The sequence below is a fragment of the Acinetobacter calcoaceticus ANC 3811 genome (assembly GCF_000399665.1).
Lineage (GTDB): Bacteria > Pseudomonadota > Gammaproteobacteria > Pseudomonadales > Moraxellaceae > Acinetobacter > Acinetobacter calcoaceticus_B.
On sequence record NZ_KB976986.1, the window covers coordinates 3,263,418 to 3,321,088 of the forward strand.

Here is a 57,671-nt window from a genome sequence, read left to right on the forward strand (position 1 = left end):
AAGAACCAGCTTCACATACAATATTTTCAGTTCTTCCTAATTCTTTAACGCCACTAAAAATAGCGATGAGTAACGGTTTCGTAATCGGAACATTTCTAATTTTTTGTTCTTTGTAGGCCGAATAAATTGAAAAGGGTAAATTTAAATTGTTATCTAAGTTAATTGCTTGTTTAGCTAAAGAAGTGAGATTTTTCATTGAGTTGAAATGTTTGATTTAATCTATGGCTTAAATAAGATGAAAAAGTTATCGGTTTTTTCGAGGCTGTTTTTTAATATTTGGTTAATAAAAAAGCCTAAACCCATTAGGTTTAAGCCTCTTTAAATTTCAATTCTGGCGGTGAGAGAGGGATTCGAACCCTCGATACGCGCAAACGTATACACACTTTCCAGGCGTGCTCCTTAAGCCACTCGGACACCTCACCAAGGCGTGCGATAGTAACTAAAAAATCTTGTTCTGCCAAGATTTAAGATGAGCTTTACAGAAAAAAAATAATAGAGGTGATAAGATTGCGATAAAAATCATATTGGTTTAATTACACAATGCAAAATACGGCCAAAAAAGCAACCTTGCCTGCCACGGCTTTGGCAGCTCTTGGGGTGGTCTTTGGAGATATTGGAACAAGTCCACTCTACGCCCTAAAAGAGTCCTTCCATGCAGCGCATGGGTTGGGAATTAAGCCTGAAAACGTATTAGGAATTTTATCCATTATTTTTTGGTGCTTAATGCTGATCATCAGCATCAAGTATGTCGCCATCGTTATGCGTGCAGACAACAATGGCGAAGGCGGAATCATGGCCTTACTCGCATTGAACCTACGTAAAGCCAAAATTGCCGATAACAAAAAAATCTACATGATTGCGATTGGCTTTATTGGGGCATCGCTGTTTTTTGGTGACGGTATTATTACCCCAGCCATTTCGGTACTCTCGGCAGTCGAAGGCTTGTCTATTGCAACCGATGTGTTTGACCCATTCATCATGCCAATTGCGATTACCATTATCATCGCGTTGTTTTTGGTACAAAAACACGGTACGGCTTTTGTCGGTAAGTTTTTTGGCCCGATTACGATGGTATGGTTCCTGTCTTTAGGAATGTTAGGTCTTCACAGTGTGATTCAAACCCCTGTGGTATTAGGCATGTTTAGTCCGCATTGGGCGATTCAGTTTATCTACCATCAACCCCTAATGACCTTTTTCGTTATGGGTGCTGTCGTTTTAACAGTGACTGGTGGTGAAGCGCTTTATGCCGATATGGGACATTTCGGACCAGTTCCGATTCGTCTAGCATGGTTCTTTGTGGTGTTGCCATGCTTGGTTTTAAACTACGCAGGTCAGGGTGCATTACTGTTAAGAGATCCAGCGGCGATTGAAAACCCGTTCTATTTATTGGTGCCACAGTGGGCACTTTACCCAATGATTATTATGGCGACCATGGCAACTGTAATTGCCTCTCAAGCTGTAATTTCTGGGGTATTTTCACTTGCTCGCCAAGCGATTCAATTGGGCTATTTACCACGTTTAAGTATTAAACATACCTCTGATTCAGAAGAAGGCCAGATTTATGTTCCTTTCTTAAACTGGTTGCTTTTAATCGCAATTATTATCTTAATCTTGATTTTCAAAACCAGCTCAAACTTGGCAAGTGCGTATGGTCTAGCTGTAACCTTGACGATGCTGTGTGACACGATTTTGGTTGCTGTGTTCATCTATTCAGCTTGGAAGTGGAGCATGCCAAAAGTGCTACTCCTGATTATTCCATTCTTTGTTTTAGAGTCAGTGTTAGTTGCAGCGACTTCACTTAAAGTGTTGTCGGGCGGTTGGGTGCCATTATTGATTGGTGCGATTGCTGTGACCATCTTAATGACATGGAAACGTGGCCGTGAGCTGACGTTTGCCAAGCTTGAACACGATACATTGTCGCTAGATTTGTTTGTAAAAAGTATTGGTAATAGTGTGCATTGGGTGCCAGGTGATGCTGTCTTTATGACGGGTACGCCAAACGTTGTGCCACATGCCATGCTTCATAACATTAAGCACAATAAAGTGCTACATCAGCGCAATATTTTGGTGACTGTAGTCATTGAAGATGTACCGTTTGTTGCAGCAGAAGAGCGTATTTCGACAGAAGCCCTAGCTGAACATTTCTATCGTATTAAAATCTTCTACGGCTTTAAAGATGAAATGAATGTACCCAAAGCACTTATGCAAGCTTATGAGCAGTTAGGTCTTGAATATGACTTGATGCACATCAGCTTCTTTATTTCGCGCGATCGTATTGTTCATTCGGTGGGCGACGGTATGTCTCCATGGAGAGAGAAACTATTTATCTCTATGCAGCGTAATACCAGTCCGGTGAGTGACTTCTATCAGATTCCAACCAACCGTGTGGTTGAGTTAGGAAGTCAAATCGAAATATAAAAATTGATGTAATAAAAAAACCAAGACAGATGTCTTGGTTTTTTTATGGCTCTGATTATTGAGCTTGAACAGGTGCATCTGCTGGCAAACCACCATCTTTTGCCATTGGATCTGCCGACTGAGTTGGATCTTGTGGCGCTGGAGACGCCTGATCTTGTGCAGGTGGCACTGCATCCATTGGTGCAGCCGGAGGTGCCATTTCACCGCCTGCTGGAGGCGCTGGTGGAACGTCTGCCGGAATAGGAGCACCCGTAGGCGCTGCATTTGTCGGTGCAGCAGAAACTTGCTGTACTTGTCCGCTATTGACTAAATCGCTAATAGAGCCGGGTTGGCCATTTACCGTTGTAGTAACTTTCACTTTAGACAAACTTTCTAAAGTATCTCCTGGCTGGACTGCTGGTTCAGCCAAAGCGGCCATACTACATAATCCCGTGATTACGCCAATACCAATAATCTTTGAATGGATCATTAAGTGGACTCCGATTATATTTTTATCCAAATTTGTGGAGCTAACCATGTCATAAGCAATCAGTGTTTTTCAACGAAAGATACGCAATTGGCGTAATTCAATAGCCAAAGCCTCTCATAATTCCAACAGATTGTTACGTAAGGGGAAATGGAGTTACAAAAAAGATGACCATGTTTTAACCATTTGAAAGATAAGAGATATACTTAAAAAAGCAGGATTGTTAAGCTGCGCGTGGACCGTGGTATTGATAGAAATATGGCAAGTAAAAAACGTAGTAAAGGTACAACCTCATTCTCTCTAAGTGAGCATTTTGGCAAGATTATTCTTGCTTGTATTGCTGCGGGAAGTTTTGCGATTGCATTTGGTAGTGAAAAGATTTCGCAGTGGTTTTCCCCTTTAAGTACTAACTCGACTTGTCTTAATCAGTTTTATCGGGAAGTGCCACCCGCTTTAAATAAAGAAAGCTTAAAAAAAGACAGTTATCCGCTGTGCTTTAATGGCTTTAATGTCTTGTATTCAGGCATCTCTAAAACGCCGTTATGGTCGGCTGAACATCTAAGTCCGGAACGTTTAAGCGTTAAAATTAAGCGTGAAGATAGTTTTCATGAAGAAACCCGTATTGATCTAAAGCATCGCTCACTTTTAAGTGATTATCGTGGTTCAGGCTATGACCGTGGTCATATGGCACCGAATGGTGATATGCCAAATAAAAATTCACAGTCAGATAGTTTCTCGCTAAGTAACATGGTGCCGCAAGCGCCTAAAAATAATCAGGAAGTTTGGCGTAAACTTGAAGAAGCGACACGTGCCCTTGCGACTAAGCAGAAACAAGATGTATATGTGGTTACTGGCCCTGTTTTTGAGGGTAAACGCCTTAAAACGATTGGCAAGGGTGTCATTGTTCCAACAGCCGTTTATAAAGCGGTATATATACCAAAAACGGGCGCTATTGGGGCTTACTACGCACCCAACAATAACTCTCTACAAGTGAAAGTGGTGAGTGTTTGCTACCTTGAAGAACGCTTAGGTGTTAACCTGTTCCCGCAGTTAACGGAGCAGCAAAAGCGTAATGTCTATCGTCTCCCTTTAACGGCAACGTCGGTTAAGCCAAATCAGAAGTTAGACTATTTACATTGGGATGGTGAGAGCCAGTGTGAACAGGACTTAAACGTCGATCAAATTAAAGCGTTACAAGATCAGTTTAAAAAGCAAAAAAGTGGTTCATCAGAACCAATGGAAGCAAAAGTTCCAAGCATTGATGAAGAAACTAGAAAAGCGATTGTGAAACAATTGGTTGATGCCTTGGTGAACTATTTCTTGCAAATATTGAAATAAGCAGCTTTTTTTGATTGTTATTGCAACATCGTAAATATTTAAAATAGAATCTGTAGACAGATCTGTCTATGGATTCTATTTTAATAAGGACAATAACAATGTTTGCTTCGATGTTTCTTTTTTCATTTGCAATGTCTATTACCCCAGGCCCAGTGAATACTGTCATTTTATCGACCAGTTTAAATCATGGTTTAAAAAGATCGCTTCCTTACATTTCAGGTGCGACGATTGGCTTTACTTTACTTCTAATTTTTATGGCATTTGGTCTTCAGAGTTTATTAACTCAGTTTCCTGTTGTATTAAAGATTCTTGCGATTTGTGGAACGCTATTTGTTTGTTATATCGGCATAAAAATTATTCTTTCTGCCACCAATATTTCAATTTCAAGTGCTCCTGTAGAACAGATGATCATTCCTAATTTTAAAGATGGTTTCTTGTTACAGTGGCTCAATCCAAAAGCATGGTTGGCTTGTGTGTCGGGCATTACCATGTTTACAAGCATTGAAAACTCGCAGTCGTTGCCGATCTTTATCGTTATTTATTTCTTTACTTGCTATGCATGTTTGTTCTTTTGGGGACTATGTGGCGATAAATTTTCAGTCGTATTGAATCAGGGCAACCGTTTGAAATATTTTAATATCTTGATGGGAGCATTTTTAATTTTATCGGCACTTTTAATTTTGATCGATTTTTTTTAAATTGGTCGTATTACACTGTGAAGATATAACAAAGAGACAAGACCTATGTTTAAGCCATTTGAAAAGGGTACAGAGTCTTCTTCAATTGAAGATTTAACATTAGAAAATGATGTCGATTGCGTCAGCATTTATGGCAACTTGCAAATTACCAAAGACAAAGTCGGATTAGAACAAGCGAAGGCTTTACAGAGCTTTTTAAACGAAGTGGTTGCGGCTTTGGAAAAAGAAGAATTGCCAGAGAAAATTGAACGTCCAGCTGAACAAGAAATTAATAATCCGTTTTTGTAATAAATATTATTTTACTCAATTTGCTATCGTGACGGCGGCACGGATGCCGCCTGTTTCACTGCGTTACATGGAAGTAACGTCAGTGAAACGAATGAGTTTTGTCACTTTTGCTCACTCAAAAGTGAGGCATTACCTACACAACTACTACTTGAGTGAACATGGTACTTGTGGTCGTGCAGTTAATCCTTCTCCCCAGCAACTACCTTATAAATAATCGCCCCAATCACAGCTCCTAAAATCGGCGCTACCCAGAACAACCACAACTGACTTAAAGCAGCAGTTTCAGCAAAGAACGCGACACCTGTACTACGTGCAGGGTTCACCGAAGTGTTGGTTACTGGAATACTGATTAAGTGTATGAGTGTTAAGCCTAAACCAATCGCAATAGGAGCGAAGCCAGCAGGTGCGCGGCGGTCAGTTGCACCTAAAATAATGATTAAGAAGAAAGCTGTAAGTACCACTTCAATTAAGAAAGCTGAACCTAAGCCAAATTTGTTTGGTGATAAATCACCGAAACCATTTGAAGCAAAACCACCAACACCACTAAAGCCCGCTTGGCCTTGAGCAATAATATAGAGAACAAATGCAGCAGCAGTCGCACCGACCACTTGAGCAACGATATAGGGAATTAAATCTTTAGCATCGAAGCGGCCGCCGACCCAAAGGCCAACACTTACCGCGGGATTAAAATGTCCACCTGAGATATGCCCTAGAGCATAAGCGCCTGTGAGTACGGTTAAACCAAAGGCAAGGGCTACACCTGCAAAGCCAATACCAAGTTCAGGGAAAGCTGCGGCTAATACTGCGCTACCACAACCACCAAAGACTAGCCAAAACGTACCTAGAAATTCAGCAAAATATTTATTCATTCTGATTACTCATTTATTTAATCTATTTTAATTAATGTGAAATACGTCACATAAATTTAAAGCATGTGACTATATGAAATTTTTGTTTTCAGTGTTGTTTTAATCAAGAAAAGATTTGTAAGTTTTGGTAGGTTAATTTTTGTCTAAAAAATGTTCTCTCCATTGTTGTGGTGTTTGATCAGTCCAATGTTTAAAAGCTCTTTGAAAAGCACTTTGTTCCGAGTAACAAAGCAAAAGTGCAATCTCTTGTAAGCTTAAATGCGGATCCTTTAAATATTCAGTTGCGAGCATGAACCGCACTTGCTGAACACGTTCTTGAAAGGTGGTGTCTTGTTGTTGCAAGTGGCGTTGGAGTTGTCGGACCGAAAGGCCGAGCTGAGCAGCAATATATTCAATTTGATATTGGTTCTTTTGTAGTCCAGTCAAAATTGAATGCTGTAAACGCTGATCAAGTTGGGTTGAATTTGGTAATTGCTCTAAAAGAGCTTGTGCTTGCTGAACCAATAATTGTTGCAGAGTATGGTCGGCGCTGCTAAGCGGCTTATGAATTTCCGTAATTGGAATGAGTAACTCGGTACGTGGCTGGCTAAAACGAACGGGACATTGAAAGTATTGTTCATAAACCCTAATGTTTTTGGGCGCCGCATTTAAAAAATGTACCTCATGTAAATGCACGTCTTCATGAGACATAAAAAGACGTAAGAACTGAATCACCAGTGCAATCGCGATTTCATCGGTAAGCTGAGTAGGGTGTAACTCAGTCGCTTCCCAGCGAATAGAGCCATATCTTCCTTGTAGCTCAACGACTAAAGGGCTGCCATCATAAATCAGACGATGAAAATCATGATAGCGAATTAAAGCTTCACCTAAGTTATCGCAAGAGAGTGCGAGGTAGGCAATAATCCCTAAGTGTTTTGGTTGTACATATTTGGCAATTTCTAGGCCTAATCCCGGCTTCGGGTCTAGTTTATAAATCACTTCTAATAGATCGCGCCAAACGACGTAGTCAAAGCGTTCCAGATTTTGAATTTGCTCTAATTGTTTTGGAATCGCTAATTGATTGGCTTCACAGTAGGCTTTTAATAGGTGTCCGAGCCCTCCATAGACCGAACCCGTATAGTTTTTTAGTTGTGGCATCCCTAACCACCTCTTTCTTGTCGTGATTTGTCAATGAAACCATAAATTCTGGTCAATACCTAGCATAGCGAATTTTATATTCTGAATAAAAGAAAAAGGAGTTAGGCGATGTTAAAAGGGTTTATTGCAGGAATTGCGGTTGCGAATGCATTTGAATGGGTAGCGCATAAATATATTTTGCATGGTGTACACCGTGCTGGAAAACCGCGCTATAGCCCAGTGCCAAAAAGTATGGAGTCTCATTGGGCACACCATCGTGAAGTCCGTAAGCAGCAATTTCATGATGATTGCTATGTGGAGGGCGTTGGCAACTGGCGAACTAAAAATGAGTTAATTTCTCTTGCTGTAGTGGCAACCGTTTCAAGCGCAATTTTTTACCCGTTTTCAAAAGGCATGGCACTTGCAGCTTGGTACAGTGCTGGTAATTATTATTATATTCATCGCCGTGCACATCTGGAGCCTGACTGGGCAAAGCGTAAAATTCCTTGGCACTACGATCACCATATGAACTCTAATCAAGACGCTAATTGGTGTGTGACCAAACCTTGGTTTGACTATGTGATGGGAACACGTGTGGTGTCTTCGGCAGATTTAAAAGAACAAAATCCTTTGGGTGTTCGTTTACCACCTGCATTTGCTAGACCATTATCTCAAGCTGTAGAAAAAATCTTTCCTGCAAAATGGGTCGAGAAAAAAGAAAAGCCTGAACTTAATACTGAGGTGAATGCAGTAGACGGTGCTGCATAAAAAAAGGGGCATATCGCCCCTTTAAATATCAATAAGCTTACAAGCGCATTTCGATGCCTTGTTCAGCTAAATATTGTTTAGCTTCTGGAATGGTATATTGGCCAAAGTGGAAAATACTTGCCGCCAATACTGCATCAGCACCACCTTGTAAAATACCGTCTGCAAGGTGTTGTAAGTTACCTACACCACCTGATGCAATCGTTGGAATGGTAACGCGGTCATTAATGGCACGCATTAAAGCAATGTCGTAGCCTGCTTTCGTACCATCGGCATCCATACTGGTAATGAGTAACTCACCCGCACCGTAGTCCGCCATCTGTACTGCCCACTCAATGGCATCAATACCCGTTGGTTTACGGCCACCATGAGTAAAGATTTCCCATTTGTTGTCGCCAGTTTTTTTGGCATCAATCGCAACCACAATACATTGTGCGCCAAAGTGCTGAGAAGCTTCTTGAACAAATTCTGGGTTAAATACGGCAGCCGAGTTAATACTCACTTTGTCTGCACCTGCATTTAATAACGCACGAATATCTTCAACCTTACGTACACCACCACCGACAGTTAATGGCACAAATACAGTCTCGGCCATACGTTCAACAGTACGGTAAGTGGTATCGCGTCCATGATGTGTAGCGGTAATGTCTAAGAAAGTAATTTCGTCTGCACCTTGTTCGTTATAGCGACGTGCCACTTCAACAGGGTCGCCAGCATCACGAATATCGAGGAATTGAACGCCTTTAACTACGCGTCCGTTATCAACGTCTAGGCAAGGAATAATACGTTTAGCAAGCATAGCTTTTTCCAAAAATAATCGCCGTTGGTGAAAGTTCCTACACAGGCGCTACACCTTCATGGAGGGAAGAGGTATTCTATCAAACTTCACAGATGTTTTTTGCAGGTTTTCCATGTCGGTTTATACCCCGTTGAGTTTAGATGAAGTTCGCACCTTTGCTGCACCTTATGGATTAGAGGTGTTGGAGCTGAACCCAATTCAGGGAGGTATTCAAAACACCAATTATTTTCTGGTTGATGTAAACCGCAAACAATATGTACTTACCGTGTTTGAAGAGTTAGATGCACAAGGGGCAGGCGAGCTCATTCCTGTTCTTGAACAATTGGGAACTCATGATGTACCTGTTGCTGTGCCGTTAAAACATAACGGACAAGCGGTTCATGTGATTGCAGACAAGCCTGCACAGATTGCACCACGTCTCATGGGTGACCATCCCATGCAAACCACAGTAGCGCAAGTTGCCGCAATTGCAGATGCACAGGCGAAACTGCATGTGGCTTTACAAGATTTTCCGCTTGAGCGTGAATATAGACGTGATCATCAATACTGGACAGGTGTTGCCGAGCAGCTTAAACCCAATATGACTCAAGATGACCAAACGTTACTTGAGCAGGTCTATCAAGCTTTTAATGCTAAAACAGCGCAGTATTCAAACCGACCAACAGGTTTTATTCATTCAGATTTGTTCCGTGACAATACTTTGTTTGAAGGTGAGCAATTACAAGGTATTTTAGATTTTTACGAATTAAATCAAGATGAATTGCTATTTGATATTGCGATTACCATCAATGATTTTTGTACCGAATATCCAGCAGCACATTTAAACTTTGACAAAGTGGCAGCTTACTTAGAGGCATATCAAAAAGTTCGTGTGCTTACTTCTGATGAACTTGAGTGTTTAGATGTATTCTTAGCAATGGCGGCATGTCGTTTTTGGTCAATGCGTTTGCAAGTTGCTCAAAAAAATAAAGAAGAAGGACGTACAGGTGATGACATTTTGCAAAAAGATCCGCAAGAAATGCGAGCAATGATGCAAGATCGTTTGAGCCACGTAAAAGGATAAAGGAATAAAGATGCGAGATCAGGGGCGATTAGTCGAATGGTTCGACGAAAAAGGTTATGGCTTTATTCAGCCAGATGATGCTGAAAAAGAGCGAGTCTTTTTGCATATCAAAGATTTTGCACGCCCTGGTCCTCGGCCAATTATTGGCTGTGCGCTGGAATATCTGATTATTCTCGATGAACAAGGTCGCTTTCGTGCCCAGCAGGTCACTTATTTAAAAGCATCTCAAACTCGTAAAGCCTCAAAGCCAGCGAAAACACAATCTTCATTTCAAGCTAAACCATGGTCTGCAATGCAAATGGGGATCGTGTTTTATTTCGTTTTAATGGGCATCATGAGTTTTATTCATGTTTTACCAGCCTATACCTTATTGCTTGTTTTAATGATGAATGTGCTGAGTTACTGGCTATATTCACAAGATAAAGAAGCTGCACAATTGGGTAATCGCCGTGTGCCTGAGCAAACATTGCACATTGTCAGCTTTTTAGGAGGCTGGCCTGCTGCATGGTGGGCACAACAAAAACTGAGACATAAAACACAAAAACAACCATTCCGTAAGATTTATTTTTGTACCATATTCCTTCATTTACTTTTGATTTTGTGGCTAATTTCTCCCTTAAACGTATTGCGGGGCTCATAAAAGTAAATTGTTTTATTAAACTTGAGAGGTATAAAAATGAATAGTTCTATCGACCAAGATTCAAATCGTACTTTAACGCTTATTTTATATGTACTTTATATTGTCGCTATTTTTACAGGCGGCTTACTTGCGGTTATTGCTTTAATTATTAACTATGTAAAACGTTCAGATGTGCAAGGTTCAATTTTTGCGAGCCACTTTACATGGCAAATCAGAACATTCTGGTGGTATCTCGCTTGGAATATTATTGCCTTTTTGCCGTTTATTTTCTTGTTTTTCACGGGTGAAAATACCGATCTATTTGCAGGCGTTGCAATCTCATCGACCGTATTCTGTGTGGGTGTAATTGGTGCTGCATGGATCTGGATTGTATATCGTGCAATTCGTGGATTGATTGCTTTAAATGATAACCGTCCGATGTATCAATAAATCATGATTATTGAACATGTGCATTTGAGTATAAAGTCTGGGCAAAGTGAAGCATTTCTTGAGGCTTTTGAGCAAGCTAAACATATTGTTTATCCAATGGAGGGCTTCAATGCTGTCCAACTCATTAGACATGCAACTGACCCACATCATTATATTTTAATGATCTCTTGGAATGAGATTGAAAATCATACAGAAGGGTTTAGAAAGTCTGATGCTTATCAGGAATGGAAAGCATTGCTCCATCCCTTTTATGATCCAATGCCAACGGTTGAGTACTATCAGCCTTGTATTTCATTGAAGAAAAAATAATAGCTAAAAAAGAGAGCATTAAGCTCTCTTTTTTTATTCTCGTATACTTTTGACTTTTTTGCTTGGCCACTTAAGTTTTAATTCACTCACTAAAACACCTAATACCACTAAGGCACCACCCAAAAGAGCGATAACTGGTAAACGCTCACCCGCAATTCGACCAATAATTCCTGCCCAAACAGGCTCTCCTGCATAAATAATTGCAGCACGGGAAGGATCAACCATACGTTGAGCCCAGTTCATCACAAATTGTATAAGTGCACTGGCTAAACCTAATGCAACAGCAAGGAGTACAAGTGGCCATGAAAATGCAGGAATTGTATGTTCACCCACCGCAGGCATAATGGCAAAAGAAACCAGAGAGGCTACACCGAGTTGAATGACGGTGACACGACGTAAATTTACTTTTCCAGCAAAGTAACTAATAAAAATAATTTCTAAAGCAATCGCAAGTGATCCGAGTACTGTTACAAGCTGTCCAAAACTTAAAGAGATTTTTTCAAAACCATTACCTGTCAATAAAATAAGACCAGCAAAAGCAAGGACTGCTCCCACCCAAGTCATAATGTGTGGAACTTTTCTAAAGATGAGCCACATTAAAAGTGGAACAAGCGGCACATAAAGTGACGTTAAAAATGCAGATTCACTACTTGGAATAGTCTGAAGACCAATCGTCTGTGTGCCATAACCTGCCGCAATGACTAAGCCAATCACACTGCCAGCGCCTAAGTCTTTTAAAGTAATGCCTTTAATACTCTTTAACGAAATAAGCAGCAAGGTAAGCGCCGCGATAGCAAAGCGGCAGCCCACAAAAAACATAGGCGATGAAAAATTCAGTGCATATTGCACAGTAAGGAATGTTCCACCCCAAATGATCGTAATTAAAACGAGTGCTAACTGGGGGGCTTTGCTTGAACTCAAAGAAATTGGTGACATATTCAAATTAGAAAGAATTGTGCAATATACTGCACATATTGCGCTATTCTTCTATTTTGTGCAATATATTGCTCATATTTTATTTGCTACGTTAATTTATGAGCCAGTCCAGTACCGTTTTACAGCATGTCGGCACAAACATTCGTTCCTTAAGAGATGAACGAGATTTAAGCCAACAGGACTTGGCCGATCAGGCAGGGGTGAGCAGACGGACAATCGCAGCTTTGGAAACAGGGCAGGTCAATATTAGCTTAGCTAAACTCGATGCGATTGCGGCGGTGTTGGGTGTGGATTTTAGAACGATTGTGAGTGCACCTGAGCATAAAGAACAAGCTTTGGTCAATGCACTTGCTTGGCAAGGTAAAAAAGAAGAAAGTAATGCAACTCTATTAGCCTCAGTTCCGTCCCGTTCGCAAGTTGAGCTTTGGACGTGGTCATTAGCAGTAGGGGAGTCTTATGTTGCTGAAGCAGACCCGGAAGGATGGCAAGAGCTTATTTATGTGTTAGAAGGTGAGTTGACCATACAATTTGCAGATAGTTCAAAAACCATTGTTGCTGGTTCTTCATTTATATATGCTAGTTCAGTGACTTACACCTATATCAATAGTGGTAACCAAGTACTTAAGTTTATTCGTAATGTGGTGTATTGATTTTAAAGTCTTTATAAAAATTCTTTTAAAATTATGAGAGTTATTAAATTTTATATAGAGAATTACACTTATTTAAAAAATTATAAGTGTAATTAAGAAAACATGAAGAATAATAAATAAGGCAAGTTATAATATTTCTTGTGTAATGAAATTATTTTTAACTCGTTTTAATAGAAAAAGATACAGAAATGAAATTTTTATTAAGTTCGCAAGATATTCAGAACTATAAATTTATATGGCAGGTTTCTAAAGAAAATTATAAGAAACAGAAGAGTAGTATGTTTCTCATGTTTTTATTAGTAATGTTTGCAGCATTCTTTACAACATTATTGCCATACCTGCTGAAAATTATTATCGATTATTCTGCACATGAATATAACTTTTTTCTTAATATTCAACTCCCATTTAATTTTTTATATCTAATTGTACTTGCTTACGCGACTGCATGGTTGGTGAATGAGTTATGCCATTGGACACAAAATATTTTTGGTGCTTATTTGATGGTTGATTTCAAAGGAGCATTAATTTCTGCAGGCTTAAAAAATTATTTAAATCTTAAAAAAAATGAACAAGATCAAATTGAGGCTGGAACAGTAATCAGTGATCTTGAAAGAGGGAGTTCTGCTTTTGGTGAGATTAATTTAACGTTGCTTCTTCATTTGGGACCGATTATTTTACAATTGGTGATGATTTTTGCAGTTTTATTTACGACCATTAGCCTAGTTTTTAGTATTAGCTTTTTATTAATAGCTATCGTTATTTTTATAGTTTCCTTTCATATAAATAAAACAAGTAGCTCACTATTTGACGCCATGTATGAACAAGATAATCAAGTGAATAGTCATTTGATACATCAAATATCTAACTCCTATGAAATTAAAGTGAAAAATGCAGTACCATTTCAATTGTCAAAATTTAATGACACCCTAGATTTGTATATCACAACAGCAAAAGATAGGAATAAGAAAATAGGACTATTGATGATTTCTCAATTGTTCATGATTTTTTTATTCTTACTTATTTTTATGTTATTTACCGTATTTCTTTCAACTGAAAAGCAATTAACTCCAGGTGCTTTCGTATTGATAAGTACTTATATTATTCAACTCACCAATCCATTTTTGGCTGTTTCCCAAAGCTTGATGCGCTTAAATGGAAACTTTGTGGCCTTAGCAAAATATCGACAGTACTTTAACCTCAAGAAAGAACAATATACACATTCTGCTATTAAAGCTTCGGAAACTCTCTTCCAGTTTATAGATGCTAAATTTTTATTAGGTAAAAGAGCAGTAGATCAATTTAATTTAACAATATTAGCCAATAAAACATATGTCGTGATTGGCCAAACAGGTCTGGGGAAAACTTCTCTGATGAATTATTTAATGGGGGTATATCAGATTCAATCAGGACAGCTTTTGTATAAAAGCATTGATATTAGTCATAACTTTTCTCAGCCTATTTTTGATGAGGTCATTTATCTTGCACAGCAGCCAGTTATTTTTCCTTATTCTTTAAGGGAGAATTTGGTCTATAACTCTCAGCATATATATGAAGATTCTTACTTACTTCAGATGCTTGAGCAGTTTAATTTGTTGCATATTTTGAAAAAACATCAATTAACGCTCGATGATGATCTAACTGAAATTTATAAGAATTTTTCAGGAGGGGAAAAGCAAAGAATTTGTATTCTTCGAGGTCTTTTGGCTCGCCCTCAACTCATAATCTTAGATGAACCGACCGCAGCTTTAGATGTAGGTACTGCAAAAAATATCCTTAAATATATTCAGCAGGTCGTTCCATCCGTAATTATGATTACGCATTCACCTTATGCAATGGAGCTTGCAGATGAGGTTATCGATTTAGAAAAATTATTAAATTAAAGTTAATCAAAAATAAAAAAAGAGCCTAAACAGGCTCTTTTTTTACATCTTAAAAATTAAAGACGGTTTTCATCTAATAAAAGCTGAGCTTCACGAAGGTTTAGAGTACCTTCATAAATTGCACGACCTGTGATTGCACCTAAAATGCCTGGTTGGCCTTTTAAGTTACGAACATCATCAAGGTTAGTTACACCACCCGAAGCAATCACTGGTAAACCTGAGTATTGAGCCAAGTTTACAGTTTGCTCAACGTTTACACCTTGCATCATGCCGTCACGTGCAATATCTGTGTAAACAATGCTAGACACACCTGCATCTGCAAAGCGTTTTGCTAAGTCAGTTGCTTTAACGTCAGTAACGTTTGCCCAGCCGTCAGTTGCAACCATACCATTTATGGCATCAATACCAACAATGATGTGGCCAGCAAAGCGTTTACAAGCTTCTTCTACAAATTCAGGCTCTTGAACTGCTTTAGTACCAATAATGACAAAAGTCACGCCAGCTTCTAAGTAATGTTCAATTGTTTCTAATGAGCGAATACCACCACCAATTTGAATTGGTAATTCTGGCTGAGCTTTAGCAATTGCTTCAACAACAGGCTTATGAATTGGAGTGCCTGCGAAAGCGCCATTCAAATCGACCAAATGCAAACGACGTGCGCCTTCATTTACCCAATGTTGGGCAGTTGCAACCGGATCATCAGAGAAAACGGTATCGTCTTCCATACGTCCTTGTTTTAAACGCACACATTTACCATCTTTCAGGTCAATTGCAGGAATGATTAGCATGCTTCCGCTCCTTGCTTCATCATGATTATGAAATTTTGCACATCTTAGCAAAGTATTGATCAATCGCTAAGCCTTAGAAAAGACTTTTATAACTTTACGCTTGAAGTGCAGTTTGAATAGTTTGAGAAATGTGAGTGGGTAATAGTTTTTGTTTTCTGAGCTCTTCAAATACCAATAAAGCAGCATACGCATCGGCAGCAGCGTAGCTGATTTGCTGGGAGCTAAGCGGCTTTCGTGCCCAATTTGAAGTTCCAATTTTTTTCGACTTTGCAAGATATTGCCCAAATAACAGTGCAACCGCTTTTTGTACACCCATTTGCTGTGTAAAACCGAAGTGGCTAAAGCCTTTAGCAAGATCGACACAACTTTCCAGTTCAATGCCTTTTTTATGAAAAATGTGTTTATCATTTTTAAGGCCAAAGCCGACTTTAATTTGCTGAGGGTTAGACAAAATGGGCTGTAAAAATTTTAAAGTCGATGAATTGACGTGAAATAAATAGGCTTTGTCTTCTGTAGCAAGTTGAATCAGATGTGGACCTGTTGAGACTTCGCCTACTCGAAAAGTCGGTTTAGATTCTGAATCAAAGCCAAAAATACTAATGACTTTTAATTCCTCTTCGATACTTTTGCATTGCTCAATATTTTCAAGGACCACAATATTTTGATGATTAAGATTTTCAAAAGGAGGAAGTTGCTGAATAGAGGCTTTATCAAGGAGGGGGGAGGCTTCGGACATATTTAACAGCATACAAAAGAATTGAGCTATTAGCTTTATATATGAATAAAGCCTAGAGAACTAGGCTTTATGACTGTCTTTAAAATTATTGCGACTGAGAAGGTGTTCCAATTTCAATACTTTCACTTCTTTCGATATAACTTTGATAACTCGGAACCATCATTGCAACAATAACTCCGAAAACAAATGCGAGTGGAATGATCACAATATAAATCCAACCCAAAACACGTTCCCAGCCAAGGGTTGTGCGTTTTGGGCCATAATCATTAGTGCCTTCCGTACCTTTTGCACAGAATAAATAAATGGCAAAGCCAATATTTACGACTGGTACGAGCATGAGTAAAGATAGCCATCCTGTATTATTACGGTCATGCAAACGGCGAATAGTAAATACGAAGCTAATATAAATACCAACGATATAGAGAATTGCAATAGAGACTATGCCCGGCGCAGTAAAGCCTGGAGCGCCCTCATTTTGTGTAAGTCCGAAAGTAAAAATAATAAGTAGAACAACAGCAGCGAGGGTTAGCGTAAATAGGAAGGTCCAAGCAGCGTAAGAGAGTCGACCGAAACGACCATTTGCCTTAAAGGGTGAATCCTGCTGAATAGGCTGATTTTCAAAAGGTGAATTCATTGTGTTTATCCTAATCATTTGGTTTTATTTGAAAGTATAAATATTCAATATTTTGTTGAATAAAATATCATTCTATAAATGTTTGGTTGTTATTATAAATAAAAAAAAAGATCAGGCCATCTAGACCTGATCTTTTTTAGTTTTAAATCAGATTAAATATTCCATTCCACAAAGTTTTTAAGTAACTGCAAACCAGCAGTATGACTTTTCTCTGGGTGGAATTGAGTCGCGAATAAATTATCTTTGTGAATCGCTGTGCAGAAGTTCACGCCATAGTCACAGGTTGCAGCAACTAAGCTTTCATCTTTTGGTTCGACATAGTAACTATGTACAAAGTAGAAGCGGGCATCTTGCTCAATGTTCTTCCACATTGGGTGGTTTGGGTCCAGTTGATGAACTTGATTCCAGCCCATGTGCGGTACTTTTAAGCCTTCCATTTGAGGGAAGTGCTTTACTACACCGTCAAAAATACCGAGTGCGTCTACACCGCCATTTTCTTCAGAACTTTGTAGTAATGCTTGCATGCCTACACAAATCGCAAGAACTGGCTTATTAAAAGCAGCGTTACGTACGACTTCATCAATACCTGCTTCACGCATGCCTTGCATACAGTCACGCATTGCACCAACGCCCGGAAAAACAATTTTGTCGGCTTGTGCAATTAATTTTGGATCATTGGTCACATCGACTGTAGCGCCCACATACTCAAGTGCTTTAGCTGCTGAGTGTAGATTGCCCATGCCATAATCAAGTAACGCGATACGTGTCATTAGAGGCTACCTTTTGTCGATGCAATCGTGTTTTCTGCACGTGGATCAACTTCACATGCCATACGTAAAGCGCGAGCTAGCGCTTTGAACACACTTTCAATTTGATGGTGGCTATTTTTACCTTTCAAATTATCAATGTGTAAGGTCATAAGCGCATGGTTTACAAAACCTTGGAAAAACTCAGAAAATAAATCGACATCAAAGGTACCGATGCGCGCACGAGTAAATGGAATATCCATGAATAAACCCGGACGACCAGATAAATCTACAACAACGCGAGATAAAGCTTCGTCTAATGGTGCATAAAAATGACCGTAGCGTTTTAAACCTTTTTTATCGCCTAAAGCTTGTGCAAAAGCTTGTCCAAGCGTGATTCCACAGTCTTCTACGGTGTGGTGATCATCAATATCGAGGTCTCCGTCACAATGAATATCGATATCAAATAAGCCATGTCGCTTGATTTGATCAATCATATGGTCTAAAAATGGAACTCCAGTGTTTAGTGTGCCTTGACCAGTACCGTCGAGATTTAATCGAACTCGAATTTTGGTTTCATTGGTATTTCTAACCACTTCACTGATACGTTGCGTCATGGACACGTTCCTCAAAAAACGTCAAAAATGATTGGATGTAACGATAATTTCGCTGTGACGAATTCGTGACAGCATCATAGTTTGCTCAGGAGGGTTAATCAATGCCTATTACCGTACATGCTTATAGTTCTCTAGATAATTCAGAGATTCGCGATCAGCTTGAGCGACTGTATGATACAAGTCCGGAGTTTGGTGACGGGCACGATGCGATTGAACAACTTGAACAAGATTTACAACAGTATACCACGCTATACACTGCTGAATTTAACACCAAAATTATAGGTGCAATCTGGTCTTCAGGACAAGGTGAAAGCAAGGTCCTTGAATATATTGTTGTTCACCCTGCTAACCGTGGTCGTGGGGTAGCTGAGCGATTGGTTGAAGAAGCTTGTCGTATAGAAGAGTCAAAAGGCGTTAAAATTTTTGAGCCAGGCTGTGGCGCAATTCATCGTTGTTTGGCTCATATTGGTAAATTACACCATTAAAAGCCCAGTTTGTATTTGATGATGATTTAAAAATAATCACTTGTTACAAAAAACACGGAAGTTGCTTGACGTTGTCATATAAACATTGTTTAATATGCCCACTTTGGCGTGATAGCTCAGTAGGTAGAGCAACGGATTGAAAATCCGTGTGTCCCCAGTTCGATCCTGGGTCTCGCCACCATTATATGTGTTTTCAATCCCTGATCCCATCAGGGATTTTTTTTAAGTATAAAAAATACTCAGTTAAATCAAAAACTCAGGATAATTGTTGACTATTGTTCTGAGATACGGCTTAATACAGGCCAACGGCGTGATAGCTCAGTAGGTAGAGCAACGGATTGAAAATCCGTGTGTCCCCAGTTCGATCCTGGGTCTCGCCACCATATTCGAAAAAGCCTCATACATAACGTATGAGGCTTTTTTCATGCTTGTGATTTTATCTGAACCATTATTTGTTTAGTTGTGGGTAAAATGAGATTTATCCACAAGTACACTCACTTATCCCCAAACTCAGTTTATTTTCTGTGTTATGCCAAAATGACAATAAGTAAGGCTCTAATCATGTGAACTATCGTTAATTAGACGTTTTCCTAAACATACCGCTTCTACTTCGTCATAACCGAGCTGTTCATAAAAATTCAGTACATTCAAATTATCTTTACGCACCAATAATTGAAGTTTTGGGCAGCCTCGCGCAATCAGCCGTTTTTCAAGCTGCTGAACAAGCGCTGTAGCTATTCCTAAGCGTTGTTGGTGGGGATGAACAGCCAAATAATTAATCCAGCCTCTATGGCCGTCATAGCCGCCCATCAGCGTGCCAATGAGTTGCTCATCTTTAATCGCAACTAGAAATAAATCATCTTGTTGTGAGACTTTTCTGAAAATATCGGTTTCAGGATTATTCCAAGGACGAGTTAGACCGCAGCTTTCCCATAAAATGACGACATCTTCCAGATCCGCATTTGTAAATTGACGAATGATAAACATATAGATTTCTACTTTTTGTTTTGATGTGCTCAAAAGATAAAATAAAAATTCGGGCTTGAGCAGTGTTTATTAATAATTTAAACAAATAAAAAAGCACCCCCGTAGGAGTGCTTGAATTTAACCCGTTATTTAAGCTGATTTTGCAACTGGTGCTGCTTGAAGCATTTGACCTGTTTCTTCGAAGTTTGCATGCCAAGACAATGCCTCACGAAGTAAATGAGGAGTGTGTCCACCTTTAGCACAAGCACGATCAAAGTAATCATTTAATGCATCACGATAAAGTGGGTGTACACAATTGTCGATAACAACACGAGCGCGTTCACGAGGTGCTAAACCGCGTAAGTCTGCTAAACCTTGCTCTGTCACTAAAATATCAACATCATGTTCACTGTGGTCAACATGGCTCACCATTGGCACGATAGAAGAGATATCGCCGCCTTTAGCAATTGATTTAGTCACAAAGATCGCCAAGTGAGCGTTACGAGCGAAGTCACCTGAACCACCAATACCGTTCATCATTTTAGTACCACATACGTGAGTTGAGTTCACATTACCGTAAATATCAAACTCAAGCGCAGTGTTAATGCCGATAATACCTAAACGGCGAACCAGTTCAGGGTGGTTAGAAATTTCTTGTGGACGAAGTACTAATTTGTCTTTGTAAGCTTCGATATTGCCAAAAACTTTTTCACCACATTTTGCAGAAAGCGTAATTGAACTACCAGAAGCAAATTTCATTTTGCCTGCATCAATTAATTCAAAAGTACAGTCTTGTAATACTTCTGAGTACATGATGAGGTCTTCAAAGTCAGAATCTTTTAAACCAGTTAATACAGCATTGGCAATAGAACCGATACCCGCTTGTAATGGGCCAAGGCTCTTCGGTAAACGACCTTCAGCAACTTCTTTATTAAAGAAAGCAATAAGGTGGTTCGCAATACCTTGAGTTTCATCATCTGGCGGAGTTACCGTTGATGGTGAGTCATGAGTATCGTTAAATACAATACCGACAATCTTTGCAGGATCAATTTGGATTGCTGATGTACCAATACGCTCATCCACTTTTGTTAATGGAATTGGAGTACGTGTTGGGCGGTAAGTTGGAATGTAGATGTCGTGCAAACCTTCAAAGCTTTCGCTTAAAGATGTGTTGATCTCAACAATAACTTTCTCGGCAAAAATAGCAAAACTTGCAGAGTTACCTACAGAAGTTGTTGGAATAATGCCGCCATCTTCAGTAATTGCAATTGCTTCAATTACTGCAACATCAGGACGTTTAAGTTGTTGGTTGCGCATTTGCTCAACAGTTTCAGATAAATGTTGGTCAATAAACATAACTTCGCCATTGTTAATGGCACGACGTAAAGTGTTGTCCACTTGGAATGGCATACGACGAGATAAAACACCTGCTTCCGTGAGTTGTTTGTCTAAGTCGTTACCTAAGCTTGCACCCGTAATTAACGTGATTTTTAACGGATTTTTCTTTGCAAGTTCTACAAGTGCTTGTGGAACAGCTTTAGCTTCACCAGCACGAGTAAAACCACTCATACCTACAGTCATTCCATCTTCGATGAATTGTGCAGCTTGTTCAGCACTGATGACCTTGTCATGAAGAGAAGCTAGGCGAATACGACTTAAAGACATTGGACATCCTCAGAATTGTCAAAACATAGGCGATTTTAGCTATGAAAAATTGAAAAGTGCATAGGTGTTAGGCTAAGGTCTAATTTTGTAAATAAATGGTGGTATAAATTATATTTATGGTTTTTATTTTATTGATTTTTAATTATTTTATTTGTCTTTAAAATGAGGCCTTTAATAATTAATTGGTTAAATTAAAAGCGCTCACTAAAAGTTTGTTTTATTTTTTCTAATGGATTGATCGAGCTATTTTCTTCAGTAACTGGTTTTGGAATAGGTAAAGAAATAATAACTTCTAAACCACCTTGTTCACGGTTGTGAATTTGAATTTCACCATGATGAATATCGACAATACGTTTGACAATCGCCAGTCCAAGTCCACTACCTTGAATTGTTCTTGCGGCGTCTCCACGGACAAAAGGCTGCATTAAATCTTCAATTTGATCTGGCGGAATACCTTCACCATGATCGGCAACGGTAATTAAAATATTTTCATTTTCAACTTTTGCACTTAGATCTATGGGTTCAGCACCATAGCGTTTTGCATTATTAATCAGGTTGGCAATCAGTCGCTTTAAAGAAAGGCTACGTGCTGGAATGATGGGCACATCCTGCATCTCGAAGTGAATATCAAGCGGCTTGAACTGGACAACAAGTTCTTGCAAAAGCATATTGATATTGGTGTCTTTCAACTCTTCATCTGAGCCATCACGCATATACGAGATAAACTGATTAAGAATTGCATCCATATCGTCTACATCATAGACCAGACCTTCACGTAAGAACTCATCAGGTAGCATTTCTGCTGTTAAGCGGATGCGTGTTAGAGGAGTGCGCAAATCATGTGAAATACCGGCCAACATAATACGTCTTTCACGCTCGGTTTGATCAAGCGTATAGACCATGCGATTAAAGGCTTGGTTTACTTGGCGTATTTCTAGTGGACCGTGATTGGTATCTAAGTAAGGTGCAGTTCCAGACTTACTATATTCATTGGCAGCATTCTGCAAACGACGCAGAGGACGGTTCATTTGTCTGACCAAAATCAAAATAATGATAGCCGACAGTAATGGAACGCCAACGACCCAACCAATTAAGAGTTCAGGACTATAGTTTGCATAGGTTTTTAAAGGCTCGCGGACCCAGTTCCCATGCATTTCAGGTGTTTGAATCCAGATACGTGGGCTAGGCTTAAACTGGAAATAAACCGTAACATCCTTAGCCCCAATCTCATTTGCAAGCTTTTGCTCGATTTGATTGGTAAATAACTCAGCAATTACTTTATCGCGGACACTTGGATATTCTTTAGGGTTGGTAACATATTCAATACCAACACGATTACGTAACCACTCATCAATATCGACTTCATTTCCGCGGTGAAAAATCCGTATATCCGGGTTATTGACGAGCTCAAGTTCAACTGCAAGATAACGAGCGTGTTGTTGAATTTCAGGTAAGTAAAGAGTGCGCCAAAAGAACCATAACGACATAAATAAGCTAAAAAATACTACCAGCAGTACCAGAATAGTGGTACGCATGGCAGCAGAGCGTGGCTTAATTTTGTCGAGGAAACGTTCCCACCGAGTTCGTTTCCGTTCTGAGTAGGTCGCGTAATCAGTAAAGTTTTGTGGCGCTATTGGTTCTAGACTCACTCTATTTTATCTCAAGCTTATTCCGCACCATCTGGAACAAATACATAACCCACGCCCCATACCGTTTGGATATAACGTGCACGTGCAGGATTATCTTCGATTAAACGGCGTAGGCGAGAGACTTGAACGTCAATTGAACGTTCCATTGCACCCCATTCACGGCCACGAGCCAAATTCATGAGTTTGTCGCGTGTTAATGGTTCACGTGGATGTTGTACCAAGGCTTTTAATACTGCAAATTCGCCAGTCGTTAAGGTAACGATTTGTCCTTCGCGTGTCAGTGTGCGAGTAGACAAGTCTAAAGACCATGGACCAAAGCTCACAACTTCAACTTGTTGGCTTGGAGCACCAGGAACTTCACGAACTTGGCGACGTAATACAGCACGGATACGGGCTAAAAGTTCATTTGGATTAAATGGTTTTGGCAAGTAATCATCTGCACCAGCTTCAAGACCTGCAATACGGTCTGAATCGCTACCGCGTGCTGTTAACATGATGATTGGTGTATCAATATTTGATTGGCGTAAACGACGGCAAATACTTAAGCCATCTTCAACTGGCAACATAAAGTCGAGTACGATAAGTGAAAATAACTCACGTTGTAATAGACGGTCCATTTGAGAAGCATCATGGGCAGTTTTTACAACAAAGCCTTTATCTTCCAAAAAACGTTGCAAGAGGGTACGTAAACGCACATCGTCATCGACCACTAAAATACGTTCGACACGATCCGTTTCGTTGTGTACGGTTTCAGGATGTTCAGCAGGTACAACTAAACTCATGATGTACTCCCTTTTAAAGTCATAATTTATATATTATTGGGTCGGTGAGGCTTATTGCCAACAAGCCCTCAGTATAATGCCGATGTTCTTGTTAAGACTATGTATCAATTTGCTCAAAATTACAATTTTCGAGGTGGTTTGAAACCAAAAAACAACATCTTAAGCCCATAATTTAGCAAAGACTGATCTAAAAAAACAAATACTGAAATATTTGATAATTTTTTAATAATTAAATACTAATAACTCATTGTTTAAAATAGGTTATTTTATATGTGTAAACTTGATTGTTGTAGCGTTTTTAAGTATTGAAGTAGGCAAGTCGTTGGGTTCGATAAAAATTTAGAAGAATAAAACCTTGTTGAATCTCTATATTTTTATCTTTTGAGGGCTGTATCAATATGATCATTTTCTCATAAATTATAATAAAAAATTTTCAGCTTCATGACATAAGTTATGCATTGGTAATTTTATGAGCAGTAAAGTTCGGGTCCAGCTTTAAAATTTTTAGACTTAAATATCTGTTTTTATGTGCTCTAGTCGGCTTAAAAAGCATAAATATTCAGAGTCAATACAAAAAAACGTTTTGAATACGCAAACAAGTGTGGATTTTATGGGCTTGGTCTTTATAATCAGTGCTTTTAAACTTTATCCTTGTGGGATCAAACACGATGACTGACTTAGTTCAGCAGTTGGCAAGTGAGCTTGCCGTACGTCCAAACCAAGTAGAAGCTGCCATCCGCTTAATTGATGAAGGTGCCAGTGTTCCATTTATTGCCCGTTACCGTAAAGAAGTAACACAAGGTTTAGATGATACGCAGTTACGCCAATTAGATACTCGTTTAGCGTATTTACGTGATTTATATGAGCGCCGTGAAAAAGTTATTCAGTCATTGCAAGAACAGAATAAATTGAGTGATGACTTGTTGGCACGAGTGAATGCTGCCGAAACAAAAAATGCTTTAGAAGAACTTTATGCACCGTATCGCCCTAAGCGTACAAGTAAATCTTTTAAAGCAAAAGAAGCAGGTTTAGGACCAATTGCTGAAAAAATTATTGCAGAACAAGTTGACCCGACAGAAGCATTGGCTGGATTCAGTCATGAAGACTATCCAGATGTTGAAAGTCAGTTAGATGCGATTCAGCATATTTTGATTGATGACTGGGCACAAAATATTTCACTTACTACAGAATTAAAAACAACTTTTGCAAAAACTGCGGTTTTAAAAAGTGCGGTTGCATCTGAAGAAAAGAAAGAAGTTGGTAAAAAATTCCGTGATTATTTTGAATTTTCTGAAGGTCTAAACAAATTACCTTCTCATCGTTTATTAGCGATGTTACGTGGTCGTCAAGAAAACGTATTGGGTTTGAAAGTAGATGGTGAAGATGACGCTCCATTGGCACGTATTGAAACTGAATATAACCTTGAGCAAATTCAACCTCAAGCACGTCAGGATTTCTTAAAGCAAACTGCAAAATTATTCTGGTTAGGCAAGATTCGTCCTCAAATCGAACATTCATTGCTAACAGAAAAACGTCTTACTGCTGAAGCAGAAGCAATGCAGGTATTTGCTGAAAATCTTCGTCATTTATTATTGTCAGCGCCAGCTGGTAGCCGTACGACTTTGGGTGTTGACCCTGGTATTCGTACTGGTGTGAAACTGGCAGTGATCAGCGATGCAGGTGATGTACTTGCTCACAGCACGATTTATCCATTTGCTCCAAAAGATGATAAAGAAGGCTCAATTGCTGAACTTGCACGTCTATGCCGTGAATATAATGTAGAGCTCATTGCAATTGGTAATGGTACAGCTAGCCGTGAAACAGAAGCTGTTGTTGCTGAAATGATGGCTGCAAATACTGATCTGAATTTAACACGAATTACTGTAAGTGAAGCGGGTGCATCTGTTTACTCTGCAAGTGAACTTGCGTCGGCAGAACTTCCAGAGCTTGACGTTTCAATTCGTGGTGCAGTTTCTATTGCTCGCCGTTTACAAGATCCACTTGCTGAACTTGTGAAGATTGATCCGAAATCAATTGGTGTAGGTCAATATCAACACGATGTGAACCAAACTGGTTTGGCAAAAACACTTGATGCAGTGGTAGAAGACTGTGTGAATGCTGTAGGGGTTGATGTAAATACTGCTTCACCAGCAATCTTGGCTTATATTGCAGGTTTAAACAAAGCAATTGCTCAACAGATTGTTGAATACCGCAAAGAGCATGGCCGTTTTGACAACCGTCAAGCGTTGAAAAGCGTACCACGTTTAGGTGATCGTACTTTTGAACAAGCGGCTGGTTTCTTACGTATTCAAAATGGTTCTGAGCCTTTAGATGCTTCTTCTGTTCACCCTGAAAGTTATGGTCTTGTTGAGAAAATTGTTGCAGCAAAAGCAACAACTGTTAAAGACATCATCGGTAATAGTGAAATCATTCGCCAAGTAAAAGCTGATGAATTTGTTGATGACAAATTTGGTTTACCAACAATCCAAGACGTTTTAGCTGAACTTGAAAAACCAGGTCGTGACCCACGTCCAGAGTTCCGCACTGCTAAATTCCGTGAAGATATTACTGAAGTTGGTCAATTGACAGAAGGTATGCAACTTGAAGGTGTGATCACGAATGTCACAAACTTTGGTGCCTTTGTTGATATTGGTGTACATCAGGATGGTTTAGTTCATATTTCTGAACTTGCAAATGAGTTTGTATCTGATCCGCATAAAGTTGTAAAACCGGGCCAGATCGTACAAGTACGTGTTATGCAGGTTGATGTGGAACGTAACCGCGTTAACTTAAGTATGCGTGCTGAAGGTTCTGCACCTGTAAAAGCTCAGCGTCCACCACGCCGTGAGCAAAGTACAGAACAACGTTTTGAACGTAAACCTCAAGGTAATAAACGTCCTCAACCACGTAAAGATCAAGCTGAACGTCCTCAGCGTGCCAAGCAAGAGAAACCACAAGAGCAAAAAATTGGTGGTTTAGGTGCATTGTTGCTACAAGCAGGGATTAAAGGCTCTAAATAAGCGTCTTTAATTAATAAAAAGGCCTCCAATTGGAGGCTTTTTTATTGGTTAAGAATTTTTCTAAAATTTATTAAATTAAAAAGTAGTGAAGAAAAATGCAGTCCTAAAGATGAGGTGAATCTTAAGATCAACAAAATCGTTGTCAAATCTACAATCAACTATACAACGTTATAGCATAACTAAACTTTAATGATATTCAGTTGTTCGACATCATCAACCCAGCCTTGAAGCATTTACTCACTTTCAGGCTGTAATAGTACAACTTTGCTTATTTCTTTTTATTATAAATGGTTGTTTTATGTCGGTTTTAAACCTGAAAAATAGATTTCATTTAAAAGACCTCTTATCTGGAGTCGTCGTATTCCTTGTGGCATTACCGCTGTGCTTGGGTATCGCTTTAGCCTCAGGTGCTCCCATCATCTCTGGTATTATTGCAGGTATTGTGGGCGGCATTATCGTAGGTTTGCTAAGTGGTTCCCACATTAGCGTTGCAGGCCCAGCGGCAGGTCTGACTGCCGTCATTCTTGTACAGTTGGAACAACTAGGCGGCAATTATGCCGCCTTTTTATTATGTATTATTTTTGCCGGCGTCCTGCAAATTCTATTTGGATTATTCAAGTTAGGTTTTTTTGCGAACTTTATTCCAAATAATGTCATTTTAGGATTACTAGCCGCTATTGGTGTCATCCTGATTGCAACCCAATTACCTTATTTGTTTGGGCTTTCTGATTTTTCATGGAAACAGGTTTGGACATCAACACCTGATGCATTCCTTCAGCGTTTCGATAGCGGAGCAGCGCTCATTGGGTTGCTCAGTTTATTTTTAATTTTAGCGTGGGACAGCAGTCCACTCAAAAAACTAGCTTTACCTTCCGCTCTAATCGCAGTTGTGCTTGCAGCGGGTTTAAATTTTATTTTAGTGAGTATTGGCTCTGCATGGGCAGTGCAAATTGATAACCTCATTCAATTGCCGAATATATTGCAAGCACCTGAAGAGGTCTTAATTTTTCCTGACTTTAGCTATTTAACTGAACCTATGATTTACACAGGAGCAATTACGCTTGCTGTCGTGGCATCTTTAGAAACATTATTGAATCTGGAAGCGGCAGATAAAATTGATCCTCAAAAACGCTCTTCTCCTCCTAACCGTGAACTCTGGGCGCAAGGCACAGGTAACATCATTTCTGGTTTAATTGGTGGAATGCCGGTGACCTCCGTTATTGTGCGTAGTTCAGTGAATGCAAATGCAGGTGCACGTAGCAAATGCTCTACTATTATTCATGGTGTATTGTTGCTGTTAGCGGTTTTGTTCTTCGTGCCATTAATGAACATGATTCCTTTGTCTGCATTGGCTGCCATCTTAATCTTGACAGGCTTTAAGCTTACTCATCCAAAACTATTTAAACAGCTTTATCAAAAAGGCTGGAAACAGTTTTTACCTTTTATTATTACCTTAGTTGCAATTTTATTGACCGATCTTTTAATGGGAATTTTGATTGGTCTGTTTACCAGTAGTGCTTTTATTCTCTATGGTAATTTTAATAAAGGTATTCGTGTTTATAGAGAGAAGCGCTTGCATGGCGTAGTGACTCGTATTGAACTTCCATCACAAGTGACTTTTCTTAATCGTTCTGCGCTTATTTCAGCATTGGAACATGTACATAAACATCAGCAACTCATTATTGATGCAACTCAATGTGATTCGATCGATCCTGATATCTATCAAGTTATTCAAGATTATCAAAGTGAAACGGCTATTAAACGCCAAGTTAATCTTAAACTGGTCGGGTTCAAACAGCACTATCAAGACGTTGATGATGCGGTACTTGATATTGATATTAGTACACATGATTTGCAACAAAAGCTGAGTCCTCAACAGGTTGTCAACTTACTTAAAGAAGGGAACGAACGTTTTGTAAAAAATGAACGTTTACAACGAGATATTTATCGACAAATTCGTGTTACTGCAGATGAAGGGCAGCATCCGATCGCAGCAGTGCTTGGTTGTATGGATTCACGTGCACCTACCGAAATGATTTTTGATGTGGGTATTGGTGATCTGTTTAGCTTACGAATTGCAGGTAATATTGCTGGGCAAAAAGTACTGGGTTCGCTTGAATTTGCTTGTCAGGCTAAAGGCTCTAAAGTAATCGTTGTTTTAGGACATACCGATTGCGGTGCGGTGACGAGCGCATGTCAATTGCGTCTAGAGCAAAAGCAAGTGTCCGATGTGAAGGAAATGCCACACATTCAATATGTACTTGGACCATTAATGCATTCGGTTGATAGCGTATATGACATTATGCAACCACGTGAATTAGGTAATGCTTTTATTAGCCAAGTGACCGCAATGAATGTTCACTACAACATCCAGTACATCATTAATAACAGCAGTGTGCTCAAAGATATGGTTGAGCGAGGTGACATTGTAGTTGTGGGTGCAATTTACGATGTAAAAACAGGGCATGTTCAATTTCTTGATTGATAAATTCTTTAATTAAAAAAAGCGCCTTATTTGAGGCGCTTTTTTTCACTATGGCATCAACTCAAAATTACCAGTGCTCACCTGGGAAAATTCGTGCATATGCTTTTTGTGCCCAGTTTAATTTCTCGGTTTTTTCACCTTTTGCTGCATCCGAACTTGGGAATAAACGGAAACCAATCGACATAAACATATTGTTGATGCCCGGCGCAACCGAATAAGTCATTGAAGCTAAACGACCTAAGTTAGTTGCCATACGTTTCGGGCGTTTCACAATTGCATAAGCAATTAAGTCGGCAGCCTGGTCAGGTGAAAGTGTGGGTACATATTTATAAATTTTAGTTGGTGCAATCATTGGGGTACGAACCAATGGCATATAGATTGAAGTAATTGCGATTTTATGTGCATGAACCTCGGCAGAGAGGCAACGACTAAATGCATCAAGCGCTGCTTTAGATGCGACATAGGCAGAAAAGCGAGTCGCATTTGCCAATACACCAATCGAGCTAATATTAATAATTTGCCCATCTTTACGCTGAATCATATGAGGCAAAATGTTGAGCACTAAGCGCACTGCGCCAAAATAATTTAATTGCATCGTGCGTTCAAAGTCATGGAAACGATCATAAGACTCGTGTACGGCACGGCGAATAGAACGACCTGCGTTATTAATTAGAATATCAATGTGATCAACAGTCGCTAAAATTTCTTTAGATACTTGATCAATCGTATCCATATCATTGAGATCACATGGGAAAATTGTTGCCTTACCGCCACGACTTTCAATATCTGCTTTCACTTCTTCCAACGTTTCTTGAGTACGGGCAACAAGTAAAACATGAGCACCAGCATCAGCAAGTTTGTTTGAAATCGTTAATCCGATTCCACTTGATGCGCCTGTCACTAAAATGACTTTATCTTGTACCTTTTCCTGGAACAGAGCTTCTAATTTTTTATTCACAGCATTTTACCTAAGTAGGGGCAGGGACTATTTATTCCGGTATGTAATTTTTATTTTTTACAACCGTAGGTTCATCCAAATGAACTCATAAATATGGCTATTATCTTAATAGATGTTTAAAAATTGTCTAGTCTGTAAATATATGAAATTTAACAATTTATTTAGAGTAAAAACTCTAAAATAGTATCTTAATCCATTAATTGCTTTTAGCTGTAGAATATGTAAAAAATAAAAAAGCCTCTATTTCCAGAGGCTTGTCGAGTAGTTTAAAATTTATACGGCTGAAAGTGCTTGGTCTAAATCGGCAATTAAGTCATCAATATGCTCAATTCCAATTGAAAGACGAACCATATCTTCGCTTACACCAGCAGATTTAAGTTCTTGTTCATTAAGCTGGCGATGAGTCGTGGTTGCAGGATGACACGCCAAACTTTTTGCATCGCCAATATTTACGAGACGAGTAAATAATTGAAGAGCATCGATGAAGCGAGTCCCCCCTTCGAGACCATCTTGTACACCAAAAGATAAAATTGCAGATGGTTTCCCTTTTACATATTTTTGAGCAAGCTGGTGCTGAGGATGATCTGTGAGACCTGCGTAATTGACCCATTTTACTTTAGAGTGATTTTTTAAATATTCCGCAATTTTTTGCGCATTTTCAGTATGACGCTCCATGCGGAGGTTTAGAGTTTCTAAACCTTGTAAAATCAAGAAAACACTCAGTGGGCTAATTGCCGCACCTGTATTACGCAATGGTACAACGCGAGCTCGTGCTATATAGGCCGCCTCACCTAATGCCTCAACATAATTAACCCCGTGATAACTTGGGTCAGGCGTGTTCAAAACTTTAAAACGCTCTGGATATTTACCCCAAGGGAATTTACCGCTATCTACAATCGCTCCACCAATACTATTACCGTGTCCACCGATATATTTAGTAAGCGAATGAATAACGATATCAGCACCATATTCAAAAGGTTTTAATAAAGCAGGGGTGGCAACGGTGTTATCGACAACGACAGGCACTCCATATTCATGTGCGATTTTTGCAATTTCTTCTAAATCGATGATATTTCCGAGTGGGTTACCAATCGACTCAACAAAAACAAGTTTAGTTTTATCATCAATTAATTCTCGTAAGCTTTCAGGCTTTTGGTAATCAAAAAAGCGAACTTCAATACCTTGTTTTGGTAAGGTATGAGCAAATAGATTATAGGTTCCGCCATATAAAGTTGAGACAGAAGCAATATTGTCTCCTGCTTCGGTAAGGGTCTGAATTGAGTAAGTAATTGCTGCCATACCAGAAGCTAAGGCTAAAGCACCAATTCCGCCTTCGAGTGCAGCAAGGCGTTGCTCAAGCACAGCCGTGGTCGGGTTCATAATGCGAGTATAAATATTACCCTGAACTTTTAAATCAAAAAGATCGGCACCGTGTTGTGTGTTATCAAATGCATAAGAAGTGGTTTGATAAATAGGAACCGCGACAGCTTTTGTGGTTGCCTCTGGTGAGTAGCCAGCATGAATTGCTAGAGTTTCATCTTTATAAGTCATGATTACTTCATCTTCGTGAGTTAAATATTGAGCGAGTCTAGCCTAAAATTCATATTGAAAATTGCAGAAATTCTGGTTTGTTTTCTAATTTTAGGAATAAAGATAGAAAAATATACGCTGAAATGCTGTATAAATCTTATACATAAACATTTTGCAACTTATTGAAAAAGAAAATTGTTTGATAAATCCGTACGATGGAAATCATAACTTCAAGTCAATGAGGTTTTCAGCGTATAATACGCGCGATTATTTATCGCTTTATGCGATGTATTGGTTTTTCAATTGAGGAGTCCTGCGTGGCCCAATATATTTATACGATGAACCGAGTGTCTAAAATGGTTCCGCCAAAGCGCGAAATCTTAAAAGACATCTCTTTATCATTTTTCCCGGGTGCCAAAATTGGTGTGCTCGGTTTGAACGGTGCAGGTAAATCTACCCTGCTTCGTATTATGGCTGGCGTAGATAAAGATTTCTCTGGTGAGGCTCGTGCACAACCTGGAATTAAAATCGGCTATTTAGAGCAAGAACCACCGCTTGATCCGACTAAAGACGTTCGTGGTAACGTTGAAGATGGCGTGCGTGAAGCTTTAGATGCATTAGAGCGTCTTGATCAGGTTTTTGCAGAATATGCAGACCCAGATGCAGATTTTGATGCACTTGCAAAAGAGCAGGAAAAATTAGAATCAATTATCCATGCTTGGGATGCACATAACCTAAACAACCAGCTTGAAATTGCTGCGGATGCGTTGAATCTTCCAGCTTGGGATGCAGACGTATCATTACTTTCTGGTGGTGAGCGCCGTCGTGTTGCACTTTGCCGTTTATTGCTCTCGAAACCAGATATGTTACTTCTGGACGAACCGACGAACCATTTGGATGCAGAATCTGTAACTTGGTTAGAGCGTTTCTTGAAAGATTTCCCGGGCACTATCGTTGCGATTACGCATGACCGTTATTTCTTGGATAACGTGGCTGAGTGGATTCTTGAACTTGACCGTGGTATGGGTATTCCTTATCAAGGTAACTATTCTTCTTGGTTAGAACAAAAGAATGCTCGTTTAGAGCAGGAAAATAAACAAGAAGAATCTTTTGCTAAAGCATTGAAAAAAGAACTTGAATGGGTTCGTTCAAATGCTAAAGGTCAGCAAAAGAAAAACAAAGCGCGTATGGAACGTTTTGAAGAGCTTAACTCTAAAGAATTCCAGCAACGTAATGAAACATCTGAAATCTATATTCCACCTGGCCCACGTTTGGGTAACAAAGTTGTGGAAGTGGAAGGCATCAGTAAATCATTTGACGGCCGCTTACTGTACCAAAACTTAAGCTTTACTGTACCGCCAACAGCGATTGTTGGTATCGTTGGTCCAAACGGTGCAGGTAAAACGACTTTATTCCGTATGATGACCGGCGAACAGCAACCTGATACAGGTACTGTGACCTTAGGTGAGTCAGTTAAAGTTGCTTATGTTGGTCAGATTCGTGACACTCTAGATAATAATAAAACTGTTTGGGAAGAAGTTTCTGGCGGTTTAGATATCTTAAAAATCGGTGATTACGAAATCGCGTCACGTGCTTATATCGGCCGTTTTAACTTTAAAGGTCAAGATCAGCAAAAACGTGTAGGTGAATTATCTGGTGGTGAGCGTAACCGTTTACAACTAGCGAAGATCTTACAGTTAGGTGCAAACGTAATCTTACTGGATGAGCCATCAAACGACTTGGATATTGAAACTTTACGTGCGCTTGAGGATGCAATTCTTGTATTCCCAGGTACGGTAATGGTGGTATCGCATGACCGTTGGTTCCTTGACCGTATTGCGACACATATCTTGTCATTTGAAAATGAACAGCCAGAATTCTACGCGGGTAACTATGCAGAATATGAAGCATATCGCCAGTCACGTTTAGGTGATGACGCTGCTCAAAAACGTACGAAATACAAAAAAATTAGCGGGTAATCTCTGCTAATTGAAAAAACCAGCCTAAGGGCTGGTTTTTTGTTTTCTATCAAAAAATATTAAGAAATAAAAAATTAAAATTCCATAAAGTGATTGAATTTATACTTATATTTTTGATTTATTAAGATTAATATTACGGCTTAATTTATTAAAAGGTAAATAAACCTTTCTGGAAAATCATGAAAAAATTTAAACTTTATACTATTGCTTTAGGGGTAGCTGTTGCTACACAACTTACTGGATGTCTTTCAGTAAAATCTTATGTTGATCCTGCTTATAAGTCTCTTTCCTATTCGGATATTAAAAAACCGGCTCAACCTATTCCAGTGGTTTTAACTACTGAATTTCAGCGAAATGGAGCTGTTGTTCCAAAAGCTGGTAAAGAACTGCAATCAGCAGTTGAGCGTAGTCTAAGAGCAACAGGCGTATTTTCTCCAACAGCCCAGTCGAATGGCGAGAAGCAAGCAAAATTACAATTAACCGCGAATAATGTGGCTGATTTAGGTGAGGCTGCGGGCAAAGGGGTTTTAACTGGTTTGACTTTTGGTGCTGTCGGTAATGCGATTGCTGATAAATATGAGTTTAAATTTAATTATGTTGATGCTCAAGGTAAAGAAATATCTGAGCGTTACCCGCATATGATTTTAACAACAGTTGGAAACAAAAAAGCGCCTATTGAAAATGTGCAACCAATGTCGATTAACGAAGCATTTAATAAAGTTGTTGATGATGTTGTAATTCGTTTTTCTTCTGACTTACAAAAACAGCAATAAACATCTAGTTCAAGTACACAAGCTATTTGTGTGACATATTACCAGTTAAAATAAAAAACCAGCCTAAGGGCTGGTTTTTTATTTTAAGAATGAAAGATCTTATTTATTAAAGTCCCCATGTAAATCTGACCATATTAATGATGGAGCTACCGTAATAACGTCAAAGGTCATTGCTAAGGGATATAAGACCATGCGTGTTGCACGTTTAAATGGGTGTTTCTTGGTTGTCTCATCTTTTTGTTGTAAAGCGACGGGGTAGGGAGTTGGGAGTTGCTGTTGAATCTTTTGATTCTCTGCTTTTTGATAAATCTTCCCTTTAAAGCGAATAATGGTGAAAGGATAAAAAACTTGTTGTTGGTTTTCCATCGCCATGAATTGATTTTTAAAACCTAAGGTCTTTAAAAGTTCCTTTTGCTTCTCATCTATTTTAGACATAGGGATATTATAACGAATCGTCATTTCTCCATGGAAATGGGTGGAATCATCCATCTCTAGTGCAAGAGGTGATGGTGTCTTTATTGTTCTCTGTTCTGCGGGAATGCTTTTGATAATATTTAGAAGGTTTGAGCTGCCATCTGTCATTAAATAGTTATAGTCTTGACCGACAAATACAAAACCTTGTTCTTGCTCATTTTTAACTGCTTGACCTAAGGCAATAATTTGATCGGTTTTTAAAACGGTTGTTTTAATTTCAGTTGTTTCATTTGGTAAAGCGGTGGACAACATATTGGTCGCACAGCCCGTTAAGCCCAGACAAATTGTTAATATAGATGCAGAAAAAAGCTTGTACATAATGATTACTCAAAAGAAATTATTTTTGTCTCGTGTAACGTGAGATAAGTTCTAAATTAAAAAACGGTGATTTATGAATCGAGGTTTTGTAATTTTATTACATGCCTAGAGCCTGTTATAGTGCTTCTGTTCAACTTTTTAGTTTAATGGTGTGCTTTTGCCACGTTCCGCAATTTTTATGTCCGTCTTGTTTAGTTTGCTCATATTCCAGAGTTTATGGAATGTGGCAGCTGCATTTTGTGCGCATGAAAATCAGGAAAAAGCATTGCATCATTTCGGGCATCATGCAGCTTTGAATGTAGATCAAGCTGATACTGAACAGAAAGATGCCGGAAATACTTCTCATAAAGCACCTTTAAATTTGCAAGATCATCATGATCATTTACCTTCATGTTTTCATGTGGTGATGACTGAAGTTACAAAGCAAGCTGAAGCGCCTGTAATCCATGTGCAGGAACTTTCACAAATTTATCACTGGTCTAATTCTTACCAGTCGCCCCATCTTACTGCTTTAAAACCTCCTCCTGTTTTAACCCCGCTATAGGTGGGGTAGCCAAAAAAAAGCCCACCGCATCTCTTATTTATTGCGGGGCAAAACATGTCTTCTATTTTTTCAAATCGAGTGAGTTCTACTTCTCACTTAGAAAGTAACGTTCAGATAACGTTAAAAAAGGCTTTAACCATCTCAAGCCTATCTATTGCCATGCTATTGGCTGGGCAAGTAACGATGGCTCAGTCTGAGATTCAACAAGAACGTTATATTCAAAAAGCAGCGTTTACTTTTGACCAAGCCTTAGAGCAGGTACAAAAATATCAAAGTCAGCAAGGTGTTTGGCAAGCACAGCAGCAAATGGCTGAGGCCAATTTAAAGCAAAGTCGTTTATGGGCCAACCCAAGTCTTTCCATTGAGCAAACGGGCTTCCAAAGTGATCAAGAAAAAGAACTTGCGATAGGTATTTCTCAGCCTTTAGATATTTTTGGACAACGTAAGGCTGCGCAAAACTTGGCAAAAGTGGAAATATCAAAAATTGATTTGGCTGAGCAGCGTTATCAAGCTGAGCTTGGATTAATCGTTAAATATTTCTGGTCACAAGTGGCTTTGCTTGAGCTTGAACAGTCTCTCATTGCAGAGCAGCTAGAGGTGAGCCAAGAAAATTTACTAGCATCAGAAAAGCGTTATCAAGCAGGAAGTATTGCGCAAGTTGATGTAGACCGAGTGCGGATGTCTCACTTGGAAAATCAGCGTTTATATCAACAAGTCGATTTAAAACTACAAGTTGCGAAACAACAATTGGTGAACTTATGGGGAGGTGGCTCAAGTCAGTTTCAGTTATTCCAGAGTCCAAATCAGTTATGGACGCTGGCAGCGAATGTAGAACCAAGCCAAGATGCGCAAAATAATTTGTTAGAGCGTTCTTTCCAGTTAGATGCTCTTGCACAGCAAGCCAATATTCAACAGCTTAAAGCGAAAGCAAGACCACAACCTACTGTAACTTTGGGTGTTAACAACACTCGCTCTCCAGAACAGAGTACTGATAACCAAATCCGTTTAGGTGTGGAAATTCCTTTAAATCTTTTTAATCGCCAGCAATATGGAATCAAGATTGCTCAGGCCAAACAAGAGCTATCTCAACGTCAGCAAACCTTTTATCGACAGCAAAATCAGGTTGATATTGAAACCCTAATATCAGAGTTAAAAGGGCTGCGCATCCAGTTTAAACAACTGAATGATCAGCAAGTTCCTCTTGCTATTCAAGTTCAGCAAAAAACATTGCAAGGTTTCCGTTTGGGTAAGTTCGCCGTTACCGATGTTCAGCAAGCCACTATGCAATTGCAAGACGTGCGCTTACGTAAAGTCGAGCTATTAAAACAGGCTTGGCAAAATTCAATTGAAATTCAAAGTTTGCGTCTAGGGTTAGAACCAGAACAGATCATGGCGAAAGATGCCTTAATGCAGCTCAATCAACGTGCTTGGCAACAAAGTCAAACATTCCCAACTCAGACAGGAGAATAAAAATGTCGGTAAATTTAAAGAAAAATTCTCAATGGCTTTGGGTTGGGGTGATTGCTGCAATCACTGCACTATTAATTGGTTTACTGGTTTTAAATTCAAAAAACAAATCTAATTCTTCTGAAGCATCGGAAGGTCACGGGCATGCTGAAGAAGAGGGTGAAGAACACCATGAAGAAGGTGAAAAACCACTGCTACTCACTGCTCAGCAAATGCAGGAACAAAATTTAAAAATTGAACAAGCTGAACTAGGTGAAGTTCCTCAACTTCAAACTTATCCAGCAAAACTGGTTGTGAATACAGACCGACAAGCCCATGTCTCACCAAGTTTTAGTGGTCGTGTCGAAGCGGTATATGTTGAATTGGGGCAACAGGTTAAAAAAGGGCAAGCTCTCGCAAGCTTATTGGTTCCAGATTTGGTCGATCAACAAGCGAATTTGCAAATTGCACAGTCTAATCTTGATTTAACGCGTCAGGACTATGAACGTGAGCGTAGCTTATGGTCTCAAGGAATTTCTGCCAAACAAGATTATCAACGAGCTTATAACGCCTATCAGCAAGCCCAAATTCAAGTTAAAGCAGCTCGCTCGCGCTTAAGTGCGTTCGGGGCGGGTTCGGGTTCAGGAGGACGCTACACTTTAACAGCGCCAATTGCTGGTATGGTCAGTAATAAAGATATTGTAGTAGGTGAAAACGTACAGTTGGCAGACCAGCTTTTTATTATTAATCAGCTTGATCAATTGTGGCTTGAGTTTATTTTACCAAGCACCGCAAATCTGAATTTACAGCCAAATCAGCAGATTGAATTTAAATCTTTGCAAACAGGGAATGTATTTAACGCTCAAGTCCAAAGCTTAACAACTGAAGCTGATGCTCAAACGGGGCGTTTACAAGTGCGTGCCAAGGTCTTGGCAAATAGTAGTGAATTGCGTCCAAACTTAATGGTTAACGTGGAGTTAAATTCAGGTTCAACACAAAAAGTGACCCGTGTAAAAGCTCAGGCGATTCAACAAGTCGAAGGTAAAGACGTTATCTTTACGCCAAAAATGGTCAAAACAGGCTTTGAATTTGAATCTGTCACTGTGCAGTTGGGGCAACGTTCTAAAGATGGTCAGTGGGTCGAAGTTGTAAAAGGTATTAATCCAAACCAGCGTTATGTTGCAGAAGGCAGCTTCTTGTTGAAATCCGAACTGGAAAAGGGAGAGGCGGAGCATGGACATTAATAAACCTGAGCTACCCAAACCAGAAGGACTGTTTGACAGAATTATTCAGTTTGCTATTCAAAATGCTATTTGGGTGATGTTATTTGTACTGACTTGGATTGGAATTGGGATCTGGAGTTATCAAAAACTTCCTATTGATGCAGTTCCAGACATTACCAATGCTCAGGTCCAGATTAATACTCAAGCAAATGGATATACCGCCTTAGAGGTTGAACAGCGAATTACCTATCCTATTGAAAATGCGATGGCTGGAATTCCTAATCTGGAACAAACCCGTTCTATTTCACGTTATGGCCTTTCTCAAGTAACCATTATTTTTAAAGATGGGACAGATATTTATTGGGCAAGACAACTGATCAACCAGCGTTTACAAGAGGCGGATGGACAACTTCCCGAATCAGTTGATCCAGTCATGTCTCCTGTTTCAACAGGTTTAGGTGAAATTTACCAATGGGTTGTAAAAGCAAAATCTGGTGCTAAAAAAGCAGATGGCACGGCCTATACAGCCATGGATTTACGTGAAATTCAGGACTGGATTGTACGTCCTCAATTGCAGCGTGTGAAAGGCGTAGCCGAAATTAACAGTATTGGTGGCTACAATAAAACTTATATTGTGTCGCCTGATTTAAAACGTTTGCAGCAGCTTCAGATTTCAATCAATGAATTTCAAACTGCTCTGCAAGAAAATAATGAAAATCGCGGTGCAGGTTTTATTGAAGAAAATGGAGAGCAACTCACCGTTCGTGTGCCGGGCATGTTAAGTAGTGTTGAAGATATTCAAAACATTACTGTGAGCACCAAGAATGGGTTACCAATTCGCGTGGCCGATGTGGCAAATGTTTCTATTGGGCATGATTTAAGAACAGGAGCTGCAACTTACAATGGTGAGGAAACGGTTCTTGGCATTGCCATGATGATGATGGGCGAAAATAGCCGTACCGTTGCTCAGGCGGTTGATAGCAAAATTAAGGAAATTCAGCCTACATTACCTAAAGGTGTGGAAATCGAAACGGTTTATGACCGAACAAGTTTAGTAAACAAAGCAATTGCAACCGTACAGAAGAACCTTGTTGAAGGTGCCATTCTAGTTATTGTGATTTTGTTTATTTTTTTAGGAAATTTTAGAGCCGCTTTAATCACAGCCTGCGTTATTCCACTTTCGATGTTATTTACCCTGACAGGGATGGCTGAGCAAAACATTAGTGCCAACCTCATGAGCTTAGGAGCGCTTGATTTCGGGATTATTGTAGATGGTGCAGTTGTTATTGTAGAAAACTGTATTCGACGTCTAGCAGAAGCACAGCATGCTTTACATCGACCACTTACACGAGCTGAGCGATTCAAAGAAGTTTTCCTTGCGGCAAAACAGGCCCGTCGACCGCTTATTTTTGGGCAAATGATTATTTTAGTGGTTTACCTACCTATTTTTGCCTTATCTGGTGTTGAAGCCAAAATGTTCCATCCAATGGCTATGACTGTGGTGATGGCATTATTAGGTGCCATGATTCTTTCTGTGACATTTGTACCAGCGGCAGTTGCTCTTTTTGTTACGGGTGAGGTGAAAGAAAAAGAAACACGTTGGATGTTGCTTTTAAAGCAGAAATACCGAGATGTCCTTGATCAGGCTTATCAACTTAAGATTGTGGTTGTTAGTTTTGCATTAAGTATTTTAGTGCTTACAGGCGTGTTAGCTACCCAAATGGGTAGTGAGTTTGCTCCGCAACTTAGCGAAGGTGACTTCGCCTTACAGCAAATGCGTTCACCGAGTACTGGGCTCGAGCAATCACTGCGAATGCAGGAAAATACTGAAAAACTCATTTTGAAAAACTTTCCCGAGGTAAAAGCTGTTTTTGCTCGAACAGGAACGGCTGAGGTTGCAACGGATGTGATGCCGCCTAATATCTCTGATGCGGTCATTTTACTTAAACCGCATGATCAATGGCCGAACTCTAAAGAGACGCTAGCTGAGCTGCGTTCACGTATGGAAGCTTTTTTAGCGACATTACCCGGTAATAACAGTGAGTTCTCTCAACCGATCGAGCTGCGCTTTAATGAGCTAATTTCAGGGATTAGGAGTGATATTGGTGTCAAGGTTTTTGGCGATGATATGCAAGTACTCAATGAGCAGGCTCAAGCACTCGCTCAGAAAGTACAAAAAATTTCAGGCGCTACCGCGGTTAAGGTAGAACAAACGAGCGGTTTACCGGTGCTAAGTGTTGAAATTAATCGACCTCTAGCTGCGCAATACGGATTATCTGCAAAAGCCATTCAAGATATTGTGGCGGCAAGTGTCGGTGGACAAAATGTTGGGCAGATTTTACAAGGCGATAGACGATTCGATTTTGAAATTCGCCTCGAAGACCAGCAACGTACTATTCAAAACTTAGCTCAACTTCCGATTCAGCTACCAAATGGTGGACTGATCCAGCTTCAAGATGTCGCTAAAGTTGAGCGTACCTCAGGTTTAAATCAGGTGGGACGTGAAAATGGTAAGCGCCGTGTCATTATTACTGCAAACGTAGAAGGCCGTGACTTAGGATCATTTGTTCAAGAGTTAAGAACAACACTCGCAAAGGAACAACTGCCAGCGGGTTATTGGTTGGAATATGGCGGTCAATTTGAAAATCTAGCTTCAGCTGCTGCGCGAATGAAAATTGTTGTTCCGTTGGCGCTTGCTATGATTTTCATTCTACTCATGGCTGTATTCCATAATGTTAAGGAAAGTCTGTTAGTGTTTAGCGGCGTGCCTTTTGCTTTGTCAGGTGGTCTTATTGCCCTTTGGCTAAGAGATATTCCGCTTTCAATGTCTGCGGGAGTCGGGTTTATTGCTTTATCAGGTGTCGCTGTTTTGAATGGTCTGGTGATGCTGAGCTTTATTAAAGAGCTTAGAGAAAAGTTTGATATTCAAACTGCAACATGGAATGGGGCGATCTTGCGTTTAAGACCTGTACTCATGACGGCTTGTGTCGCCTCACTTGGCTTTATTCCAATGGCTTTGGCTACGGGAACTGGTGCAGAAGTGCAACGGCCTTTGGCAACGGTAGTAATTGGTGGCATTATTTCATCTACGATATTAACGCTGGTTTTATTACCAGTCATTTATCGATGGATGAATGAAGGTAAGGTGAAAAGCACTGGGCATTCATAATGTCACCGATTTGAGATATCTTTTTTGATGACAGAATCTAAGTCAAAAAAGTGTTTGAAGAGGTAAAAATAATGATGCATTCATCGTTACTTTTACCTCACCATAAAGATAAATAATAAGGAGTCCGCAAATGGGTGGACATCATGGTCATGATCATAGTCATGCTGTAGTGACTGAAGGTAATGCTAAGAAACTAACGATTGCTTTAGCTCTTACTACAACATTTTTAATTGTGGAAGTAATTGCTGGTTTAATCACGCAAAGTTTGGCATTGCTCTCTGATGCTGCGCATATGTTTACAGATGCAGCTGCTTTAGCAATTGCTTTGGTTGCCATTCAAATTTCCAAACGCCCTGCTGATAATAAACGTACTTTCGGTTATCAGCGCTTTGAAATTCTGGCTGCATTATTTAATGCGCTCATGCTTTTTGTGGTGGCAGTTTATATTTTATATGAGGCTTATATCCGGTTCTCTAAGCCACCTGAAATTCAAAGCGTAGGTATGCTCATTGTGGCGACCATTGGTCTGGTGATTAACCTCATCTCAATGAAAATTCTAATGTCGAATGCCAACTCTAGCCTAAATGTGAAAGGTGCCTATCTAGAAGTTTTAAGCGATGCACTAGGTTCGGTAGGCGTTATTATTGGCGCAATTGTTATTTACTTCACCAACTGGTACTGGGTCGATACGATTATTGCGGTACTGATTGGCTTTTGGGTGTTACCTCGTACATGGATTTTGCTTAAACAGAGCATTAATATTTTGCTCGAAGGTGTACCAGAAGAAGTGGATATTGAGAAGTTGCGTATAGATTTGCTTTCGTTAAATGGTGTGGATAGTATTCACCAACTTAAAGTATGGGCAATTACTTCTAAAAATATCCATTTAACGGTGCACTTATTTGCGCCTCAAGCGGACCGTACCAAGCTCTATCAAGATGCTGTTGAAATGCTTTCTCATGAACATGGGATTGCAGAAGTAACATTGCAAATTGAAGACGATGCCGAGATCAATTGTCAGCATATTGCTCCACATGAACATGCTGACGAAAAACATTCACATCAGCATTAAACTGATGTGAATAATGCATTAGATTTCCCACTCGTTATTGCAGTCACGACATTTCCAGTGTTTTTGTGACTGCATAAACGCTTGCATAGACAGTTTAAAGTCTGGCAAATCACGCCAGAACATAAAACCAGCCCCGACAGTTACAACAAAAACAACTACCGTTGCAATTTGAAGAGAGCTACCTGCACCATTGCCAAAAATCCACATAAAAATGCTAATCACAACCAAGAGTAAAAGCATAAAAATTGCAGGAATTAAGATAACCAGACTTTTAGGAACTGCTGGTTTTACGCTGTTAATGCTTTGGCTTACAGGCATAATTTTAACACTTTGACATTGAGGGCAACGGTATTGCATAGGAACTCCACATTCAGTTTGAATCTATTCTAACGGAAATGTCGAAAAAGAAAAAAATTTGTAAGATATCGCTGAAATGCTTTGAACTAGCAAAAAATTACTTATGAATAAACAAAGAAATATAAAAAACTGATGATTTATGCGTACACATAAAAATTAAAATAATATTGTAGAGCGTGCTAATCTACAGAAAAATGAAGTGTAATTCGCACTATAAATGAGCTTAAATACTCGTAAATAGGACGTGGAATAAATATAAAAAGGAGAGAGGGACTTGGGTCAACAAGATGACAATGAGTCGAAGCCTACAACGACACCATCGGTTGTAGCCACCCCAGATACCGTAAAACCGTCATTATCTCGTCGATTACTGCATAAGACATTGCAACATGCCCAAGATGCGGTCGGGTTTGCTAGTGATACGACACGTAATATTGCAGAGGTCGCGGATGCTGCATTAGATGCGCTCGACCAAGTGACTACCCACACCAGACGTGGAGTTGTTGGAATGACAAATCTGGCAGCAGGCACTGTACGAGATATGGTGTCTGAAACCAGTGAAACAGCGCGCCAAGTTGCGTTGATCATGGCACGTACATTTTTGGGAAAAAGTACCTTAACGCTATATTTGCCTGAAATGCTATTAAACAATCAAATTCGTAAGCGCATAGACCGCTCTGAAATTGATGATATTAAAATCAAGTGCGGCAATGATAGCTTTCAAGTCGAGATAGATGGGCATTACCATCGTTTCATGTATCGTTTAAGTTTAGATTTTAAAGTATTGGAATGTCGTATTGGGCAGGAAAAATTTTTGCGCCTACGTCAAATGGATGAAAGTCTCGATGTCCAGATTCGCCATGGGGGAACACTATCAAACTGGGCTGTACGCCGCATTGGTCGAGTTGGTTTTGAAGTCGTAAATATGTTACCGATTCCATCACTCATTAATCATTTGATTGGTGATATTCCTGGTATCCAACGCGATGGCCACCGTATGTGGTTTATTGACCTAGAGCAAGCAGGATTTATTGACTTTATTAATAACCGTTCATGGATGGTTGAAAAGCTTTTGAGTTTGACGGATTTTAGTATTTTACCAGGTTTGAATATTTTGAGAGAAAGCCGAGAACTGGTCCAGCAATTGGTAGATCAATTTGAAATTAGAGGACTACGGGTACAGTCGGGTCGTCTTGAAGTACAAGTTGGAATTGCGAGCTAATGGAGTATAGGAAAAGCTAGTCATTGATTGGCTTTTTATTTTTTAGGCAAGAAAAAAGCCACTGACATTATGCAGTGGCTTTTTAGAATTTGGCGTCCCTACGGGGATTCGAACCCCGGTTACCGCCGTGAAAGGGCGATGTCCTAGGCCTCTAGACGATAGGGACATATGTGAGGCATACATCTGAAAAAAATTACTGGCGTCCCTACGGGGATTCGAACCCCGGTTACCGCCGTGAAAGGGCGATGTCCTAGGCCTCTAGACGATAGGGACATATGTGAGGCATACATCTGAAAAAAATTACTGGCGTCCCTACGGGGATTCGAACCCCGGTTACCGCCGTGAAAGGGCGATGTCCTAGGCCTCTAGACGATAGGGACGTTTCAGAGGTGGGCGTATATTAGGTCGATTTAATAAAAGTGTCAAATAGTTTTCTGAAGAAATATTAAAAAAAACAGTCAAGCGATTAAAAATAACTCAAATTGTAGAAAATATATACATTTAGCCCTCATTTTTTTGAAAAGGTTCAATAATTGCCTTCATAACGGACGGATGTTGTAAATATCCTAAAATCTCATGTGGCTGGTTGGCGAAGGTGAAAATTTTCTGATTAATAATAGGGGGATCAAAGTTAAATGGAGCCTCACATAAAGGAAATGCAGTCAGAAAATCATCTTGAGAGTAAAAATTAAACCAATCACCGTGAATACATGCTGGCCTGACAATTGGAATCGGAAGCTTACTTTGAATAACCCGAAAAGATAAAGGAGAAGCCAACGTTATAAATCGTTTAATCGAAAACCGGTAGGCAGGGTTTGAAAGTAGGTTAAAAGCAATAACTGAGCCCAGAGAGTGCGCAACGACAATATAATCATCTTCTTCTCGCATTTTCTTTAAAATCCGCTCATTCACTTCCTCCATAAATTCAGGATTAGACAAGTACATATAAGTTTCAATCAGAAACTGCTGTATCAAGCTCTCATGCAATTTAGGGAAGTTATTTAAAAGAACTACCAATTCTTTGAGTACACGGTCCTTTACGAGCTGGGAAGTGAGATAAAGGCGTTCTGAAAAGCTTTTTTCAGCTTGGTCAGTTGCTGGTAGCAATAAAGGAACAAATGGAGTGTGTTCCTTGGTAGGAGGATTGCTGTGATGTAAATGAATGGGTAAATAATTATTTAGAAATGACTTGGGTAATAAAGTATTTAGGTCTAATTGATTGCTTAATTGATATTTAGTCATTAGATCGCCATAAAATGGCATGTGAATATGAAGATCGCGCACGTTAACTTTGCAAGGCATCTGTTTTAGGCCAAGCTTAAATACTTTTAGCCAATGCTCTTTTAAGCGGTGAGCAGTGTAATTCTGTTGATTCATCCCGTGGATAAATATAATTTTCATTCTATACAAGGAATTGTTTTTAATATAAATTTTAATCTACAACGGTATGTTATATAAAACCAGTATATAGACAAAAAAAGTGTAGCTTTTTGCTACACTTTAATTCAATAAAAGGGATTTAGACTTTATTGCGGTAAAAAATAAAATAGCTGACATAACATAAAGCTGTAAAAATTAAACAGCCCACAAAACCAGCACGCATTTCAGGGTCTGCTGCCATACTTAAACAAGTAATAAAGCAGAAAATAAAACCTAAAATCGGCACGATAGGAAATAATGGAGCGGCATATTGTAAGTCTTTAACTGTATGGCCAGATTTGTACCATTGGCGACGGAAATTAAATTGACTTAAACAAATGCTCATCCAGACAATAACCATCGTAAATGCAGCAACGCCAAGCAGATTTTTAAAGATAGTCTCTGGTGCAAATTGCTCTGATAACAAACCAGGAATTGCTCCAAACATTGTTACAACTAGGGCAACAATCGGTGTTCCACTTTTTGAAAGCGTGGCAAATACGCTAGGTAATAATTTTTGTTCTGACAGTGACCACATCATACGCGAAGCGGCGTAAAGTCCTGAGTTTGCTGCTGAAAGTAGGGCGGTAATAATTACAAATCGAATAATGTCATCCGCATATGGAATGCCAATATAATTAAATACGGTAACGAAAGGACTACTACTTACGCTTTCACTGCCTAAACCTGCAAGCTGGAAGGGAAGCAAAGCGCTAATAACAATAATGGTTCCGACAAAGAAAATAAGAAGGCGCCAAATCGCAGCGTTAATTGCTTTGGGTACATTTTGAGCCGGATCTTTGGTTTCACCTGCTGCCACACCAATTAATTCAGTGCCTGAGAAAGCAAAGTTAACAATGAGCATGGTGGTAAAAATAGGAATTAAACCGTGTGGAAACCAGCCTTGAGCTGTAAGATTGCTAAATAGCGGTGCAGTTTGGCTACCATGAAAAGGAATTAGACCAAAAATTGCTAATAGGCCGAGCACAATAAAAGCAATAACGGTAATGACTTTAATAAGAGCTAGCCAAAACTCAGACTCAGCAAAAATGCGAGTTGAACTAATATTTAAACCAAAAATAGTGATTGCAAAAACAATTGTCCAGATCCACATTGAAATATGTGGGAACCATTCCTGCATGAGTAACGCTGCGGCTGTGAATTCAGTTCCAAGCGTTGCAGTCCAAGTTAGCCAGTACATCCAAGAAATCATATAGCCTGTACTAGGACTAATATATTTTTTAGCGTATGCACCAAAAGAACCTGAAACAGGCATGTGTACAGCAAGCTCTCCTAGGCAGAGCATGACCATATACGCAATCGCACCACCAAGAATGTAGGCAATAATTGCGCCAATAGCTCCAGTTTGTGAAATGACTTCCCCTGAACCTAAAAAGAGACCAGTTCCAATAGCTCCGCCGAGTGATAGCATAACAAGATGGCGAGTACTCATGGCTCTTTTTAAAGGTGCAGTACTGTTCTGATGCTGATGAGCATCTAGTTGATTGTCAGATGGCTGCATATTACACATTGAGAGAATTAAGAAAGACGCTATTTTAGATAAAATAGACAAATGTGCAATCTAGAAAGAGATAAAGAATAAACAGTAAGATGACGATAGAGTCTTTTTATAATTTTTAAATCAGAATATGGCGTCCCTACGGGGATTCGAACCCCGGTTACCGCCGTGAAAGGGCGATGTCCTAGGCCTCTAGACGATAGGGACTTGATGAGGCGTACACAAAGGAGCGTGGTGGAGTCAAGCGGGATCGAACCGCTGACCTCTACAATGCCATTGTAGCGCTCTACCAACTGAGCTATGACCCCAGTTTGTGTGAGCGCAATATTAGGGTTAATGCGCTCACACGTCAACAAAAAAGTGAATTAAGCTTCGCTAGTTGCTTCATTTTTCGGCAATTTTAAGCTTTCATTGAGTTTTTCCCAATTTTTAACTTCTTTCTTGCTTGGTCCACCCACAATTTCTAAAGCGCGACGTAAACGAGCGAAAGTTAAATCAGGCCCAAGAGTAACCATCGACTGCATTACAGGTGTTGAGCTGGTTGAACCCGCAATAGCGATAAAGAACGCTGGCATGAAATCGCGTAATTTAATCTCCATCTGGTTCGCAAGATCCATTAGCGTTTGGCTAACAGTGTCGTTATTCCAAGTAAACTGGCCTTCAAGACGCCAAATTGCAAATTGTAAACTTTGACGAACCTGTTCTTGAGTCAATTTTTTACTTTCAAACATTTCCGCAGTAATTTGTGGCATATGGTTAAAATAGAAACCAGCCCAATTCACTGCTTCTGAAAGTAAATTAATACGTGGTTGAATAGCGGCAGCAATATCTTCTAAAGTGCTGCGATCACTTTTCCATGTTAATAAACGGTCTAATAATTGGCCAGGGGTTAAACCTTTGATCCATTGACCGTTAAGCCAGTTTAATTTTTCAACATCAAAAATTGGGCCACCTAGTGAAACACGTTGAATATCAAAGCTATCCATCATGTCTTGTAGCGTAAACACTTCACGCTCATCTGGCATTGACCAACCCATACGGCCTAAATAGTTTAACAAGGCTTCTGGTAATACACCGATGTCACGGTAGTAGTTAATTGATGTCGGGTTTTTACGCTTAGATAATTTTGATTTATCTGGGTTACGCAACAATGGCATGTGACAAAGTGTTGGCATTTCCCAACCAAAATATTGGTAAAGCAACTGATGCTTTGGTGCAGATGGAAGCCATTCTTCACCACGTAATACATGAGTGATTTCCATTAAATGGTCATCAACCACGTTGGCCAAATGATAAGTTGGTAATCCATCATTTTTAAGAAGAACTTGCATGTCGACTTGTACCCAAGGAATTTCAACTTCCCCGCGTAATAAGTCATTAAATTTACAAATACCTTCTTCAGGTACTTTCATACGAATGACATGGGGTTCGCCGGCTTCTAAGCGACGAGTCACTTCTTCTTGAGAAAGTTTTAACCCGCGACCGTCATATTTCGGTGTTTCACCGCGTGCTTGTTGCTCAGCACGCATCTGGTCTAATTCTTCTGCTGTAGCGAAACAATAAAAAGCATGACCTTTTTCAATAAGTTCTAATGCGTATTGCTTATAAATTCCCATACGTTCAGATTGGCGATACGGTGCATGAGGACCACCTACATCTGGACCTTCCGACCAATTTAGACCTAACCAACGCAATGAATCCAAAATCATTTTTTCAGATTCTGGTGTAGAGCGAAGTTGGTCTGTATCTTCAATTCTTAAAATGAATTCTCCGCCATGTTGTTTCGCAAAACACATGTTAAATAAAGCGATGTAGGCAGTGCCGACATGGGGAAAACCGGTAGGAGAAGGTGCAATACGAGTACGAACTTTCATAGGTAATGGGTCAAAATAAAAATTGAAACTATTATAACGAAAAAGCCCAGTATTCTGACGTTTTATTTAACATCAGACTGGGCTAAAACTGAAACGAAGAGGGGGTGTTTCAGGTTTTAAGAGGTGTGCGGCTGAAAGATTGCCTGAACAAAACGTGAAAAACGTTCATGCTGAGCAGCAAGAAAATTTTGAGTCGGTGTAACACGAATAGTATTGAGAACTTTAAGCTCATCATCTGTAGAAGGTAATACAATAGGATTACGTTTCTGTTGATCTAAAGCTTTTTCAATAAGCGAAGTCTGCTTATCTGACCCAGTTTTATTTGGGGTATCTTTAAGTACTGCTGCTGCAGAAAATTGTGATGCTAAACCCAGCACCAAACTTAAGCTTAACGCTTTTCCATAATGAATTTTCATTATTAATCATCCCCTCTGTTCATTACATTTCAACTATTTTTTGAGTTTAACGAAATGTAAAATTACGGTAATGCTACGATTTAAACATAAATCTTAATAAAAAAGTGGAACTGTGTCACACTTTTTACAAAAATTATCTATATTTTAATCTGGTCGACCCCAATGTAGGTCATATATATCCTTTACGCTTCATTATTTAACAAATTAATGTGTAGATAAAGTGAAGGCCCTCATTAAGTTGTAAGAATAATTACAAAAAATTTCAAAAATGAAATGATTTAGGCATCTTAAGCTATATATTTTAAAGAGATTAATAAAAAATATATTAATATAAGTAATTGATTGTAAATTATAAAATTAAAAATATAGTAAAACTAAAACCAATGATGGATTTTGTAAATGAAAAAAATATCAATAATGGCTGTAGCGGTGTACTTGGGAATGGCAACAGCGGCTCAAGCAGCTACTTCTTTTTTAAACGTTTCTTATGATCCGACCCGAGAATTTTATCAAGAATATAATCAGGCTTTTGGGAAGTTCTGGAAACAGCGTACAGGTCAGGAAGTTGAGTTTAAACAGTCGCATGGTGGGTCTGGTAAACAAGCTCGGGCAGTAGCTACGGGCCTTGAAGCCGATGTTGTAACGTTAGCGTTGGCGAATGATATTGATGAGATTGTGAAAGCAGGTTTTATCCAACCGAATTGGCAAAAAGAATTTCCAAACAATTCTGCACCTTATACGTCTACGGTTGTGTTCCTAGTACGAAAAGGTAATCCAAAAAATATACGTGACTGGAATGACTTAACAAAACCAGGTGTGGAAATTATCACCCCTAATCCTAAAACAGGGGGCGCACCGCGTTGGATCTATTTGTCGGCATGGGGTTATGCTTTAAAGCAACCGGGTGGAAATGATGCCAAGGCTCGTGAGTTAGTTAAAAAACTTTATCACAATGTAAAAGTACTTGATTCGGGAGCACGTGGTTCGCTAACAACATTTGCTGAGCGTGGAATTGGTGATGTTTTATTATCATGGGAAAACGAAGCTTTATTGGCAACTAAAGGACCTGATAAAGATAAATATGAAATTGTTTATCCATCAGTTTCAATTTTGGCAGAACCATCCGTCGCAATTGTAGATAAAACCGTAGATAAAGATGGCAACCGAACATTAGCAAAAGGCTATTTGAACTTTTTATATTCACCATTAGGACAAGAGTTGGCTGCTAAACATTATTTCCGACCACGTAATGCTCAAGTGGCCGCTAAATATGCAGCGCAATTTCCAAAAATTAAATTATTTACTATTAATGATGTTTTTGGTGGGTGGGCCAAAGCTCAAAAAACTCACTTTGCTAATGGGGGCGTCTTTGATCAAATTTACGATGGGAAGCAATAATTAATTAAGCTTTTGCTTAGAGCCGCTTATTTAATCATTAAGCGGCTTTTTTGTATTTTTACATCTCATTTTGATTAACTTAGAAATTGCCCAATCTTTTTAATAAAGTGTTGATAAAGATATTAATGTAGTGGTCTATATCATCTTTAAAAATCATATATTGTAAGGCCAGCCCATAACTTAATGATACAAGCTCTACAACAATAGAATCATAGTCATCAGGCTCAGTCATATTCATTAAAGAAAAGAACTGCTTCATAATTTTAGTTACTTCTTGCTGATGAGTTTTCCAAACCTTTTGATACTCCTTAGCGAAGGTAATATCACGTGCAGCAAATAGTTGTAGTTCTATTGATATTTTAAGCCATTCATCGTTTCTAAAAAAAGCGGTCAGCCATTGGCGCAATGAATCAATGAGTTGCTCGGTATTTGAAGGAGCACTGGTAAAGATTTCTTGTAATTGTAAATTCTCTTTAGCGAATTGAAGCTGCATAAGCTCAAGCAAAAACTCTTCTTTATTGTTGAAATTCGAGTAGAAGGCACCTTGAGTATAGCCTGCCTGTTTAGAAAGATTCCTGATTGATACCGCGTTATAACCATATTCAGAAATGAGAGCAAACCCAGCGTCAATGAGATGCTGTCGAGTTTGTATCTGTTTTTCATTGCGAGAAAGAGTCATAAGAGCCAGATAAAAGAATAGTTGAGATATCACTTGATATCTTAATTTTTATAAGATATTTTCGCTACTTATTTATTTCAGATATCAGCTGATATCTGACTGCGCGACAATAAAGGCGATATATGTCTCAAGTCTCTAAACGTATTGTAGTTATTAATGGTCATCCATCTGATACTAGTTTTAATCATGCATTGGCTCACAACTATGTGGAGCACGTAAAAACATTAGGTGTTCACGTAGATCTCATCGAGATTGCGAAGTTGGATTTCGAGCCTAATTTAAAATATGGTTATGAGAAACGGATGGATCTGGAACCTGATTTAATGAATGCGCTTGAAAAAATTCAGGCTGCTGATCATTTGGTATGGTTTTTTCCAGTTTGGTGGGGAGGGCTTCCAGCCATCGCTAAAGGTTTTATTGACCGACTCTTTTTACCAAATCTTGTCTTTAGTTACCGAGAAAATAGTAATCGCGTTATTGGTCATTTACAGTCTAAATCAGCACGACTGATTACGACTTTAGATCAGCCAGGCTGGTTTTATCGTTGGTACTATGGCGAGCCAAGTACGCGTCAACTTAAAAAAGCGACTTTGCAATTTTGTGGGGTTAGTAAAGTCAAAGTTAATTATGTTGGAACAGTGCGTGGAGCAAGTTCAGACCAAAGGCAAAAATGGTTAAATCAAATCGGTAAATATGCCGAGAAAGATTGCCAACGAATCTCTTCCTAAGGCGAATCTGTGAGCGTCTCTAAGGAATAATCGTAAAAGAAAAAGAGAATTTTTTAGGTGAAGCGTTTAATAAAAAGTTTTATAAATTCGTATTTAACGCTAAAAAATTATTCTTAGTTTCTTATTTTGCTTAAAAAGTGCTAACAAAACGGTTTTATCTATGAAAAATTAATATTTTCCTACAAAAAGCCGTTTGGCGTTGGTCATAAACAAGGTGATAATGTGCAGTTACATTTTCACGCTATGATTTAACACCTATGTCGCATATTTCTGTCTTACTTTCCGAGACCATTGAGAGCTTATTGGCAGATCGCACAACTGGGGTGTATATCGATGCAACCTTTGGAAGAGGTGGGCATACCCGTTTATTGCTTTCTAAACTTGATGAAAATGCGCGAGTGTACGCATTTGATAAAGACCCTCAAGCATTGGAAGTTGCTGCTACTTTGGCACAAGAAGATCCAAGATTTACCATTATTCATGCCAGTTTTGCTGATATCAAAGAGAAGATGCAGGAAATTGGCGTGATGAGTGTTGATGGCATTATGGCTGATCTAGGGGTTTCATCTCCTCAACTTGATCAGGCTGAGCGTGGTTTTAGTTTTATGCAAGATGGTCCGTTGGACATGCGAATGGATAATTCTAAGGGTTTAACTGCGGCCGAGTGGTTACTTAAAATTGAAGAAGAACAATTAGCAAATATTATTTATCAATATGGTGAAGAGCGTTATAGTCGACGTATTGCTAAAGCCATTAAAAATGCTGGAAAACTAGAAACGACAGCCCAATTGGCGGAAGTTGTTAAAACTGCTCATCCAAAATGGGAAAAATATAAACATCCAGCGACACGTGCATTTCAGGCTATTCGAATTGCTATTAATAAAGAGCTCGAAGATATTGAAGTGTTTTTGCCGCAAGCTGTAGACTTACTCAAACCGGAAGGACGTTTGTCTGTTATTAGTTTCCATTCTCTTGAAGACCGACTGATTAAGCAGTTTATTCAAAAAGAATCGACGTTAGCAGAAGATTTCGGTTGGGGAATGCCTGAGCAGCGTGTAGATACAAGAAGATTAAAGAAAATTTCACGGGTTCGTGCGAGTGAAGAAGAAGTAAAAGCGAACCCTCGATCACGTAGTGCATGGCTTCGGGTTGCTGAACGCTTGGAAGAAAAAGGCGCGTAATGAAAAGCAGTGATGAAATCGCCACCACAGAAAACAAAGTGGTGAAAAAAGTTGTGGTGTATACAGTATTAGTGGCGCTTGTCTTTATAAGTGCCATGATGGTGGTATTTCAAGTATTTGAATATCGTCATGATTATAGAGAGCTTAGCTCTTATATGCGTGAACGTGATGATCTCAATGCTGAATGGGGGCGTTTGCTCATTGAGCAACAAACCTTTGGTGCAACGGCACAGATTGGTACGCGTGCTGTAACTCAGCTACGGATGTTTTCTCCACCGGCTGCAGAAACGGTGGTAATTTCTTTACCAATGACCTCAGAGCAAAATAAGTAAGGCCTTGCTGTATGGTAGATAAGCGAACAAAACAAACACGGAAAAAACAGCAGTCTATTTCGGAAAAACCAACTCTTGCCTTTGATATGTGGCGGTTTTATCTGCTCTGGGCAGTAGTGTTGCTCTGTTTTGTTGTTTTAATTGCACGTGCATTTTATGTACAAGTAATTAATAAGGATTTTTTACAAAACAAGGCCAATGCCAATATTTTGCGTACTGAGCGTGTGGAAGCCATGCGTGGCGTGATTAGTGACCGCCATGGTGTACCTTTGGCAATTAGTACACCAATCATGAAAATCGTAATGGATCCACGTGATTATTTCGATACCAAGCATTTATATGACCAAATTACAGCGGAATTAAAGAAAGATCCGAATAATCGTAAATTAAAAAGACAATTACCCGATAAAAACTTGAATCTTGATGAGTTAGCAGACGTTGTTGGTTTAGATCGTACCGATCTTAAAAAACAGATGAATGCACGACCGCGTTCTCGATATTTGGTTTTGAAAAAAGAAATACCGCCGCAACAAGCAGAACTGATTACGAAGGGTAACTTTCAAGGCGTATATGCCGAGAAAACGTATAAACGTTATTATCCTCAACCACAGCCAAATGCCCAGATCATTGGTTTAACTAACAGTGAAGGCCAAGGGATTGAAGGCTTAGAAATGCAGCTCAATAAACAGCTGTCGGGTGTGGATGGTGAGCAAAAAATTATTCGTGATAAGCGCGGAAATCGCTTAAAAGTTTCAGAGGTTATCCGTGAGGGTGAGCCGGGCGAAAACATCACTTTAAGTATCGACTCTCGTTTGCAATACATTATGTATAGAGAGCTGACAGCAGCTGGTGTTGCAAATAATGCGCGTTCGGCAACTGCAATTGCTGTAGATGTTAAGACTGGTGAAATTCTGGCAATGACCAGTTGGCCGTCATATAACCCGAATGATAAAAATGGTTTGTCTAATAAAGATGCCATGCGTAACCGCGGTGCGATCGATATGTTCGAACCGGGTTCAACCATGAAACCGTTTACAATTTCTTCCGCATTAGAAACTGGCCAATATACGCCTAACACGATTGTAAATACGTCTCCGGGTTCAATGCGTTTAGGTTGGCATACGATTCGTGATACTCATAACTATGGTGCTTTAACTGTAAGTGGCGTCATTATTAAGTCTTCAAACGTGGGTTCTGCAAAAATTGCATTGTCACTTCCAAAAGAAACACTACCAAGCTTCTTTAATCGTGCCGGTTTTGGTAAGCGCTCGGCTGTGAAATTTCCGGGTGAAAGCTCAGGTTTAGTGCTCCCAGTAAGTAAATTGAACTCTTCTCAAATTGGTACCATGGCTTATGGTTATGGTCTAAATGCGACTATTCTTCAGTTGGCCCAAGGCTATGCAATGCTTGCAAATCATGGCGAGAAAATGCCTTTAAGCCTACATAAGTTAGATCAGGCGCCTAAAGGTGAACAAGTTCTTGCTCCAAAAATTGCCGATCAGGTTTTGCTCATGTTAGAGCAGGTTACGATGCCTGGTGGTACTGCAAAGCAAGCTAATATTCCGGGTTATCGCGTTGGTGGTAAAACTGGTACGGCTCATAAACTTCGTGCAGACCGTAAAGGTTATTCAAATAATGAATACCGTGCTTTATTTGCTGGTGTTGCTCCAATTAGTGACCCACGTTTAGCCGTTATTGTCGTTGTTGAAAACCCACAAGGTCGTTATTACGGTGGTTTGGTTGCGGCACCTGTTTTTGCACGCATTATGCAAGAATCATTACGTCTAATGAATGTGCCGCTTGATAAGCCCCTTGATACTTCAGTAAATCCTATTCGCAGGTAAGCTATGTCTGTTTCTTTTCAAGAAATTAATCCAGTCGAGATTAATGCACAGTGGTCTAAACAGCCCTTTCATGGCTTTAGTCTAGATAGCCGTAAGGTTGAATCGGGCCAAATTTTTATTGCTTTGACCAGTTATAGCCAACCTGAAAAAACACGTACTTTTGCTGAGTCAGCTTTAGCGAATGGCGCACTTGGGATCATTAGCGAGACTGAGCTGGGTGTGGCAAATGAGTGGGTATGCCCTGATGTACGTCAGCGTATGGGCGAATGGCAAGAGCGTTATTTGCAACATATTGCCCCTGTTACACCAGCACGTATTGTTGCAGTAACAGGCACAAATGGTAAAACGACAATTTCGCGTCTAGTTGCTGAATTAATTAGTTCACAACAACAGTCCTGTGCAGTGATGGGTACAACTGGTAATGGTATTTTGCCTGATCTGACGCCATCAACTCATACTACGCTCGATGCTTTACAACTACAAAATGCATTGCATGATTATGCTAAACAAGGTGCAACTTTCGCTTCTTTAGAGGCAAGCTCACATGGTTTAGAGCAAGGCCGTTTAAATGGTTGTGCGATTGAAATTGCTGTTTATAGTAATTTGAGTCGTGACCATTTGGATTACCATGGCACTTTAGAAGCCTATGCAGAAGCAAAGGCTCTCTTATTCCGTTTTAATTCATTGAAAGTAGCTGTTATTAATCTTGATGATGAACATGCTGCTCTTATGATCAATGCAGCAAAACAAAATCCTGCTCAGCCAAAGATTCTGACGTATTCACTTACCCAAAATACGGCTGATTATTATATTAGTGACTTAAGTTACAGTTTGGCAGGCGCGACTTTTAATTTAGTCAGCTCGCAAGGTTCTTTTGCTGTGCAAAGTCCATTATTGGGACATTTCAATGTTGAAAACCTGATCGCAGCACTTATTGCTGCTGAGCAAGCAGGTTTTGATTTAGAGGCTTTAGTCGCTTTTGTTCCTAAGCTTATTGGTGCGCCGGGACGGATGCAGGTCATTCGCGACGGTGAGCGTTTATTTGTTGTGGATTATGCACACACACCCGATGCTTTGATCCAGGTGCTTAAGACTTTAAAACGTCATGTATCTAATCAGCTTTGGGCCGTATTTGGGTGTGGTGGAGATCGTGACCGTGGTAAACGTCCACTCATGACTCAAGCAGCATTGGATGGAGCGAATCCGATTATTCTGACTTCGGATAATCCAAGAACCGAAGATCCTGAACAAATTTTTGCTGATATGAAGCAAGGGATTGATTTCTCTGGGCATCGCATGCAGGAAATTCATGATCGCCGTGAAGCAATTAAGTTCGTTGCACAGCAAGCTCAAGCTGGTGATATTGTGGTTATTGCTGGTAAAGGTCATGAAAATTATCAAGAAATTAATGGTGTGCGCCACTGGTTTGATGATGTTGTCGAAGTACAATCAGCAATTGCTGCACAGCACCATACTGTAGACGCTGCTTACCCTGCACAATAGGATTATTTATGCATACTTCAACCACCAGTACCGTGCCTTTGGAACCGTGGACAGCTCAACAATTACAACAGGCAACGCAGGGCTATTGGCATAAAGACCAGATCCCTCAAACTGAAATTAAACGTATTTTGACGGATTCTCGTCATGCAGAAACTGGGGACGCCTTTTTAGCACTTAAGGGTGAGCGTTTTGATGCACACGACTTTATAGCTCAGGTTGCAGCGAATGGTTGTCAAATCGCTATTGTTGACCGCCCCTTAGATGTAGATATTGCACAATTGGTTGTGGCCGATACTCGTTTGGCTTTGGGGCAACTTGGAGCTTATCGTCGTGAGCAAAATACACAATTAAAAGTGATTGCTTTAACAGGCAGTAGCGGTAAAACCACAACTAAAGAAATGTTGGGAAGTATATTATCGCGCTTAGCTCCGACATTAATCACCCGTGGTAATTTAAACAATGACCTTGGTGTACCA

At 39.5% G+C, this 57,671-nt stretch carries 53 protein-coding genes, 8 tRNA genes and 1 pseudogene (2 of these 62 cut by a window edge); 31 read left to right on the forward strand and 31 right to left on the reverse strand.

Annotated features, from left to right (window positions below; all coding sequences use genetic code 11):
* On the reverse strand, positions 1-196 hold the beginning of the coding sequence (locus tag F935_RS16540) for a helix-turn-helix transcriptional regulator (RefSeq protein WP_016139936.1). The gene continues 617 nt to the left of window position 1, outside the view; 196 of the gene's 813 nt are visible here — the first part of the coding sequence; the start codon lies at positions 194-196; the stop codon falls past the left edge of the window.
* Between the two features lie 136 nt (positions 197-332).
* Positions 333-422, reverse strand: a tRNA-Ser gene (locus F935_RS16545).
* A gap of 118 nt (positions 423-540) precedes the next feature.
* Between F935_RS16545 and F935_RS16550 the strand changes: the two genes are divergently transcribed.
* Positions 541-2,418 carry a potassium transporter Kup gene (locus F935_RS16550; protein WP_016139937.1) on the forward strand — a complete coding sequence of 626 codons (1,878 nt, stop codon included), beginning with the start codon at positions 541-543 and terminating at the stop codon, positions 2,416-2,418.
* A 55-nt stretch (positions 2,419-2,473) separates the two neighbouring features.
* Here the strand turns inward: F935_RS16550 and F935_RS16555 are convergent, their stop codons facing one another.
* Positions 2,474-2,887: a hypothetical protein gene (locus F935_RS16555; RefSeq protein ID WP_016139938.1), complete on the reverse strand. Its 414-nt coding sequence runs from the start codon at positions 2,885-2,887 to the stop codon at positions 2,474-2,476.
* 255 nt (positions 2,888-3,142) lie between these two features.
* Here F935_RS16555 and F935_RS16560 point away from each other — a divergent pair, with 255 nt between their 5' ends.
* The 3 genes from F935_RS16560 (at position 3,143) to F935_RS16570 (ending at position 5,208) form a co-directional block, all read left to right on the forward strand.
* The gene (locus F935_RS16560) at positions 3,143-4,222 is read left to right on the forward strand and encodes a DNA/RNA non-specific endonuclease (RefSeq protein ID WP_035366375.1); all 1,080 of its coding nucleotides are present in this window, start codon (positions 3,143-3,145) and stop codon (positions 4,220-4,222) included.
* Positions 4,223-4,320: 98 nt separating this feature from the next.
* On the forward strand, positions 4,321-4,920 hold the full coding sequence (locus tag F935_RS16565) for a LysE family translocator (protein WP_016139940.1): 600 nt from the start codon (positions 4,321-4,323) through the stop codon (positions 4,918-4,920).
* A 45-nt stretch (positions 4,921-4,965) separates the two neighbouring features.
* Complete coding sequence (locus tag F935_RS16570; RefSeq protein ID WP_016139941.1) at positions 4,966-5,208, forward strand: hypothetical protein; 243 nt, start codon at positions 4,966-4,968, stop codon at positions 5,206-5,208.
* Positions 5,209-5,387: 179 nt separating this feature from the next.
* Here F935_RS16570 and aqpZ read toward each other — a convergent pair whose 3' ends face one another.
* A complete protein-coding gene (gene aqpZ, locus F935_RS16575; RefSeq protein ID WP_016139942.1) occupies positions 5,388-6,077 on the reverse strand; it encodes an aquaporin Z in 690 nt (229 codons plus the stop codon).
* 132 nt (positions 6,078-6,209) lie between these two features.
* Positions 6,210-7,214 (reverse strand): AraC family transcriptional regulator, encoded by a 1,005-nt coding sequence (locus F935_RS16580; protein WP_016139943.1) that lies wholly within the window; start codon positions 7,212-7,214, stop codon positions 6,210-6,212.
* Between the two features lie 108 nt (positions 7,215-7,322).
* Between F935_RS16580 and F935_RS16585 the strand changes: the two genes are divergently transcribed.
* Complete coding sequence (locus F935_RS16585) at positions 7,323-7,961, forward strand: hypothetical protein (RefSeq protein WP_016139944.1); 639 nt, start codon at positions 7,323-7,325, stop codon at positions 7,959-7,961.
* 37 nt (positions 7,962-7,998) lie between these two features.
* Here F935_RS16585 and hisF read toward each other — a convergent pair whose 3' ends face one another.
* Positions 7,999-8,757, reverse strand: coding sequence for an imidazole glycerol phosphate synthase subunit HisF (hisF, locus tag F935_RS16590; RefSeq protein ID WP_004789907.1), 759 nt, complete (start codon positions 8,755-8,757; stop codon positions 7,999-8,001).
* A 112-nt stretch (positions 8,758-8,869) separates the two neighbouring features.
* On the opposite strand from hisF, the gene F935_RS16595 reads away from it, so the two are divergent.
* The 4 genes from F935_RS16595 to F935_RS16610 are packed head-to-tail and all read left to right on the forward strand — an operon-like array spanning position 8,870 to position 11,198.
* The gene (locus F935_RS16595; protein ID WP_016139945.1) at positions 8,870-9,820 is read left to right on the forward strand and encodes a homoserine kinase; all 951 of its coding nucleotides are present in this window, start codon (positions 8,870-8,872) and stop codon (positions 9,818-9,820) included.
* A gap of 10 nt (positions 9,821-9,830) precedes the next feature.
* Positions 9,831-10,460, forward strand: a complete 630-nt coding sequence (locus F935_RS16600; RefSeq protein ID WP_016139946.1) for a DUF1294 domain-containing protein — start codon at positions 9,831-9,833, stop codon at positions 10,458-10,460.
* A 36-nt stretch (positions 10,461-10,496) separates the two neighbouring features.
* On the forward strand, positions 10,497-10,889 hold the full coding sequence (locus F935_RS16605; RefSeq protein WP_016139947.1) for a DUF4870 family protein: 393 nt from the start codon (positions 10,497-10,499) through the stop codon (positions 10,887-10,889).
* Positions 10,890-10,892: 3 nt separating this feature from the next.
* On the forward strand, positions 10,893-11,198 hold the full coding sequence (locus tag F935_RS16610) for an antibiotic biosynthesis monooxygenase family protein (RefSeq protein WP_016139948.1): 306 nt from the start codon (positions 10,893-10,895) through the stop codon (positions 11,196-11,198).
* A 33-nt stretch (positions 11,199-11,231) separates the two neighbouring features.
* On the opposite strand, the gene F935_RS16615 is transcribed toward F935_RS16610, so the two are convergent.
* Positions 11,232-12,134, reverse strand: coding sequence for a DMT family transporter (locus F935_RS16615; protein WP_016139949.1), 903 nt, complete (start codon positions 12,132-12,134; stop codon positions 11,232-11,234).
* Between the two features lie 98 nt (positions 12,135-12,232).
* Between F935_RS16615 and F935_RS16620 the strand changes: the two genes are divergently transcribed.
* Together F935_RS16620 and F935_RS16625 are read left to right on the forward strand one after the other, a co-directional pair.
* A complete protein-coding gene (locus F935_RS16620; protein WP_016139950.1) occupies positions 12,233-12,784 on the forward strand; it encodes a helix-turn-helix domain-containing protein in 552 nt (183 codons plus the stop codon).
* Positions 12,785-12,972: 188 nt separating this feature from the next.
* Entirely contained in the window at positions 12,973-14,664 is a 1,692-nt protein-coding gene (locus F935_RS16625) for an ATP-binding cassette domain-containing protein (RefSeq protein WP_016139951.1), read from the forward strand.
* A gap of 56 nt (positions 14,665-14,720) precedes the next feature.
* On the opposite strand, the gene hisA is transcribed toward F935_RS16625, so the two are convergent.
* The 5 genes from hisA to hisB all read right to left on the reverse strand — a co-directional run bounded on the left by hisA (position 14,721) and on the right by hisB (position 18,185).
* Positions 14,721-15,452: a 1-(5-phosphoribosyl)-5-[(5-phosphoribosylamino)methylideneamino]imidazole-4-carboxamide isomerase gene (gene hisA, locus F935_RS16630; RefSeq protein WP_016139952.1), complete on the reverse strand. Its 732-nt coding sequence runs from the start codon at positions 15,450-15,452 to the stop codon at positions 14,721-14,723.
* 94 nt (positions 15,453-15,546) lie between these two features.
* Complete coding sequence (locus tag F935_RS16635) at positions 15,547-16,188, reverse strand: 3'-5' exonuclease (protein ID WP_016139953.1); 642 nt, start codon at positions 16,186-16,188, stop codon at positions 15,547-15,549.
* Between the two features lie 85 nt (positions 16,189-16,273).
* Positions 16,274-16,822 (reverse strand): DUF805 domain-containing protein, encoded by a 549-nt coding sequence (locus tag F935_RS16640; RefSeq protein ID WP_016139954.1) that lies wholly within the window; start codon positions 16,820-16,822, stop codon positions 16,274-16,276.
* Between the two features lie 152 nt (positions 16,823-16,974).
* The gene (gene hisH / locus F935_RS16645; RefSeq protein ID WP_016139955.1) at positions 16,975-17,592 is read right to left on the reverse strand and encodes an imidazole glycerol phosphate synthase subunit HisH; all 618 of its coding nucleotides are present in this window, start codon (positions 17,590-17,592) and stop codon (positions 16,975-16,977) included.
* The gene (hisB, locus tag F935_RS16650) at positions 17,592-18,185 is read right to left on the reverse strand and encodes an imidazoleglycerol-phosphate dehydratase HisB (protein WP_004639787.1); all 594 of its coding nucleotides are present in this window, start codon (positions 18,183-18,185) and stop codon (positions 17,592-17,594) included. The genes hisH and hisB overlap by 1 nt, the downstream gene beginning before the upstream one ends.
* 101 nt (positions 18,186-18,286) lie before the next feature.
* Between hisB and F935_RS16655 the strand changes: the two genes are divergently transcribed.
* From F935_RS16655 to F935_RS16665, 3 genes are all read left to right on the forward strand, one after another.
* The gene (locus F935_RS16655) at positions 18,287-18,670 is read left to right on the forward strand and encodes a GNAT family N-acetyltransferase (protein ID WP_004789887.1); all 384 of its coding nucleotides are present in this window, start codon (positions 18,287-18,289) and stop codon (positions 18,668-18,670) included.
* A 105-nt stretch (positions 18,671-18,775) separates the two neighbouring features.
* Positions 18,776-18,851: transfer RNA gene (locus F935_RS16660), tRNA-Phe, on the forward strand.
* A 126-nt stretch (positions 18,852-18,977) separates the two neighbouring features.
* Positions 18,978-19,053: transfer RNA gene (locus F935_RS16665), tRNA-Phe, on the forward strand.
* Between the two features lie 172 nt (positions 19,054-19,225).
* Here F935_RS16665 and F935_RS16670 read toward each other — a convergent pair.
* From F935_RS16670 to ompR, 5 genes and pseudogenes are all read right to left on the reverse strand, one after another.
* Positions 19,226-19,657, reverse strand: a complete 432-nt coding sequence (locus tag F935_RS16670) for a GNAT family acetyltransferase (protein WP_004789884.1) — start codon at positions 19,655-19,657, stop codon at positions 19,226-19,228.
* Positions 19,658-19,786: 129 nt separating this feature from the next.
* The gene (locus F935_RS16675; RefSeq protein WP_003653872.1) at positions 19,787-21,301 is read right to left on the reverse strand and encodes an acetyl-CoA hydrolase/transferase family protein; all 1,515 of its coding nucleotides are present in this window, start codon (positions 21,299-21,301) and stop codon (positions 19,787-19,789) included.
* Positions 21,302-21,336: 35 nt separating this feature from the next.
* Positions 21,337-21,465: pseudogene (locus F935_RS18660) on the reverse strand (hypothetical protein).
* A 27-nt stretch (positions 21,466-21,492) separates the two neighbouring features.
* The gene (locus F935_RS16680) at positions 21,493-22,950 is read right to left on the reverse strand and encodes an ATP-binding protein (protein ID WP_016139956.1); all 1,458 of its coding nucleotides are present in this window, start codon (positions 22,948-22,950) and stop codon (positions 21,493-21,495) included.
* A 17-nt stretch (positions 22,951-22,967) separates the two neighbouring features.
* A complete protein-coding gene (ompR, locus tag F935_RS16685) occupies positions 22,968-23,732 on the reverse strand; it encodes an osmolarity response regulator transcription factor OmpR (protein ID WP_000060753.1) in 765 nt (254 codons plus the stop codon).
* A 668-nt stretch (positions 23,733-24,400) separates the two neighbouring features.
* Here ompR and F935_RS16690 point away from each other — a divergent pair.
* Both F935_RS16690 and F935_RS16695 read left to right on the forward strand, forming a co-directional pair.
* Positions 24,401-26,752 (forward strand): Tex family protein, encoded by a 2,352-nt coding sequence (locus F935_RS16690; RefSeq protein WP_016139957.1) that lies wholly within the window; start codon positions 24,401-24,403, stop codon positions 26,750-26,752.
* A gap of 298 nt (positions 26,753-27,050) precedes the next feature.
* Entirely contained in the window at positions 27,051-29,237 is a 2,187-nt protein-coding gene (locus F935_RS16695) for a SulP family inorganic anion transporter (protein ID WP_016139958.1), read from the forward strand.
* Between the two features lie 67 nt (positions 29,238-29,304).
* Here F935_RS16695 and F935_RS16700 read toward each other — a convergent pair whose 3' ends face one another.
* Positions 29,305-30,195: an SDR family NAD(P)-dependent oxidoreductase gene (locus F935_RS16700; protein WP_016139959.1), complete on the reverse strand. Its 891-nt coding sequence runs from the start codon at positions 30,193-30,195 to the stop codon at positions 29,305-29,307.
* 273 nt (positions 30,196-30,468) lie between these two features.
* Positions 30,469-31,746: an O-acetylhomoserine aminocarboxypropyltransferase/cysteine synthase family protein gene (locus F935_RS16705; RefSeq protein WP_016139960.1), complete on the reverse strand. Its 1,278-nt coding sequence runs from the start codon at positions 31,744-31,746 to the stop codon at positions 30,469-30,471.
* Between the two features lie 296 nt (positions 31,747-32,042).
* Between F935_RS16705 and ettA the strand changes: the two genes are divergently transcribed.
* Positions 32,043-33,704 carry an energy-dependent translational throttle protein EttA gene (ettA, locus tag F935_RS16710; RefSeq protein ID WP_004639772.1) on the forward strand — a complete coding sequence of 554 codons (1,662 nt, stop codon included), beginning with the start codon at positions 32,043-32,045 and terminating at the stop codon, positions 33,702-33,704.
* Between the two features lie 179 nt (positions 33,705-33,883).
* The gene (locus F935_RS16715; RefSeq protein WP_016139961.1) at positions 33,884-34,477 is read left to right on the forward strand and encodes a hypothetical protein; all 594 of its coding nucleotides are present in this window, start codon (positions 33,884-33,886) and stop codon (positions 34,475-34,477) included.
* Between the two features lie 99 nt (positions 34,478-34,576).
* Here F935_RS16715 and F935_RS16720 read toward each other — a convergent pair whose 3' ends face one another.
* Entirely contained in the window at positions 34,577-35,269 is a 693-nt protein-coding gene (locus tag F935_RS16720) for a YidX family protein (RefSeq protein WP_016139962.1), read from the reverse strand.
* Positions 35,270-35,426: 157 nt separating this feature from the next.
* Between F935_RS16720 and F935_RS16725 the strand changes: the two genes are divergently transcribed.
* The 5 genes from F935_RS16725 to F935_RS16745 all read left to right on the forward strand — a co-directional run bounded on the left by F935_RS16725 (position 35,427) and on the right by F935_RS16745 (position 42,723).
* Positions 35,427-35,813 (forward strand): cation efflux protein, CzcI-like, encoded by a 387-nt coding sequence (locus tag F935_RS16725; RefSeq protein WP_171068119.1) that lies wholly within the window; start codon positions 35,427-35,429, stop codon positions 35,811-35,813.
* A 54-nt stretch (positions 35,814-35,867) separates the two neighbouring features.
* On the forward strand, positions 35,868-37,283 hold the full coding sequence (locus F935_RS16730; protein ID WP_016139964.1) for a TolC family protein: 1,416 nt from the start codon (positions 35,868-35,870) through the stop codon (positions 37,281-37,283).
* A gap of 2 nt (positions 37,284-37,285) precedes the next feature.
* Positions 37,286-38,503, forward strand: coding sequence for an efflux RND transporter periplasmic adaptor subunit (locus F935_RS16735; protein ID WP_016139965.1), 1,218 nt, complete (start codon positions 37,286-37,288; stop codon positions 38,501-38,503).
* Positions 38,493-41,651 carry an efflux RND transporter permease subunit gene (locus tag F935_RS16740; protein ID WP_016139966.1) on the forward strand — a complete coding sequence of 1,053 codons (3,159 nt, stop codon included), beginning with the start codon at positions 38,493-38,495 and terminating at the stop codon, positions 41,649-41,651. Before F935_RS16735 ends, F935_RS16740 begins: the two co-directional genes overlap by 11 nt.
* 130 nt (positions 41,652-41,781) lie before the next feature.
* Positions 41,782-42,723 carry a cation diffusion facilitator family transporter gene (locus tag F935_RS16745; RefSeq protein WP_016139967.1) on the forward strand — a complete coding sequence of 314 codons (942 nt, stop codon included), beginning with the start codon at positions 41,782-41,784 and terminating at the stop codon, positions 42,721-42,723.
* Positions 42,724-42,741: 18 nt separating this feature from the next.
* Here F935_RS16745 and F935_RS16750 read toward each other — a convergent pair whose 3' ends face one another.
* Positions 42,742-43,080, reverse strand: coding sequence for a hypothetical protein (locus F935_RS16750; protein WP_016139968.1), 339 nt, complete (start codon positions 43,078-43,080; stop codon positions 42,742-42,744).
* Between the two features lie 274 nt (positions 43,081-43,354).
* On the opposite strand from F935_RS16750, the gene F935_RS16755 reads away from it, so the two are divergent.
* Positions 43,355-44,302, forward strand: a complete 948-nt coding sequence (locus tag F935_RS16755) for a hypothetical protein (protein ID WP_016139969.1) — start codon at positions 43,355-43,357, stop codon at positions 44,300-44,302.
* Positions 44,303-44,392: 90 nt separating this feature from the next.
* Here the strand turns inward: F935_RS16755 and F935_RS16760 are convergent.
* The 9 genes from F935_RS16760 to F935_RS16800 all read right to left on the reverse strand — a co-directional run bounded on the left by F935_RS16760 (position 44,393) and on the right by F935_RS16800 (position 49,530).
* Positions 44,393-44,468, reverse strand: a tRNA-Glu gene (locus F935_RS16760).
* 31 nt (positions 44,469-44,499) lie between these two features.
* Positions 44,500-44,575 (reverse strand) — tRNA-Glu (locus F935_RS16765).
* A 31-nt stretch (positions 44,576-44,606) separates the two neighbouring features.
* A tRNA-Glu gene (locus tag F935_RS16770) sits at positions 44,607-44,682 on the reverse strand.
* A 121-nt stretch (positions 44,683-44,803) separates the two neighbouring features.
* Positions 44,804-45,703 carry a lipase family protein gene (locus F935_RS16775; RefSeq protein WP_016139970.1) on the reverse strand — a complete coding sequence of 300 codons (900 nt, stop codon included), beginning with the start codon at positions 45,701-45,703 and terminating at the stop codon, positions 44,804-44,806.
* 118 nt (positions 45,704-45,821) lie between these two features.
* A complete protein-coding gene (locus F935_RS16780) occupies positions 45,822-47,243 on the reverse strand; it encodes an amino acid permease (RefSeq protein WP_016139971.1) in 1,422 nt (473 codons plus the stop codon).
* Positions 47,244-47,371: 128 nt separating this feature from the next.
* Positions 47,372-47,447, reverse strand: a tRNA-Glu gene (locus F935_RS16785).
* A gap of 25 nt (positions 47,448-47,472) precedes the next feature.
* Positions 47,473-47,548, reverse strand: a tRNA-Ala gene (locus tag F935_RS16790).
* Between the two features lie 57 nt (positions 47,549-47,605).
* On the reverse strand, positions 47,606-49,114 hold the full coding sequence (gltX, locus tag F935_RS16795; RefSeq protein ID WP_016139972.1) for a glutamate--tRNA ligase: 1,509 nt from the start codon (positions 49,112-49,114) through the stop codon (positions 47,606-47,608).
* A 116-nt stretch (positions 49,115-49,230) separates the two neighbouring features.
* Positions 49,231-49,530 (reverse strand): hypothetical protein, encoded by a 300-nt coding sequence (locus F935_RS16800; protein WP_016139973.1) that lies wholly within the window; start codon positions 49,528-49,530, stop codon positions 49,231-49,233.
* A gap of 399 nt (positions 49,531-49,929) precedes the next feature.
* On the opposite strand from F935_RS16800, the gene F935_RS16805 reads away from it, so the two are divergent.
* Positions 49,930-50,928, forward strand: a complete 999-nt coding sequence (locus F935_RS16805) for a sulfate ABC transporter substrate-binding protein (protein ID WP_016139974.1) — start codon at positions 49,930-49,932, stop codon at positions 50,926-50,928.
* Between the two features lie 79 nt (positions 50,929-51,007).
* Here the strand turns inward: F935_RS16805 and F935_RS16810 are convergent, their stop codons facing one another.
* Complete coding sequence (locus F935_RS16810; protein WP_016139975.1) at positions 51,008-51,607, reverse strand: TetR/AcrR family transcriptional regulator; 600 nt, start codon at positions 51,605-51,607, stop codon at positions 51,008-51,010.
* Positions 51,608-51,729: 122 nt separating this feature from the next.
* Here F935_RS16810 and F935_RS16815 point away from each other — a divergent pair, with 122 nt between their 5' ends.
* From F935_RS16815 to F935_RS16840, 6 genes are all read left to right on the forward strand, one after another.
* Positions 51,730-52,335 (forward strand): NAD(P)H-dependent oxidoreductase, encoded by a 606-nt coding sequence (locus F935_RS16815; protein ID WP_016139976.1) that lies wholly within the window; start codon positions 51,730-51,732, stop codon positions 52,333-52,335.
* Between the two features lie 257 nt (positions 52,336-52,592).
* Positions 52,593-53,516 carry a 16S rRNA (cytosine(1402)-N(4))-methyltransferase RsmH gene (rsmH, locus tag F935_RS16820; RefSeq protein ID WP_016139977.1) on the forward strand — a complete coding sequence of 308 codons (924 nt, stop codon included), beginning with the start codon at positions 52,593-52,595 and terminating at the stop codon, positions 53,514-53,516.
* A complete protein-coding gene (gene ftsL / locus F935_RS16825; protein ID WP_004789835.1) occupies positions 53,516-53,848 on the forward strand; it encodes a cell division protein FtsL in 333 nt (110 codons plus the stop codon). Before rsmH ends, ftsL begins: the two co-directional genes overlap by 1 nt.
* A gap of 11 nt (positions 53,849-53,859) precedes the next feature.
* On the forward strand, positions 53,860-55,692 hold the full coding sequence (gene ftsI / locus F935_RS16830; RefSeq protein ID WP_016139978.1) for a penicillin-binding protein PBP3: 1,833 nt from the start codon (positions 53,860-53,862) through the stop codon (positions 55,690-55,692).
* A 3-nt stretch (positions 55,693-55,695) separates the two neighbouring features.
* On the forward strand, positions 55,696-57,195 hold the full coding sequence (locus F935_RS16835) for a UDP-N-acetylmuramoyl-L-alanyl-D-glutamate--2,6-diaminopimelate ligase (RefSeq protein WP_016139979.1): 1,500 nt from the start codon (positions 55,696-55,698) through the stop codon (positions 57,193-57,195).
* 8 nt (positions 57,196-57,203) lie between these two features.
* Positions 57,204-57,671, forward strand: partial view of a UDP-N-acetylmuramoyl-tripeptide--D-alanyl-D-alanine ligase gene (locus F935_RS16840; RefSeq protein WP_016139980.1) — the 5' end (the start) only. 933 nt of this gene lie beyond the right edge of the window; only the first 468 of its 1,401 coding nucleotides appear in the window; its start codon is at positions 57,204-57,206; its stop codon lies off the right edge, out of view.

Coding starts and splice junctions, on each gene's coding strand:
- F935_RS16750 (WP_016139968.1), bottom strand. CDS start 43,080: ATGCAATACCGTTGCCCTCAATGTCAAAGTGTTAAAATTATGCCTGTA.
- F935_RS16625 (WP_016139951.1), top strand. CDS start 12,973: ATGAAATTTTTATTAAGTTCGCAAGATATTCAGAACTATAAATTTATA.
- hisB (WP_004639787.1), bottom strand. CDS start 18,185: ATGACGCAACGTATCAGTGAAGTGGTTAGAAATACCAATGAAACCAAA.
- hisH (WP_016139955.1), bottom strand. CDS start 17,592: ATGACACGTATCGCGTTACTTGATTATGGCATGGGCAATCTACACTCA.
- hisF (WP_004789907.1), bottom strand. CDS start 8,757: ATGCTTGCTAAACGTATTATTCCTTGCCTAGACGTTGATAACGGACGC.
- F935_RS16560 (WP_035366375.1), top strand. CDS start 3,143: ATGGCAAGTAAAAAACGTAGTAAAGGTACAACCTCATTCTCTCTAAGT.
- F935_RS16715 (WP_016139961.1), top strand. CDS start 33,884: ATGAAAAAATTTAAACTTTATACTATTGCTTTAGGGGTAGCTGTTGCT.
- F935_RS16595 (WP_016139945.1), top strand. CDS start 8,870: ATGTCGGTTTATACCCCGTTGAGTTTAGATGAAGTTCGCACCTTTGCT.
- F935_RS16610 (WP_016139948.1), top strand. CDS start 10,893: ATGATTATTGAACATGTGCATTTGAGTATAAAGTCTGGGCAAAGTGAA.
- F935_RS16605 (WP_016139947.1), top strand. CDS start 10,497: ATGAATAGTTCTATCGACCAAGATTCAAATCGTACTTTAACGCTTATT.
- F935_RS16800 (WP_016139973.1), bottom strand. CDS start 49,530: ATGAAAATTCATTATGGAAAAGCGTTAAGCTTAAGTTTGGTGCTGGGT.
- F935_RS16655 (WP_004789887.1), top strand. CDS start 18,287: ATGCCTATTACCGTACATGCTTATAGTTCTCTAGATAATTCAGAGATT.
- F935_RS16555 (WP_016139938.1), bottom strand. CDS start 2,887: ATGATCCATTCAAAGATTATTGGTATTGGCGTAATCACGGGATTATGT.
- hisA (WP_016139952.1), bottom strand. CDS start 15,452: ATGCTAATCATTCCTGCAATTGACCTGAAAGATGGTAAATGTGTGCGT.
- F935_RS16705 (WP_016139960.1), bottom strand. CDS start 31,746: ATGACTTATAAAGATGAAACTCTAGCAATTCATGCTGGCTACTCACCA.
- F935_RS16780 (WP_016139971.1), bottom strand. CDS start 47,243: ATGCAGCCATCTGACAATCAACTAGATGCTCATCAGCATCAGAACAGT.
- F935_RS16550 (WP_016139937.1), top strand. CDS start 541: ATGCAAAATACGGCCAAAAAAGCAACCTTGCCTGCCACGGCTTTGGCA.
- F935_RS16690 (WP_016139957.1), top strand. CDS start 24,401: ATGACTGACTTAGTTCAGCAGTTGGCAAGTGAGCTTGCCGTACGTCCA.
- F935_RS16740 (WP_016139966.1), top strand. CDS start 38,493: ATGGACATTAATAAACCTGAGCTACCCAAACCAGAAGGACTGTTTGAC.
- F935_RS16775 (WP_016139970.1), bottom strand. CDS start 45,703: ATGAAAATTATATTTATCCACGGGATGAATCAACAGAATTACACTGCT.
- F935_RS16695 (WP_016139958.1), top strand. CDS start 27,051: ATGTCGGTTTTAAACCTGAAAAATAGATTTCATTTAAAAGACCTCTTA.
- F935_RS16565 (WP_016139940.1), top strand. CDS start 4,321: ATGTTTGCTTCGATGTTTCTTTTTTCATTTGCAATGTCTATTACCCCA.
- F935_RS16745 (WP_016139967.1), top strand. CDS start 41,782: ATGGGTGGACATCATGGTCATGATCATAGTCATGCTGTAGTGACTGAA.
- F935_RS16570 (WP_016139941.1), top strand. CDS start 4,966: ATGTTTAAGCCATTTGAAAAGGGTACAGAGTCTTCTTCAATTGAAGAT.
- F935_RS16620 (WP_016139950.1), top strand. CDS start 12,233: ATGAGCCAGTCCAGTACCGTTTTACAGCATGTCGGCACAAACATTCGT.
- F935_RS16640 (WP_016139954.1), bottom strand. CDS start 16,822: ATGAATTCACCTTTTGAAAATCAGCCTATTCAGCAGGATTCACCCTTT.
- F935_RS16580 (WP_016139943.1), bottom strand. CDS start 7,214: ATGCCACAACTAAAAAACTATACGGGTTCGGTCTATGGAGGGCTCGGA.
- F935_RS16815 (WP_016139976.1), top strand. CDS start 51,730: ATGTCTCAAGTCTCTAAACGTATTGTAGTTATTAATGGTCATCCATCT.
- F935_RS16600 (WP_016139946.1), top strand. CDS start 9,831: ATGCGAGATCAGGGGCGATTAGTCGAATGGTTCGACGAAAAAGGTTAT.
- F935_RS16735 (WP_016139965.1), top strand. CDS start 37,286: ATGTCGGTAAATTTAAAGAAAAATTCTCAATGGCTTTGGGTTGGGGTG.
- ftsL (WP_004789835.1), top strand. CDS start 53,516: ATGAAAAGCAGTGATGAAATCGCCACCACAGAAAACAAAGTGGTGAAA.
- F935_RS16810 (WP_016139975.1), bottom strand. CDS start 51,607: ATGACTCTTTCTCGCAATGAAAAACAGATACAAACTCGACAGCATCTC.
- F935_RS16720 (WP_016139962.1), bottom strand. CDS start 35,269: ATGTACAAGCTTTTTTCTGCATCTATATTAACAATTTGTCTGGGCTTA.
- F935_RS16585 (WP_016139944.1), top strand. CDS start 7,323: ATGTTAAAAGGGTTTATTGCAGGAATTGCGGTTGCGAATGCATTTGAA.
- F935_RS16730 (WP_016139964.1), top strand. CDS start 35,868: ATGTCTTCTATTTTTTCAAATCGAGTGAGTTCTACTTCTCACTTAGAA.
- F935_RS16805 (WP_016139974.1), top strand. CDS start 49,930: ATGAAAAAAATATCAATAATGGCTGTAGCGGTGTACTTGGGAATGGCA.
- F935_RS16835 (WP_016139979.1), top strand. CDS start 55,696: ATGTCTGTTTCTTTTCAAGAAATTAATCCAGTCGAGATTAATGCACAG.
- ompR (WP_000060753.1), bottom strand. CDS start 23,732: ATGAGTTTAGTTGTACCTGCTGAACATCCTGAAACCGTACACAACGAA.
- F935_RS16615 (WP_016139949.1), bottom strand. CDS start 12,134: ATGTCACCAATTTCTTTGAGTTCAAGCAAAGCCCCCCAGTTAGCACTC.
- F935_RS16675 (WP_003653872.1), bottom strand. CDS start 21,301: ATGTCTTTAAGTCGTATTCGCCTAGCTTCTCTTCATGACAAGGTCATC.
- F935_RS16635 (WP_016139953.1), bottom strand. CDS start 16,188: ATGTCCGAAGCCTCCCCCCTCCTTGATAAAGCCTCTATTCAGCAACTT.
- gltX (WP_016139972.1), bottom strand. CDS start 49,114: ATGAAAGTTCGTACTCGTATTGCACCTTCTCCTACCGGTTTTCCCCAT.
- ftsI (WP_016139978.1), top strand. CDS start 53,860: ATGGTAGATAAGCGAACAAAACAAACACGGAAAAAACAGCAGTCTATT.
- F935_RS16670 (WP_004789884.1), bottom strand. CDS start 19,657: ATGTTTATCATTCGTCAATTTACAAATGCGGATCTGGAAGATGTCGTC.
- rsmH (WP_016139977.1), top strand. CDS start 52,593: ATGTCGCATATTTCTGTCTTACTTTCCGAGACCATTGAGAGCTTATTG.
- aqpZ (WP_016139942.1), bottom strand. CDS start 6,077: ATGAATAAATATTTTGCTGAATTTCTAGGTACGTTTTGGCTAGTCTTT.